This is a genomic window from uncultured Algibacter sp. (genome assembly GCF_947495675.1).
Lineage (GTDB): Bacteria > Bacteroidota > Bacteroidia > Flavobacteriales > Flavobacteriaceae > Algibacter_B.
The window spans coordinates 115,344-167,138 of sequence record NZ_CANLZX010000006.1; the positions used below are offsets into that span (position 1 = coordinate 115,344).

A 51,795-nucleotide genomic window follows, 5' to 3' on the forward strand; every position below is an offset into this window, starting at 1 on the left:
ATGGCGGTGTAGGTGGAGCATTAATTAATCAGATTTTAAAATCTAAAAAGGATATTGAAAAACGTAAAGGCATTAATTTAAATGTTTTTGCTATTGCAAATTCTAAAAAGCTTATTCTAAATAAAAATGGGGCAGATACCAATTGGCAAGATGCCATAAAGTATAGCTCATATGAAAGTTCTATAGAGGATATTATTACCTATGCTAATAATCATCATTTAGAGAATTTAATAGCAGTTGATAATACAGCAAGTACAGAATTTTATAAAAATTATATACCATTAATTGAAGCTGGTTTCGATTTAGTATCGTCCAACAAAATTGCAAATACAATTTCTCATGATTTTTATAAAGAATTAAGAGTGCAATTAGAAGCGAATAATAAGCAATATTTGTATGAAACTACAGTTGGTGCAGGCTTACCTTTAATTGATACTATTAAGCTATTACACGAATCGGGAGAAAATATTACGAGAATTAGAGGTGTGTTTTCAGGAACATTAAGTTATTTGTTTAATAATTTTTCTGTGCAAGACAAACCATTTAGTGAAATTATTCAAGAAACTGTTGATAAAGGGTTTACAGAACCAGATCCACGTGAAGATTTTTCAGGAAATGATGTTGCTAGAAAGCTATTAATTCTTGCAAGAGAGTTAGATTTGCAAAATGAATTTGAAGATGTTGAAGTATTGAATTTAATACCAGAAGCGTATAGAGATATTTCAGTTGAAGACTTTTTATCTCAATTACATGTTTTAGACGAACAATATCAAAAAATAAAAGATAACCAAAAAGAAGGTCATGTTTTAAGGTATGTTGGTGATTTATCAGGTGATTTGTCAAAAGACAAAGGGAATCTAGAAGTTAAATTAGTATCTATTCCAGAAGATAGTACCTTAGGTCACGTAAAAGGATCTGATGCTATTTTTGAAATATTTACAGAGTCGTACGGCGAACAACCTATTGTTATACAAGGTGCTGGAGCAGGTGCTGAAGTTACTGCAAGAGGTGTTTTTGGAGATATTTTAAGGCTGTCGAAACACATAAATTAATGTCAGGTTGAACTCAGTTGAAACCTAAAGAAGTTAAAATGAAAGAGAATAAAAAACAGTTTGAAACTGAAGCAATAAGAACCCAATCTGATACCACTCAGTTTTCAGAGCATTCGGTTCCATTATATTTAACATCGGGGTTTATTTTTGATGATGCTGAAGAAATGAGAGCGTCTTTCGCTGAAGAAAAGCAGCGCGATTTATATAGTAGATATAGTAATCCTAATGTAAACGAATTTGTAGATAAAGTTTGTTTAATGGAAGGTGCAGAAGCTGGTTTTGCTTTTGCAAGTGGAATGGCAGCGGTATTTTCAACATTCGCTACGTTATTAGATGCTGGCGACCATGTGGTGTCTTGCAGTTCTGTGTTTGGAGCAACGCATGGTTTGTTTACTAAATACTTTCCAAAATGGAATATTGAGTGTTCATATTTCAATATAAATGAAGTTGAAACTATAGAAAATTTAATTAAACCAAATACTAAATTTATTTATGCAGAAACACCAACCAATCCTGGTGTTGATGTGTTAGACTTAGAATATTTAAGTGCTATATGTAAAAAACATAATTTATTATTAGTTATAGATAATTGTTTTGCAACACCTTATTTGCAGAACCCTATAAAATTTGGTGCAGATTTGGTGATTCATTCGGCTACCAAATTAATGGACGGTCAAGGACGTGTATTAGGAGGTGTTACTGTGGGTAAAAAGGAGTTAATTCGAGAGATTTATCTGTTCTCAAGATTGACTGGGCCATCAATGAGTCCCTTTAATGCTTGGGTGTTATCAAAATCTTTAGAAACCTTGGCTGTTAGAGTAGATAAACATTGTGAAAATGCCTTGAAATTGGCAACTTACTTAGAAACACATCCAAAGGTAAAATGGGTTAAATATCCATTTTTAAAGTCGCATCCCAAGTATGACATTGCAAAAAAACAAATGCGTTTAGGAGGTAATATAGTAGCCTTTGAAGTAGAAGGTGGCTTAATAGGTGGGAGATCTTTTCTAGATGCTATTAAAATGTGCTCGCTATCTGCTAATTTAGGAGATACAAGAACTATTGTTACACATCCTGCAAGTACTACACATGCTAAAGTTGAGCCTGAAGTAAAAGCTGCAGCTGGTATTACAGCTGGTATGGTGAGAGTTTCAGTAGGTTTAGAACATGTTGATGATATTATTCAGGATTTAGAGCAAGCATTACATAGCTAATGTGTTTATAAGCTACTTACATTATTTTAATTTGTTAAGGTTTAGTTTTATATGTTTTTTATCGAATTCTATGTGTAATTTTAGGTATGTATGCCTCTTAGGCATTATTATTGCTAAAAAATGATAGTACTAACTTTATTCAAAGAATTATAACAGCAATTTTAAGTTAGGAAGACTAAAAAATATAAAGACTTATGAAATTATACAAAACCATTTTTGCACTTTCAATTTTTGCATTTTTATTTTGCTGCAGTTCTTCCGATTCAAATGTAAAAGAGGAAGAGCAAGAACAAGAAATTATTGTTGAAGAAGGGGAGGAAGAACAAGAAGGAGAAAACAATGAGACTTCAGGAGAATTAGACCCCAATAAATCACCTTCAGAAAACTTTGATTTATCTACATGGAATTTAAGTATACCAGAAAATAAAGGAGATGGTACTGCTACAACAATTTCTGTTAGTGAGATTAATAATAAATATGAGAATAGTAAATATTTTTATACAGCCAATGATGGCGGAATGGTTTTTAAATGCCCAGTAAATGGCTTTAAAACATCAATTAATACAAGTTATACAAGAGTTGAGCTACGTGAAATGTTAAGAGGTACAAATACTAGTATTAAAACGCAAGGTGTTAATAAAAATAATTGGGTTTTTGGCACAGCCCCAACTGCAGATAAAAATGCAGCTGCAGGTTTTGATGGTGAAATGAAAGCAACACTATCAGTAAATCATGTTACAACTACAGGTAGTAGCAGTCATGTTGGGAGAGTTGTTATAGGGCAAATACATGCTAATAACGATGAGCCAATTCGTATTTATTATAGAAAATTAAAAAATAATGAACTTGGCTCAATTTATTTTGCTCATGAACCTACAGATGGTAATGGCGATGAACAATGGCACGAAATGATCGGGTCTAGAAGCAATAGTGCCTCAAACCCTTCAGATGGAATAGCACTTAATGAGAAGTTTAGTTACACTATTAAAGTTGTTGGAGATATCTTAAACGTTAATATTATTAGGGAAGGAAAAGAAAATGTTTCTAAAACAATTAATATGGTAAATAGCGGATTTAATGTAGGAGGTCAATATATGTATTTTAAAGCTGGTTTATACCATCTTAACAATACAGGCGATGCCGATGATTATGCACAGGTCACTTTTTATGATTTACAAAAATCACACACAACAAATTAATATTAGTTACTAAAACGCTTATATTAGCCTAATGCTATCTAAAAAAACAAAATACGGACTTAAAGCGCTTACCTATATAGCAAGAAGTCAAGGTGATAAGCCAGTACAAGTAGCTGTAATAGCTAAGAGTGAGCAAATACCACAGAAATTCTTAGAAGGCATTCTTTTAACTTTAAGAAAGTCAGGAATTTTAGGTTCTAAAAAAGGAAAACATGGTGGTTATTATTTGAGAAACGAACCTTCAGAAATTAAAATGACAGATGTCATGCGTGTACTTGAAGGTCCAATAGCTATGGTGCCATGTGTGAGTCTTAACTATTATGAAAAGTGTGATGATTGCCCAGATGAAAACCTTTGTAGTGTTCATAAACTTATGATTCAAGTACGAGATAATACACTTCAAGTCTTCAGAAACACCACTTTAGCCGATTTGTCAAATACTAATTAATAAAGATTTCTCAAAATTTCTTCATCTTTAAAAGAATAATCTACGTTTTAACTTAAAAATATTCCATTTTTCTAAAAAGTTATTAAATCTCTTTTTAGTTAGATAAAATGTTTTACATTTGTAATCCCTACTAAATTGATAGGGTTAATATAAAAAATGAAAAATGATAGCGCAAATGTTATTAAAAAGTAAAGAAAAGTCCTCTTATAAAGATGATAGTGTTGGTGAAAAACCAATACGAAGTGTAGCAAAAGCTTTAAGCTGGAGAGTAATAGGGACTTTAGATACTTTAATTGTATCATACATTCTAACAGGCGAAATATCAATTGCCGCATCTATTGCTTCAATCGATTTTTTAACAAAAATGGTATTATACTTTTTCCATGAGCGTATTTGGAACGCTGTAAAATGGGGAAAATAAATAAAGAGATTATGTTTACAGAAACTCAAATAGAAGAATTAAATAAAAGTTTTGAAAAAGCCACGCCTACTGAAATTATTCAGAAGGCTTTTGAGCTTAATAATAAAGCTGTGGTAACAACTAATTTTAGACCTTACGAGGCAGCTATACTGTATGCGGTTAGTAAAATAGAAGCTACTATTCCTGTAATTTGGTGCGATACGGGTTACAATACACCACAAACGTATAAGCATGCCGAACAAGTTATAAAAGATTTAAACTTAAATGTGTCTTTATATGTGCCAAAACAAACAGCGTCTCATAGAGATGTGGTTATGGGAATTCCAAGTGTAGATGCTCCAGAGCACGCATTGTTCACAGAGCAGGTAAAATTGGAACCTTTTAAACGTGCTATGGACGAGCATAAACCTAACGTGTGGTTTACAAACTTACGCCAAGGGCAAACAGCATTTAGAAACAGTATTGGTATTTTTAGTTTAAGTAAAGATGGTGTTTTAAAGGTAAGTCCTTTCTATTTTTGGTCTGATGAAAAATTAGACACCTATTTAGAAGAAAACAATTTACCAAACGAGTTTAAATATTTCGACCCAACAAAAGCATTAGAAAATAGAGAGTGTGGTTTACACGCTTAAAAATAATATTATGAAGAAAGATACATCACATATCAATTCACTAGAAAACGAAGCAATTTATATCATGAGAGAAGTTGCGGCACAGTTTGAAAAACCTGTGTTATTATTCTCTGGAGGAAAAGATTCAATAACTTTAGTAAGATTAGCTGTTAAAGCATTTTATCCTGCAAAAGTACCATTTCCTTTATTACATATTGATACGGGGCATAACTTCCCAGAGACAATTGAATTTAGAGATCGTTTATGTAAGGAATTAGGTTTAGAATTAATTGTGCGTAATGTACAAGATTCTATTGATGAAGGTAAAGTAAAAGAAGAATCTGGTCGTTACGCTAGTAGAAATATGCTACAAACAACTACGCTTCTTGATGCTTTAGAAGAATTTAAGTTTGATGCTGCTATTGGTGGTGCACGTCGTGATGAAGAAAAAGCAAGAGCTAAAGAACGTATTTTTTCTGTACGTGATGATTTTGGTCAATGGGATGAAAAGAACCAACGTCCAGAATTATTTGATATGTTAAATGGTGCTATAGATCACGGACAAAATGTACGTGTGTTTCCAATTTCAAACTGGACAGAATTAGATGTTTGGTCGTATATAGAAAAAGAAAATATTGAGATTCCTTCAATTTATTTTGCACACAAACGTAAAGTCTTTTTAAGAGATGGCATGATTTGGTCTGCTGAAGACGGTGTGGTTTATAGAGATGAGAATGAAGAGGTGATAGAGAAAATGGTACGTTTTAGAACGGTAGGAGATATGAGCTGTACCGCAGCTGTATATTCAGATGCAGTTTCTATTTCTAAAGTAGTAGAAGAAATTAGAGATTCTACAATTTCTGAACGTGGTGCTAGAATTGACGATAAGCGTTCTGAAGGAGCCATGGAAAAACGTAAACAACAAGGGTATTTCTAGAATATCAATTTTGTTAGTTCCGCTTAAGCGGAAATCTTTTAAAATGAATACAAATTAGGCTTTTAGCCAACATTATAATATAAATGGAAGTATTAAAAATAGCAACAGCAGGAAGTGTAGATGATGGAAAAAGTACGTTAATAGGACGTATTCTTTATGATACAAAATCTTTAACCTCAGATAAGTTAAAAGCCATTGAAGATAAAAGTGAACAACTAGGATACGATTACTTAGATTTCTCTTTAGCTACCGATGGTTTAATGGCCGAAAGAGAACAAGGAATCACCATTGATGTAGCACATATTTATTTTTCAACTAAAAAGAAAAGTTACATTATTGCAGATACTCCAGGTCACGTAGAATATACACGTAACATGGTTACAGGAGCTTCAACATCTCAGGCTTCTATTGTTTTAATTGATGCTAGAAAAGGTGTTATCGAGCAAACAAACCGTCACTTCTTTATTAATAATTTATTGAGAATTAAAGACGTTGTCGTTGCCATTAACAAAATGGATTTGGTTGATTATTCTGAAGAGGTTTACAACAAAATTAAAGCCGATTTTACAGAATTAATGAGTAAAAGAGATTATCAGGACCAAAAAATCACTTTCATTCCTGTAAGTGCTTTAAAGGGTGATAATGTTGTTAATAAAACAGATAAAATGCCTTGGTATAAAGGTGAAGCTTTATTGGAGCATTTAGAGCAACTGGATAAGGCAGATATATTTAACTCTGGTACACCGCGTTTCCCTGTGCAATATGTTATTCGTCCTAAAACTGAAGAATTTCATGATTATAGAGGGTATGCAGGGAAAGTTTATGGTGGCGATTTAAGTGTTGGCGACGATATTATTGTGTTACCATCAAAAACACGTTCAAAAATTAAAGATATTTATTTCTATGATGAAAAGTATGAAACGGCTTCTAGACGCTCATCAGTAACCATCACATTAGAAAATGATATTAATGTAAGTCGTGGCGACATGATTGTTAAAGAAAACGATTTGCCAACCATCGATAAGCAATTTACAGCAAATGTTTGTTGGATGGATAGCAATCAATTAACACCTGGAGGGAAATATATTGTTCAGCATGGTGTTAATAAAGTATTGGCTAAGGTTGATAGAATCAATCATAAAATTAACCCAGATTATTCTGGTTTTGAAAAGAATGTAACAGGATTAAATATAAACGATATTGCTTCAGTATCATTCAAATTAAATAAGCCAATTTTTTATGATCAGTTCAAAAATCACAGAACAAATGGATCTTTTATTATAATCGATCCACAATCTAATAATACAGTTGGAGCTGGATTTATTCAGTAAAATTATAAATTAAAAAATTCTTTTCTAATAAGAAAAGGTCAGGTATAGCATGCAAAGTTTTGAAACAGAAATAGAAAATCCAATTGTACAAAAGGATATCATTGAATTAGCTAAAAAAATAGAGCTTTTTCATAATGGTAAAATAGACGAAGAAAAATTTAGAAGTCTTCGTTTAGCACGTGGTGTTTACGGTCAGCGCCAAGAAGGCGTACAAATGATACGTATTAAAGTACCATACGGAAAGTTAAAAAGTAATCAATTACGAAGAATTGCAGCGGTTTCTGATGAGTATTCTCGTGGACGTTTACATATTACAACCCGTCAAGATATTCAAATTCATTATGTGGATTTAAATAGAACACCCGAGCTTTGGGCCGAATTAGAAAAAGATGAGGTTACCGTACGTGAGGCTTGTGGAAATGTAGTAAGAAATGTAACAGCTTCTGAAACTGCTGGTATCGATGTAAACGAACCTTTTGATGTGTCGCCATATGCTGATGCATTATATAAATTCTTTTTACGTAACCCAATTTGTCAAGAAATGGGACGTAAATTTAAAGTGTCTTTCTCTTCAACAGACGAAGATACAGGGTTGTCTTATTTACACGATATAGGATATATAGCAAAAATTCAAAATGGCGTTCGCGGTTTTAAAGTTTTAGTTGCTGGTGGTTTAGGGTCTCAACCACGTCATGCCGATGTGTTATACGAATTTATTGAAACCGATAAAATCATTCCAATTATGGAAGGTGTTTTAAGAGTTTTTGATCGTTACGGTGAGCGTAAAAGTAGAGCTAAAGCGCGTATGAAATTCTTGTTAAAAGATATCGGTTTAGATGCTTTTAAAGAATTAATTGCTGAAGAGCAAAAAGCTATCGAATTTAAAAGCGTTGCTATTGATGCTGATGCTTATGTAGCTTCAAAACCAGTTTCAGTAGAAGCGCCTACTGCCGAAATTAAAGATCAAGAAGCTTTCGATTTATGGAAGTCTACCAACCTTATTCCTCAAAAGCAGGAAGGTTATGTAGCTATTGGTGTTAAAGTGTTATTAGGTGATTTTTATACAGATAAAGCGCGTTTATTAGCTAATTTAGTAGATAAATATGCTGCTGGCGAAGTACGTTTAACATTACGTCAAAATATTGTTATTCCTTTTGTAAAAGAAGACTTAGTGCCATTTTTCTATCAAGAGCTTGAAAAATTAGGTTTTGTTGAAGCTGGTTATAATAAAGCCGTAGATATTACAGCGTGTCCTGGAACAGATACTTGTAATTTAGGTATAGCAAGTAGTACAGGTATTGCTGTAGAGTTAGAGCGTATGCTTAAAGCAGAGTACCCACAATATTTAAAAAACCAAGATTTGGTTATTAAAATTAGTGGTTGTATGAATGCTTGCGGACAACACAATATGGCTAATATTGGTTTCCAAGGAATGACGGTTCGTACGCCAGATAAACTAGTAGCGCCAGCGTTACAAGTATTATTAGGTGGTGGTAACCAAGGTGATGGTAATGCAACTTTTGCAGATAAAGTAGTAAAAGTACCAAGTAGAAGAGGACCAGAAGCCTTACGCAGAATTTTAAATGATTTTGAAGCTAATGCAAACGGCAAACCATTTGTAGAATATTACCAAGAAAAAGGAGAAAGATATTTTTATGATTTCTTAAACGATTTACAAGATGCTACTAACTTAACTCAAGAAGATTTTATCGATTGGGGTGAAGAAGAAAAGTATGTAAAAGAAATAGGAATTGGAGAATGTGCTGGAGTAGTAATCGATTTAATTGCCACTTTGTTTTTTGAAAGTGAAGAAAAAATTGATAACGCCAAAGAAGCCTTTGAAAACGAAGTATATTCTGGGGCTATTTATTATGCTTACCAATCTTTAGTTAATTCTGCAAAAGCCTTATTATTAGCAGAAAATAAAAAGACGAATACACATGCCGGAATTATTTCTCAATTCGATGAAATATTTGTTGAAACTGGAGATATTGAATTAGGAACATCGTTCTCTGAATTAATTTACCAAATCAATAAAAATGCGCCATCTAAAGAATTTGCTTTAAATTACATATCTAATTCAGATAAGTTTTTAGCAGCAGTAAGAGCTTTTAGAGCAGCGCAACAAGAAGTATAAATTTTTAAAATTATAAATGAAAATAAACTCCCCAAAATTAACCGTTGTAGGTGCTGGTCCAGGTGATGAAGATTTAATTACACTTAAAGCAATTAAGGTAATTGAATCTGCCGATGTTATTTTGTATGATGCACTTATAAATGAATCTTTACTAAAATATGCTTCGGATAATGCAGAACTTATTTTTGTAGGGAAACGCAAGGGGTGTTATGCATTTCAACAAGATCAAATTAACGAGTTAATTGTTACTAAGGCTAAAGAAAAAGGGCATGTAGTGCGATTAAAAGGAGGTGATCCATTTGTTTTTGGTCGCGGTGCAGAAGAGATTGATTATGTAAAAGAATTTGGTTTAGAGACCTATGTTGTTCCGGGTATTTCATCGGCGATAGCGGTACCTGCATATCAAGGAATACCTTTGACAAAAAGAGGGTCTTCGGAAAGTTTTTGGGTAGTAACGGCTACCACAAAAGACCATGCATTATCAATAGATGTTGAGTTGGCAGCAAAATCTACTGCAACTATAGTTATTTTAATGGGTATGCATAAACTGGCCGATATTGTAAAAGTGTTTTATGCTCAAAATAAGCGAAATACGCCAGTAGCTGTTATTCAAAATGGAACAAGAGATAATGAAAACGTAGGCATTGGAACGATACGAAATATACAACAAGTTGTCAAAGAAAAAGAACTTGCAGCACCTGCAATTATTATTATTGGAGATGTAGTTAAAGAGCGTGTTGTGTTAGATTCAATATCAAAAAAAGTTATTCAGAAATAAATTATGGAAAGAAATAATTTATATCCTATTTTTTTGAAATCTAAAAGTCTAAACGTTCTTATTGTTGGAGGCGGATTCGTCGCTGAAGAAAAACTAACGTTCTTATTAAAATCTAGTCCAGATGCTCACGTTACCATAGTATCGCCTTTGTTTAGAGAAGGCACAATAGAGCTAGCAAAAAAGGGTTGTGTAACATTAGTTAATGATATTTATAAAAAAAAGTATTTAATTGGCAAGCATATAGTAGTTGCAACGACAGATAAACCTGAGGTTAATATTCAAGTTTGGAAAGATTGTAGAGCAGAAGCTAAATTAGTAAATGTTGCCGATAACCCGCCATATTGCGATTTTTATATGGGAGGTATTGTAACCAAAGGAAACGTAAAAGTAGCGATTAGTACCAACGGAAAATCGCCAACAACAGCGAAACGTTTACGTCAGTTTTTCGAGGATGTCATTCCAGAAAATGTAGACGATTTAGTAAAGAATTTAAACGAATATAGAAAAACAATAAAAGGTGATTTCGAAGAAAAAGTAGAAAAACTAAACGAATTCACAAAAGGATTAATTGAAAAAAAAGAATCTTAGTAATGATTAAAACAGATATAATAATAATTGGCGCGGGGCCAACAGGTTTATTTACAGTATTCGAAGCTGGATTATTAAAATTAAAATGCCATTTAATTGATGCATTGCCACAACCAGGTGGACAATGTTCGGAGTTATATCCTAAAAAACCTATTTACGACATCCCTGGTTTTCCAGAAATTTTAGCTGGCGATTTAACCAAAAATTTATTAGAACAAGGCAAGCAGTTCGAGCCAGGTTTTACTTTGGGAGAACGTGCAGAAACGGTTGAGAAACAAGAAGACGGTACTTTTATTGTAACTACAAATAAGGGTACACAGCATCAAGCGCCTGTGGTTGCTATTGCTAGTGGTTTAGGGAGTTTTGAGCCTAGAAAACCACAACTTGAAAATCTTGCTAAATACGAAGATAAGGGTGTTGAGTATATTATAAAAGAGCCAGAAGTATATCGCGATAAAGATGTTGTAATAGCTGGTGGAGGAGATTCTGCATTAGATTGGAGTATCTTTTTAGCAGACGTAGCAAAAAGCGTAACACTTATTCATAGACGAAGCGAATTTAGAGGCCATTTAGATTCTGTTGAGAAAGTACAAGAACTTAAAAATGCAGGTAAAATTAATTTAATTACTCCTGCCGAGGTTACCGATATTATAGGAGATGGTAAGGTTGAAGCTATAGAGATTAAGAAAAAAGATGAAGACGCTTTTATTTTAAAAACAGATCATTTTATTCCTTTATTTGGATTGTCCCCTAAACTAGGACCTATAGCTAATTGGGGCTTAGAGATTGAAAAAAATGCTGTAAAAGTGAATAACGCATTAGATTATCAAACAAATATTCCTGGAATATTTGCTATTGGTGATGGTAATTTTTATCCAGGTAAATTAAAGCTGATTCTTTGTGGGTTCCATGAGGCTACTATTATGTGTCAAGCGGCTTATCAAATAATAAACCCAGGAAAAAAATACGTTTTAAAATATACAACAGTTAGTGGTATTGATGGTTTTGATGGATCTCGAAAAGAAGCTCCTAAAGCTGTAGTTCAAGCTATTAATTAGTGAAATTGGCCATTTTTTTTCGTGGTCAAAAATTAAAATATAATTTACAATCCTGCATGGTTTTTAATACCTTGCAGGATTCTATATTTAAAAGATGAAAAGTTATAACGTTTGCCTTAAAGACACCGCAAAAACATTTACTAAAAGATTGTTTTATTCCTTGTTTGATTGTGAACAAGAAGAAGCTCATGGAGATTATTTAGAAAAAACATTTCTTAAAATAGTATCTAAATTAGAGATTGAAAATGGCGAAGAAATTTGGGCTAAGTTTAAAATGGAACTTCCTGAGATTAGAAAAAAACTGGATTTAGATGCCATTGCTTTTGAAAGCAATGACCCTGCTTCTCATAGTTTAGCAGAGATTTACATGGCTTATCCTGGCTTTTATGCTATTTCAATATATAGATTGAGTCATGCACTTTACAAATTAGGTGTATATATTTTGCCTAGAATGATGAGTGAATATATTCATGGAATAACAGGTGTAGATATTCACCCAGGTGCAACCATTGGTAAATCTTTTTACATAGACCACGGAACAGGAATTGTTATTGGAGAAACTTCAATTATTGGAGAGCATGTTAAAATTTATCAAGGTGTAACTTTAGGAGGAATTTCAGTTTCTAAAGATTTGGCATCAACAAAAAGACACCCAACAATAGAAGATAATGTATGTATTTATGCAAATGCTACTATTTTAGGTGGCGATATTGTCATTGGGGCAAATAGTATCATTGGAGCGAATGTTTGGATTACTCAATCTGTTCCAGAAAACTCGTTAGTAACTTATCAAACAGAAATTAAAATAAGACCAAGAAAAAATGGAATTCAAAAATAGTATAATTGGTCAAATAGGTAACACACCTTTAGTCGAAGCAACACATCTTATATCAAAAAAAGGTGTAAGACTGTTTTTAAAATTAGAAGGTAATAACCCTGGCGGAAGTGTAAAAGACAGACCAGCTTTTAACATGATAAATGAAGCCTTAAAAAGAGGTGATATTAAAAAAGGTGGAACTTTAGTTGAAGCTACAAGTGGTAATACAGGAATTGCTTTAGCGTTTATCTCAAAATTATTAGGATTGAATATGGTATTAATCATGCCTGAAAATTCTACCGAAGAACGTGTTAAAACCATGCGTGCCTATGGCGCTGAAGTAATTTTAACACCAGCTGATGTTGGCATAGAAGGATCAAGAGATTTAGCATTCAAACTTAGAGATGAAAAAGGTTATACGCTTTTAAATCAATTTGAAAATGATGATAACTGGAAAGCACACTATAAAACCACAGGACCAGAAATTTGGAGAGATACTAAAGGTAAAATAACACATTTTGTGTCTACTATGGGAACCACAGGGACAATCATGGGGACATCTAAGTTTTTAAAAGAGCAGAATCCTGATATCACAATTGTTGGTGCACAACCCGCTGATGGTGCCAGAATTCCTGGTATTCGTAAATGGTCGCCAGATTATGTGCCTAAATTTTTCGACCGTTCTAGAGTAGATAAGGTTATAGATGTATCTGAAGAAAATGCAAAAACAGCTACAATTAACTTAGCTAAAGAAGAGGGCGTTTTCGCAGGTATGAGTAGTGGCGGCTCTGTGTTTTGTGCTTTAACAATAGCTGAACAAATTGAGGAAGGTGTTATTGTAGCCATAATTTGCGACAGAGGAGATAGATATTTATCTTCAACTTTGTTTGAATAGGTTTTGATAAACAGATATCCTGCAAGGTTTCAAAAAACCTTGTAAGTTTAATATATAAATGTCAACTAGGTCAAAAAAGACTGCTCAGTACAAGGAAAACAAAAATATAGTTAGTACTTTTGTGCGCGAGTTCATTAACGTACTAGTGTTATCAAGAAAGGTAGAGGGAATAGACCCATTGAAGCCTTGGCAACCTCCCGATCTTTTCGGGGAAGGTGCTAAATTCTACTAATAATTAATTTGATTATTGGAAAGATAACGAAAAGTGTTTCACAACTTTTCTTGATGACATGTAGATAATAAATATCAAATGTCGAGTATACAAAAAGCATTAAAAGATCGAATTTTAGTTTTAGATGGCGCCATGGGTACCATGCTACAAGCTTATAAATTTACCGAAGAAGATTTTAGAGGCGAGCGCTTTAAAGATTATCCAACTCCTTTACAGGGTAATAACGACTTATTATCTATTACTCAACCTGAAGCTATAAAAACTATTCATGGAAAGTATTTTGAAGCAGGTGCAGATATTGTTGAAACCAATACATTTTCTGGAACGACCATAGCTATGGCAGATTACCAAATGGAAGATTTGGTGTACGAGTTAAATTTTGAGTCTGCTAGAATAGCCAAGGAAGTTGCAAATGAATTTACAGCCAAAGAACCACATAAACCACGTTTTGTTGCAGGTTCCATTGGGCCAACAAACCGAACAGCTAGTATGTCGCCAGATGTAAATGATCCTGGGTATAGAGCAGTAACATTTGATGAATTAAGAATAGCATACAAGCAACAAGTAGAAGCTTTAGTTGACGGTGGCGTAGATTTATTGTTAGTCGAAACGGTTTTTGATACACTAAATGCAAAAGCAGCTTTGTTTGCTATTGAAGAGGTTAAAGATGAAAGAGGAATTGATATTCCAACAATGCTAAGCGGAACCATTACAGATGCTTCGGGAAGAACATTGTCTGGACAAACAGCCGAAGCATTTTTAATTTCTGTATCGCATATTCCATTGTTGTCTGTCGGGTTTAATTGTGCCTTAGGTGCTAATTTATTACAACCACATTTAGAGGCTATTGCTTCCAAAACAGATTTTGCAGTTTCAGCACATCCTAATGCAGGTTTACCAAATGCCTTTGGAGAATATGATGAAACTCCAGAAGAAATGGGTGAGCAAATTGAAGAATATTTAAAAAAGAATTTGATAAATATTATTGGTGGTTGTTGTGGTACGTCTCCAGAGCATATTAAGGTAATTGCAAATATTGCAGCTAAATATAAACCTCGTGAAGCTTTAGCAATTAGCGCAATAGACAATGCTCATTAAAGTATAATATGATTCTAGAAGTAGCAACATTAAACATTAAGAAAGGACTTTCTGTAGAATTTGAAATTAATTTCAAAAAGGCAGAAGGTATTATTTCATCAATGAATGGGTACATCTCGCATCAATTAAAAAAATGTATCGAGCAAAAAGATAAATATATTCTATTAGTAAATTGGGAAACCATTGAAGATCATGAGGTAGGGTTTCGTAAGTCAATAGAATATCAAGAATGGAAAGCGTTATTACATCATTTTTACGAACCATTTCCAAAAGTAGAGCATTATAAATAATGAAAATAAAACAAACAAAATACATGAAGTTGTCTGGTTTAGAACCTCTGGTTCTAAACGAAAACAGCAATTTTATAAATGTAGGAGAACGTACTAATGTTGCAGGTTCTCGAAAATTTCTTCGTTTAATAAAAGAAGAAAAATTTGATGAAGCTTTGGATATAGCACGTCATCAAGTAGATGGTGGCGCTCAAATTATTGATATTAATTTTGACGACGGATTAATTGATGGAAAAGAAGCCATGATTCGTTTTTTAAATTTAATTGCTGCCGAACCTGATATTTGTCGTGTGCCAATTATGATTGATAGCTCTAAATGGGAAATTATTGAGGCTGGATTACAAGTGGTGCAAGGAAAATGTGTTGTAAATTCAATCTCGCTAAAAGAAGGTGAAGAAAAATTTATTTGGGAAGCAAAACAAATAAAACGTTATGGAGCTGCTGTAATTGTTATGGCTTTTGATGAAGTTGGACAAGCTGATAATTATGAGCGTAGAATTGAAATAGCAAAACGCTCTTATGATATTTTGGTAAACAAAGTTGGTTTTCCTTCTGAAGATATCATATTCGATTTAAATATTTTTCCTGTAGCAACAGGAATGGATGAGCACCGTAGGAATGCTATCGATTTTATTGAGGCTACAAGTTGGGTGCGTCAAAATTTAGAAAATGTTTCGGTTAGTGGAGGCGTTAGTAACGTGTCATTTTCTTTTAGAGGGAATAATGGTGTGCGTGAAGCCATGCACTCTGTGTTTTTGTATCATGCCATTCAAGCAGGAATGAATATGGGTATTGTAAATCCAGCTTTATTAGAGGTTTATGATGATATACCAAAAGATTTATTAGAGCATGTTGAAGATGTTATTTTAGATAGAAGAGATGATGCCACCGAACGATTACTAGACTTTGCAGAAACTGTAAAAGGATCTAAAAAAGAAGCTGGTGCAGATTTATCATGGAGGGAAAACCCGTTACAAGAAAGAATTACTCATGCCTTAGTAAAAGGTATTGATGCTTTTATTATTGAAGATATTGAGCAGGCTAGACAAGAAGCAAACAAGCCTATAGAAGTGATTGAAGGCCACTTAATGATTGGTATGAATGTAGTAGGCGATTTGTTTGGTGCAGGAAAAATGTTTTTACCACAAGTGGTAAAATCTGCTCGCGTAATGAAAAAGGCAGTTGGATATTTAAATCCATTTATTGAAGCAGAAAAAACAGATAAGCAAGAACCTGTTGGTAAAATATTAATGGCAACAGTTAAAGGCGATGTGCATGATATTGGAAAAAATATTGTGAGTGTGGTATTGGCTTGTAATAATTACGAAATAGTTGATTTAGGTGTGATGGTACCACCAGAAAAAATTATTGAAACCGCAATTAATGAGCGTGTTGATGCTATTGGGTTGTCAGGATTAATTACACCATCACTTGACGAAATGGTGTATTTGGCTAAAGAAATGCAACGTCAAAATTTCGAGTTGCCATTACTAATTGGCGGGGCAACTACATCTAAAGCACATACAGCAGTTAAGATTGATACACAGTATAAAAGTGCAGTAGTTCATGTAAATGATGCCTCAAGAGCGGTAACAGTTGTTGGCGATTTATTAAATAAAAAATCATCGCATGCATATGTTGCAAAAATGAAAGCTGATTATGATGAATTCCGAACTAAGTTTTTAAAACGAGGTAAAGAAAAATCATATGTTTCAATTCAAGAAGCAAGACATAGAAAATATAAAATTGATTGGGAAACATCTGAAATTTTTAAACCTAAAGAGTTAGGAGTTCAGATTTTAAAGCAATTAAGCTTAAAAGAGTTGGAACCCTTTATTGATTGGAGTCCGTTTTTTAGAAGTTGGGATTTACATGGTAAATTTCCCGATATTTTAACCGATGAGGTTGTTGGAGAGCAAGCTACAATTATGTACCAGGAAGCTCAAATCATGATTAAAGATATTATAGCAAAACAACTGTTAAAACCTAAAGCAGTTTTTGGTTTGTTTGAAGCCAATAGTATTAATGAAGACGATATATCAGTTCAGAAAAAAGGAAAAGAAATTGCTGTGTTTAGAACTTTACGTCAGCAATTAAGTAAAAGAGAAGGTATTCCCAACCATGCGTTAGCAGATTTTATTGCTCCAAAAGAAACAGGGAAAACAGATTATGTTGGTGCTTTTTGTGTGGGAATTTTTGGGGCACAAGAATTGGCAGATAGTTATAGAGATAAGGAAGATGATTATAATGCAATAATGGCACAAGCTATTGCCGATAGATTTGCAGAGGCTTTTGCTGAATATTTACATAAGCAAATAAGAACCAAACATTGGGGTTATGCTGCCGATGAAGATTTAACGAATACCGATTTAATTAAAGAAAGTTATAAAGGTATTCGTCCAGCACCAGGATATCCTGCGTGTCCAGACCATTTAGAAAAAGAAACCATTTGGGATTTATTAGAGGTTGAAAAACTTATAGGAGTAAAATTAACAGAAAGTTTAGCCATGTGGCCTGCTGCTGCAGTATCTGGTTATTATTTTGCAAATCCCGAAGCTAAATATTTTGGTTTAGGTAAAATTACCGACGACCAAGTAACCGATTATTCCGAAAGGAAAGGTATCACAAAAGAGAAAGCTAGAAAGTGGTTAAACCCAACAATTGCAGAACAATAAATATGAAATTTATAGAATTAACTTTAGGCAGTTATATTATATCTCATGGATATGATAACAAAAATAAAGAGGTTTTACAGCATGTAAACTCAGATACGTTTTCCAAAAAACTGGTTGCAATTTCTAGAATAAAATCTGTGAGCGATAAATATATTTTAACAGATTATGTTGATGGAAGATGGATATATTGGGAGTATCAAGAACGTTTTGAAGATGTAAAAAAGTTATTGGGTTAACCTCTACGTTAAGCTTTGCAGAGAAAAGCCATTACATATGGTAATGCAAAAAGAATAAATATTGATGATATTTTCGCTGTGGCGAAAATGACAAAAAAGAATAAATGAAAGTAACAGAACACATTGAAAAAGCAAACGGAAAAACATTATTTTCGTTTGAAATTATACCGCCCCAAAAAGGAAGGAATATTCAAGAATTATATAATAATATTGATCCTTTAATGGAGTTTGAACCACCATTTATTGATGTAACAACTTCCAGAGAAGAGTATATTTATATTGATAAAGGAGATGGACTTTTGGATAGAAGGGTAACCCGTATGCGACCAGGAACGGTTGGTATTTGTGCGTCCATACAACATAAATATAATGTTGATGCTATACCGCATGTATTATGTGGTGGTTTTACTAAAGAAGAAACCGAATATGTGTTAGTGGATTGCCATTATCTAGGTATTCAAAATGTAATGGCTTTGCGTGGAGATGCTATGAGTCATGAAAAGTATTTTCAGGCTTGTAAAGGCGGCCATAAGTATGCTACAGATTTGGTGGCGCAAATCCAGAATTTAAATACTGGTAAATATTTACATGATGTTATTGAGACAGAACATAAGTCAGATTTTTGTATTGGTGTTGCTGGCTATCCTGAAAAACATATGGAGGCACCATCTTTGCAAACTGATTTAAGACGTCTTAAAGAAAAAGTTGATGCAGGTGCAGATTATGTTGTGACACAAATGTTTTTTGATAATAATAAATATTTTCAGTTTGTTGAAGCTGCAAAAGCTGCAGGCATTCATGTGCCAATTATTCCAGGGATAAAACCAATTGCCGTAAAGCGTCATTTACAATTATTACCTCAGGTTTTTAAAATTGATTTACCAGAAGAATTGATTACCGAAGTTGAGAAGTGTAAAGATAATAAAGGAGTAAGGCAGGTTGGTGTTGAGTGGGCCATACAACAATCGGAAGAACTTAGAAAAGCAGGAGTACCTGTTTTACATTATTATTCTATGGGTAAAAGTGATAATATTAAAGCAATTGCATCAGCTTTGTTTTAATAATTAAGTTACTTTTGCGGCACAAAACCTATTTATGCGCCTAATTTATTTATGTGTTTTTTGTTTAGTATTTAGCTTTTCTTTTTCTCAAGATAAGACCCATACATCGTATATTGATATTAACTACTTTCGTGGTAATATTGCATTACATAATAATGATATACTTCATCTAATAAAGGGACATCCAGAAGGTTACATATTAAGTTGGAACAAAAAAACGTATGGCTTCAAAGAATGGGAACAGCGTTATAATTATCCAGATTATGGTTTTTCTTATGCTTATCAAAATCTTAAAAATAATGTTTTAGGTAATGTAGCTTCAGTTTATGCTCATTATAATTTTTATTTTTTTAAACGTAATTTAATGTTTCGAGTTGGGCAAGGAATAGCTTATGCAGAAAACCCATACCATAAAGAAGACAATTTCAGGAATATTGCATATGGTTCGCACCTTATGAGTAGTACGTATGCAATGCTTAATTATAAAAAAGAACATATTGTAGGCAGGTTTGGTTTACAAGCTGGTTTTAGCTTATTACATTATTCTAATGCAAACTTTAAAGCTCCTAATGCAAGTACAAACTCTATAGCACTTAATTTTGGAGTTACTTATAGTTTAGATGATAACGAATTAGATTACCAAAATACTTTAAGTGAAAATGATAACAAGTTTAAACAGCCTATAAAGTATAATATTGCTTTTAGAACGGGTTTAAATGAGAGTGATATTGTTGGGAGCGGGCAATTTCCATTTTATATTTTTTCGGCATATGCTGATAAACGTATCAATAGAAAAAGTGCTTTTCAATTAGGAACAGATGTGTTTTTATCAAAATTTTTAAAAGAGTTAATCTATTATAGAGGTGTGTCTTTTCCTGAAGAAAATGTGTCTGGAGATGAAGATTATAAGCGTGTAGGTGTTTTTGTGGGTCATGAGTTATTTATTAATAAAACATCTTTAGTTACTCAAGTGGGTTATTACGTGTATTACCCTTATGATTTTGAAGGTCAAACGTATTTAAGAATAGGGTTAAAACGTTATATTAATAATAAATTGTTTGGAGCTTTAACATTAAAATCTCATGGAGCAAAAGCAGAAGCTGTAGAATTTGGAATTGGAGTTAGATTATGAAAAAAATAATTTATATCATATCATTTTTTTTAATATTTGCTTGCGATAGCGAAAACTCTGGTGACTGTTTTAAGAACACAGGAAGTATTATACAGCAAGAAGTTATTGTTGATGCTTTTGATAATGTATTAGTAAATAGAGATATTGAATTAATAATTAAAGAAGGTAGTGAACAAAAAGTAGTTATAGAAACAGGTGAAAATTTGTTGGTTAATGTTGATGCTATAGTTACAGATGGAAGACTAACGTTAACAGATAATAATACTTGTAATTATACCAGAGAATATGGAGTTACCAAAGTATTTATAACATCACCTAACATTAATAAAATAAGAAGTTCTACCCAATATGATATAAGTTCAGATGGTGTTTTAACCTATCCAAGTTTAACTATCTTATCTGAGGATTTTGGAGCACCAGAAACTATAACAAGTGCTAATTTTAACTTGCAAATAGATAATAATTCGTTTCAAGTTGTATTTAATAATTTATCGAATTGTTTTGTTTCAGGCAAAACCGAAAATTTAAACGTCAAATTTGCAGCAGGTACCTCTCGATTTGAGGGACAAAATTTAGCAGCCCAAAAAGTGTTTGTTTCAAATAGAGGGTCAAACGATATGATAGTAAACCCACAACAAGAAATTACGGGTAAGATATTAGGAATTGGAGATGTAATTTTAGTAAATACACCTCCAATTATTGATGTTGAAGAAGTTTATATTGGTAGGTTATTATTTAAATAAATCCACCGATTGTTTTGCTATTTCTAGTTCTTCATTTGTTGGGATAACCAGTACTTTTACTTTTGATTCATCTGTGCTTATAACAGTTAATTCGTCTGGTCTAATATCATTTTTTTCAGCATCTAAAATTATTCCTAAATAGTCCATGTCTTCACAAACACGTCTTCTCATTTCAGGAGAGTTTTCGCCAATTCCAGCTGTAAATATAATGGCATCTAAGCCATTTAAAATAGCGGCATAACTACCTATGTATTTTTTTATACGATAGGCATTCATTAATAAAGCAAGTTCGCAGTCTTTGTTTCCTTTTGCAGCTTCAGCTTGAATGTCTCTCAAATCACTAAAACCTGTTAAGCCAAGCATACCACTTTTTTTCTGTAAAAGAGTGTTAATCTCGGCTGTAGAATAATCAAATCTTTCAGCTAAATGAAATATTATTGATTGATCTATATCTCCTGATCGAGTACCCATAATAAGGCCATTTACAGGAGAAAATCCTAAGGAATGGTCAATACTTTTTCCGTCCTTTACAGCTGTCATACTACATCCATTTCCTAAGTGAATACTAATAATTTTTGATTGTTTTTTCTCCAAATATTCATTAGCTTTTTCTGAAACAAATTTATGACTTGTACCATGAAAACCATATAAACGAATATTGTGTTTATCTAAAAACTCATTAGGAATAGCATACTTATAAGCATGTTTTGGTATAGACTGATGAAAAGCCGTATCAAACACAGCTACTTGTTTTGCATTTGGAAATATAGCTTCAGCAACCTCGATACCTTCTAAATTTGCTGGATTATGAAGTGGTGCTAAGCTAGATAGTTCTCTAATTTTGTTTTTTACTGCAGGTGTGATTTCTGTTGTAGCTGTAAAATATTGTCCACCATGTACAACACGATGCCCAACAATGTTAATAGCATCTGAAGATTTAATAATACCTGTTTCTTTATTTAATAATTGTTTTGAAAGTAATTCTAAACCAACTTTATGATTTGGAATAGCTTGTATAACCTCAATACTATCTTTATCTGTTTTGAATTTAAAAATACCATCATCCAACCCAATACGCTCAATCAAACCTGAGCATAGAATCGTTTTTTCTGGCATAGAAAACAATTGAAATTTTAAAGATGAACTTCCTGAATTTAAAACTAATACTTGCATTTATTAAAGGTCTTGTGCTTGAATTGCGGTTATAATTACGGTACTGTAAATATCATCAGCAGTACAGCCTCTGCTTAAATCGTTAACGGGTTTGTTTAATCCTTGTAACATAGGCCCAATAGCCAATGCACCAGTTTCACGTTGTACGGCTTTATATGTGTTGTTTCCTGTATTTAAATCAGGGAATATTAATACACTAGCTTGTCCGGCAACTTCAGAATCTGGTAATTTGCTTTTTCCAATACGCATATCAACTGCAGCATCATATTGAATTGGTCCTTCAATTTTTAAGTTTGGTGCTTTTGCTTTCGCTATTTCGGTTGCTTCTCTAACACGTTCAACATCTTCACCTTTTCCTGATGCTCCAGAAGAATAAGACAACATGGCTACTTTAGGTTCAACACCAAAATCTTTTGCAGTTTTAGCAGATGAAATTGCTATTTCTGCTAATTGTTCTGCATTTGGATTTGGGTTTATAGCACAATCTCCAAAAATAGAAACGCGATCTTCTAAACACATAAAAAATACAGATGAAACTATATTTACACCAGGTTTTGTTTTTATAAATTGTAATGCAGGGCGTAATGTATGTGCTGTTGTATGTACTGCTCCAGAAACCATACCGTCTGCGTGTCCTTTATAAATCATCATAGTTGCAAAATATGAAACATCAGACATGGTATCTCTTGCCATATCCAGATTTACATTTTTATGTTTTCTTAATTCATAAAAAGTGTTTACATAGTCTTTAAAATGTGGTGATTTTTGTGGCGAAACAATATTAATGTCATCAATATTTAATGGGATATCGTGTTTTATTATACGTTCTTGAATTTTATCTTTTTCTCCAATTAATGTTAATTCAACAACACGAGCATCAATTAATCTAGCAGCTGCACGTAGTACACGTTCATCATAACCTTCAGGCAGTACGATGTGTTTTTTATCTTTCAAGGCACGTTGTAACAAATTATATTGAAACATTCTAGGTGTGAATATATCCGATTGAAAGGTTACTAAATCTTCCGAAAGCTTTTTAGTTGCCACATGTTTTTCAAAAGTGGCAATAGATGTTTCAATTTTTTCAGAGTTTTCAGCATATATTCTAGATTTAATTTTACCAATGGTATTGGTAACGAAAAATGTTCCACCCTTAACACTAATTATTGGTACAACACTAGACAGACCTTCAATTAATTTTAAAATTGAATCTTCTGGAATTAATCCACCTGTTAAAACAATCCCAGAAATTTTTGGGTAGTTTTTTGAGATATTTGCTTGTAATGCCCCTAAAATTATATCAGCTCTATCACCTGGTGTAATAACTAAAGCATTTTCTTTTAAATGCGTAAGGTAATTGCGTAATTGCATGGCACCAACACTAAAATTTTCAGATTGGTTATTAATCATATCTTTCCCAAAAAGTATATTACCATCTAAGTTTTTGGTAATTTCTTTAATAGTAGGGCTTGCTAAACTTTTAATTTTTGGAATTACAGTGATATCTGTTCCGCTATTAATTCTTGTTTTTAAAAGTGATTTTAGTTCATCTACATCATTAGGATTAACTTTATTGGTCATGATAGATAGTACATCTACTTCTTCCTTAAATGTATCATGTGCTAATTGAACATTATCAACTACTTCTGATAACGATTTTCCATCGCCTTGAGATACTATAATAGCCGGTAATCCTAAATTTTTTGAAATTAAAAGATTGATGTCTAATTCTAAACTTGAATTTTCATGCGAGAAATCGGTACCTTCAACTAAAACAAAATCAAAACGCTCTTCAAGATATTTGTATTTTCTAATTATTTCGTCAATGACATCGCCTGATTTTCCTTTGTTATATAAATCTAAGACTTGACTTCGTGTATAAGCAAAGGTTTTTTTATAATTTATGTCTAACTCAAAATAAGATACTACAGTATTTATATGGTTATCCATATCGTTACCTTCTGTATCTTCAATGATAGGTCTAAAATAGCCAACTTTTGCAGTTTTACCTAAAAGCATTCGCATTAAACCAAGTACTACTACTGATTTGCCACTATTAGGTTCTATAGTAGCAACATAAATTCCTTTACTCATTATATCTGTTTAATTTGGTGAAAAAACATAAAAGACTCATTTCAAGTCTAAATCTTTTAACACATCATAGTTTATAATTAATCTTATAGCAAAATTACTGTCTGAATCTTATTGTTTAGATGATATTTGTCATAAAACATGTCAAATTGGTTAACCAATTTAAGCAAAAATAACTTTTAATATGTATTTTTATTAGAAAACTAAGAATAAATATAGTTATGTAATTAACTAACCATTAGTTAATTCTCTAAATAAAGTTTCTAAACTTGTGTTTTTTTGATTAAGCTGAAGTATTTTTAATTGGTTGTCATGTGCAAAATCAAACACATAAGAGCGCATATCTTCTGAAGTTTTAAATGTGATTTCATATACAAAATCGTAAGTGTTAACTACTTTTGAAACCTTAGGTAGTTTAAGTAAAAATGCATTTTCAACGCGATAGTCAAACTCAACAATAACTACTTGTTCTTTTTCATCTCTAAGCTCTTTTAGTTTTTTATCGGCAACAATAACACCTTTATTTATTATGATAACACGATCGCACATAGCCTCAACTTCTTGCATGATGTGAGTCGATAAAAATACAGTTTTTGTTTTACCAATGGACTTTATAAGATTCCTAATATCAACTAATTGATTGGGGTCTAGACCTGTAGTTGGTTCGTCTAAAATTAAGACCTCAGGATCATGTAATAAAGCATTTGCTAATCCTACTCGTTGACGATAACCTTTTGAGAGTTGCCCAATTTTTTTATGTGCTTCGGGTGTTAATCCTGTTAATTCAATAACCTCATTAATGCGTTGTTTACTAACACCATAGATGTTACTGTTAAATGCTAAATACTCTTTTATATATTGTTCTAAATAAAGCGGATTGTGTTCTGGAAGATAACCAACACTCTTTTGTACGTCTTTTGAATTAGTGGCTACATTAAAACCATTTACTTTAGTTTGTCCTTTATTTGCATTTATATAGGTGGTCAATATTTTCATCATTGTAGATTTTCCAGCACCATTTGGCCCTAAAAAGCCAACAATTTCTGGCTTTGCAACCTTAAAAGAAACGTTATTTAAGGCTTTTTGGTTGCCATATAACTTTGATACCCCTTCAACTTCAATAGACATAATTATAATAATTTGTTCAAAAATAAATGATTATATAATGTAACAAGAGATTTACTATAAAATCTTTAAAACTTTTCAGAAAAATAAAAAAAAGGTTTTATAGTATTTTGATTTCTTAAAATAATAATTACTTTAGCGGCTCAATTATGACAATGACAACAGGTTATACATATTTTAGCAACTGGTTCTATTTCTTTTTTAGCAAAAAGAACGAGGCGTTGTATGTATAATTTATAACTATAAATTAAAATATGAGTCTCGATGAAAATCGAGACTTTTTTTTGTTTAGCCATTAAATTTTTGAATTAAAAAAATAAATTTTGATTAAAACAGTAGCCATACAAGGTGTAATAGGGTCTTTTCATCATATAGTATCTCAGGAGTTTTTTAATAAACCTGTTGATGCTATTGAGTGTATGACTTTTGATAGGGTTGTAGATTCTTTAATAACTAAAGAGTGTGATGCAGCTATTATGGCGCTAGAAAATTCTATTGCTGGATCTATAATTCCAAATTATGCATTGATTGATAAGTACGATTTGCATATTGTTGGTGAACATTATTTAGATATTCAGCATAATTTAATGGCATTACCAAATCAAAAAATTGAGGATATTAAGGAAGTATATTCACATCCAATGGCATTGTTGCAATGTAAAGAGTTTTTTAAATTACATCCGCATATCAAATTAGTTGAAGATAAAGATACTGCTGAAGTAGCTCGTCGTATTCAAGAAAAAAAATTAAATGGAATTGCTGCTATTGCTAGTGTTAAAGCTGCTGAAATTTTCGAATTAAATATTTTAGCACATAGTATCCAAACCATAAAACATAATGAAACGCGCTTTGTAATCGTTAAACGTTCTAATTCTGAAGTGCCAGAAAACAAAATTAATAAGGCATCAATAAAGTTTGAAGCGAACCATAAACGAGGCAGTCTTGCTACTATTTTAAATGTAATGAGTGATTGTAAGTTGAATTTAACTAAGATACAATCATTACCTATTGTTGAGACACCTTGGAAGTATGCTTTTTTTGTTGACGTAACTTTTGATGAATATTTAGATTTTAAAAAAGCAAAATCTATAATAGATATTATGGGCGACGATTTTAAAGTGCTTGGGGAATATAAAAATGCAAAGTTATGATTGAAGCTGCTAACAGATTGCAAACAGTTGAGGAATACTACTTTTCTAAAAAATTAAGAGAAGTAAATTTGCTAATAGCGAATGGCAAGCCTATTATTAATTTAGGTATAGGTAGTCCAGATTTACAACCACCAAAAAAGGTGCTTTCTGCTATTTCTGCAAGTTTTGAAAATCCTATTGCTCATAAATATCAGAGCTATCAGGGGCTTCCAGAGCTTAGAGAAGCTATATCACGTTTTTATAAGACTCATTTTTCTGTAAATTTAAGTCCAAATACTGAGGTTTTACCATTAATGGGAAGTAAAGAAGGGATTATGCACATCTCAATGGCCTATTTAAATGAAGGCGATGAGGTTTTAATTCCAAATCCTGGATATCCAACTTATCAATCGGTAACAAAATTGGTAGGAGCAAAAGGTGTACTTTATGAACTTGATGAGGCAAACAATTGGATGCCAGATTTTAAGGCATTAGAAAAACAAGATTTAAGTAGAGTAAAAATAATGTGGGTAAATTATCCGCACATGCCAACAGGTGCAAAACCTAATAAATTTGTTTTTGAAGAACTTGTAGCTTTTGGAAAACGTAATAATATTTTAATTGTAAACGACAATCCGTATAGTTTCATTTTAAACGATTCTCCTCAAAGTATTTTAAGTGTTAAAGGAGCAAAAGATATATGTTTAGAACTAAATTCTTTAAGTAAAACCTTTAATATGGCTGGTTGGAGAGTTGGTATGGTTATGGGAGCTAACGATCATATTAATAATATTTTAAAAGTAAAAAGTAATATGGATTCCGGTATGTTTTATGGCATACAAAAAGGAGCTATTGAAGCCTTAAAATGTTCTAAAATGTGGTTTGCTACATTAAATAATGTATATCAAGAACGAAGAAATTTAGTATGGCAATTAGCCGATGCGTTAAATTGTACATATGATAAAGAAGCAACTGGGCTTTTTGTTTGGGCAAAATTACCAGCATATTTAAAGTCTGAAGAGTTTATAGATTTAGTGCTAAAAGAGAATCATATTTTTATAACACCAGGAACTATTTTTGGAACACAAGGTGAAGGTTATATTAGATTTTCTTTATGTGCATCAACAGAAGTTTTAGAAGAAGCTATAGCGAGAGTAAAGTAATATGAAAAATATATACGCCATAGGAGTAGGTTTAATAGGAGGTAGTCTTGCTATTGATATTAAAAAGAATAATCCAGATGTGATTATTCATGGTATTAGTAGAAAAGATGCAACTCTAGAAAAGGCTTTGGAGTTAAATTTAATTGATAAAAAGGCTACTTTAGATGATATTGAAAATGCCGATTTAGTAATAGTTTCTATTCCTGTTGATGCAACTGTAAAGCTATTACCAACTATTTTAGATAAAATATCTGATACTGGTTTGGTGGTTGATGCGGGTTCAACTAAAGAAGACATTTGTAAGGCTGTAGAAAATCACCCAAAACGAAGAAATTTTTTAGCAATGCATCCAATTGCTGGTACAGAACATTCTGGGCCAACAGCAGCAATAGAAGGATTGTTTAAAGGAAAAACAAATATTGTATGTGAAGTTGAAAAAACCACTTTTAAGCTTCAGGAAAAAGCATTAAAGTTATTTACAGATATTGGGATGCGTATACGTTATATGAATCCAAAAGATCATGATAAACACATAGCATATGTGTCGCATTTATCACACATTAGCTCTTTTATGTTAGGTAAAACGGTAATTGATAAAGAAAGAAACGAACGCGATATTTTTGATATGGCTGGTAGTGGATTTGCTTCAACCGTTCGTTTAGCAAAAAGTTCGCCAGAAATGTGGACACCAATTTTTAAACAAAATAAAACTAATGTTATAGAAACATTAGAAGAGTATATAAACAATCTCACGCATTTTAAAGAGTTAATGAAAAAAGACGATTTTGATGCTATTTTTAATGAGATGGAAAGTACAAATCATATAAAAGATATTTTAAAAGGAATTAGTTAAGAAGAGTAAAATTATGGAAAACACAAAAAAAATGAGAACCTGGTTAGATGATTTAAATTTAGATCATCCTTTAGTAATTGCAGGTCCATGTAGCGCAGAAACAGAAGAGCAAGTATTAAAGATTGCTCACGAATTGAAAGATACAGATGTTAGTTACTTTAGAGCTGGTATTTGGAAACCAAGAACTAGACCTGGTAATTTTGAAGGTGTAGGAGCTTTAGGTTTAAAGTGGTTACAAAAAGTAAAAGCAGAAACAGGCATGAAAGTATGTACTGAAGTTGCAAATGCAGCCCACGTAAAATTAGCTTTAGAGCATGATATAGATTTGCTTTGGATAGGAGCGCGTTCAACAGTTTCTCCTTTTATTATGCAAGAAATTGCTGATGCTTTACAAGGCACAGATAAACCTGTATTAGTTAAAAATCCTGTTAATCCAGATTTGGCTTTATGGTTAGGTGGTATTGAAAGAATTTACAGTTCTGGTGTTAAAAATATTGGTGCTATCCATAGAGGTTTTTCTACTTACGCAAAAACAAAATACCGTAATACTCCAGAATGGCAATTAGCTATCGAGTTTCAAAATAAATTTCCAGATATTCCTTTAATTAACGATCCGTCGCATATTACTGGTAAGAGAGATATGATTCATGAAGTGTCTCAAGAGGCTTTAGATTTAAATTTTGATGGATTAATGATTGAAACACATTACGATCCAGAAAATGCTTGGAGTGATGCTGCACAGCAGGTTACTCCTTCTACTTTAATTCAAATTATGAAGGATTTAAAAATTAGAAAAGAAGGAAATAACGAGGAAGATTACAACAAGTCTTTAAATAATTTAAGAGCCCAAATTGATGTCGTTGATAATCAGATATTAGATTTATTAGGTAAACGTATGCAAGCAGCAGAAGGCATTGGTTCACTTAAAAAATCAAAAAACGTTGCTATTTTACAAAATAAACGTTGGAACGAGATTTTAGGAAAAATGGTTTTAGAAGGAGAGCAACATGGGTTAAGCGAAGAGTTTATCTTAAGAATGTTTAAAGCAGTTCACCAAGAGTCAATTAATCATCAAGAGAAAATAATTAACGGATAATAATATTTATCTAACAAATTAATTCCATAAAAAATGCCTCGTTTTAACGAGGCATTTTTTATATTATGTATTTTAAATAATATACTGTCTATTGGTATGAGAAATCAAAAACAGATTGATTATCTCTTCCTTGAGGAACTTGGCCTTGATAAATAAAACAATATTCACCAGGTTCAAGTGATTCTGGTATTACTCTAAATTTATTACCTTCAATAACTTCAATTTTAAAAGGGAGAGCATATTTAGGGTCTATTCCGTTACTATTCCCTAACCAATTACTTTTTCCTGTTACAACTTCTCTTAAGTTTTTTCTTTCCTTAACTGTAAGTTTTACTAAAACAAATTCGTTTGGAGATGTTGCAGTTCTAAACCACCAATTTAAGATGCCAGCTTGGTTTCCTTGATTTGTTTGCATGTTATCAACCTCACCAGATGAAGGGTCAAAAACAAATAAAAATTCAGGATTTTGTGCTTTTATAACGTTGTTCGATTTTGTTTTTGGTAATTGAGCTTTTTTCTTAGAATTGATTAAACCAGAAACAAGTTTTTGTGCAGCTGCATTAGAGTTAGATCCAGAAAAAACTGAAGGTTGAATTAATTTTTTATCATCGTTGTCAGTAATGTAATAAATCCCAGTTTTAGATTTTGTGTTATGCTTAGATTTTTGCATTATGAGTGATATAACTTCAGATGATACACCGGCGTCTTTAAGCTTTGATAACTCGCCAATGGATGCGTCAAACTTAACATCAGAAGAGTTAATTTTGTCTATAATCATATAGTCATCAAAATCAAGTTTTTGCATTTGAATGACAGATTCATTTGTAATTGTTTCTTGAGCAGAAATGTTAGAAAAGGATAGTAATAATACTCCTAATAGAATAATAGATTTTTTCATTTATATACTTTTATAATTAATAGCTATGCGAATATATATATTATCTCACTTAAATTTTAATTTTTTTGAATTACTTTTGGGTGTAATATGACAGGACACGTTTATAAATCTACAGGAAGTTGGTACACGGTAAAAACCGATTTAGGCCAAACTTACGAATGCCGAATAAAAGGTAAATTTCGTTTAAAAGGTATAAAAAGTACCAACCCTATAGCAGTAGGAGATATTGTGGATTTTGAATTAGAAACCGATAATAATACAGAAACAGGTGTTATTCATAACATTCATGACCGAACCAATTATATTGTTAGAAAATCTGTAAACTTATCTAAGCAAACCCATATAATTGCAGCCAATTTAGATCAGGTTTTTTTAATGATTACTATTAATAACCCACCAACACTTACCAGTTTTATCGATCGGTTTTTAGTAACTGCAGAGGCGTATTCTATTAAAACAGTTTTACTATTTAACAAGATTGATACCTACGATGAAGAAACTTTAAATGAAGTTAGATTTTTAGCACACATTTATAGGGAAATTGGTTATGAGTGTATTGGTGTTTCGGCTACAACAGGAAAAAATGTAGACAAGGTTAAAGCATTAATGCAAGATAAAACAAGTATGTTTTCTGGGCATTCTGGTGTTGGGAAATCTACACTTGTTAATACTATTGAGCCAACATTAAATATAAAAACAAAAGAAATTTCAACTTTATACAGCCAAGGGCAGCATACAACTACTTTTGCCGAAATGTTCGATTTAAGTTTTGGAGCAAAAATTATTGATACACCTGGTATAAAAGGTTTTGGTGTTGTTGATATGGATAAAGAAGAAGTGGGCGATTACTTTCCTGAAATATTCAAGCTAAAACAACATTGTAAATTCAATAATTGTTTACATTTAAAAGAGCCAAAATGTGCTGTTAAAGAAGCTTTAGATAATGATGAAATAGCCTATTCTCGCTACCGCAGTTACGTGCAAATTTTAGAAGGCGAAGACGAACATTACCGAACAGATATTTGGGATAAAGAATGAAAGCAGTTATCCAACGTGTATCAAGTGCAAGTGTAACTATTGATAATAAAAAAGTAGCTTTAATTGAGAGCGGGCTTTTAATTTTATTAGGTATAGTTGATGATGATAATTATGAAGACATTAAATGGCTATCAAACAAAATTGTAAACTTGAGAGTTTTTGGTGATGAAAATGGCGTTATGAATACTTCTTTAAAAGATATAAATGGTAATGCCATTGTTGTAAGTCAATTTACCTTACATGCTTCAACCAAAAAAGGTAACCGCCCAAGTTATATTAAAGCAGCAAAACCAGATGTTGCCATTCCGCTTTATGAAACTTTTATAAATCAACTTGAAAAAGATTTAGGTAAAAATGTGCAAACTGGAAAATTTGGAGCCGACATGAAAGTTGAGTTGCTTAATGATGGTCCAGTTACTATTATTATTGATTCAAAAAACAAAGCATAATGGCTTCTGCTTTTGGTCATGCTATAGTTGGGCTTACTTTAACGAAAGTAATTGATAATAAGAATCTCAAATGGCTATTGTTATTAGCCATATTTTCTACAATTTTGCCAGATTTTGATGTTGTTGCTTTTAAGTTAGGAATAGCTTACGAACATCCTTTAGGGCATCGCGGATTTACCCATTCCATTGTTTTTGCAATGCTTTGGGCCTTGCTTTTAATGTTTACAATTGGTAAAAAACATAAATTAATTTGGTTTTTGGTTATTTTCTTTTCAACACTTTCACATGGTTTTCTTGATGCGATGACTTCAGGAGGCAGAGGTGTTGGTTTTTTTATTCCTTTCAATAATGATAGGTTCTTCTTTCCTTTTAGAGAAATATTAGTCTCACCTTTGGGTATTAAAAATTTTTTTTCCACTTGGGGATTACATGTGCTTTTTAGCGAATTTAAATACATTGTATTACCATGTTTCCTTATATTTATTGTGAGATTTTTAGTTAAAAAATATTAGTGTTTTAATTTAATAAAATGACTTTTCTCATAAAAACGTAAGTAATGTTGTATTACTTTTAATCACTCTTTTGAGCTTAAAAACAAGTAAGAATGTATTTAAAGTCTATTCTAAGTATTCTATTTCTATTAATAACTTCAACAACATTCTCTCAAGATAATTTACTAACAAGCTTTACGGTTCCTGCAAATCTTATTAAGAATGCTAATGCAATTGTTCGTGCTAATGATTTGCAAATCAATTTAAAATCTTCTAGTGAGATGCATGTTTTAGAAAAAAGAATTGTTACCGTATTAAATAAAGAAGGTGATGATGCTATTAATGCCTACGTGCATTATGATAATAATGTTAAAATAAAAGATTTAGAGGTAATTGTTTATAATGCAGGTGGTTCCCAAATTAAAAAGATTAAGAAAAACGATTTTAAAGATGTTAGTGCTGTTGATGGAGGTACATTGTATTCAGATTCAAGGGTGAAATATTTAGAATATACACCAATAGGGTATCCATATACCATTGAGTTTGTTTGTGAAACTGTAACCAGTAATACTGCCTTTATACAATCGTTTAGCCCAATAAGCGATTATTTTTTGAGTATAGAAAATAGTACATATCAAATAACTTTTCCAAGTGATATCACTATAAGAACCAAAGAAAAAAACTTTGATAATTTTGAATTAATAAAAGAAGAAATTAGCGGAGTCATAAAATATAAAGTTGAAAATATTCCAGCTATAAAACCAGAAAAATATGCGCCAGCATTTTTTGATATGGCTCCAAAAGTGTTAGTTGTATCAAATAAATTTACTTTAGAGGGTGTACAAACACAAGTAGAAAATTGGAATGATTTCGGTAAATGGATGTATCATGATTTAATAAAAAACACACATGATTTGCCTGAAAGCACTATTACCATGATTAAAAACTTAGTGAAAGATGAACCAAGCGACATTGAAAAAGCTAAGAAAATATATAAATACGTTCAAGATAAAACCCGTTATATAAGTGTTCAAGTTGGTATTGGTGGTTGGAAACCCTTCAATGCATCAGAGGTAGATAAATTAGGATATGGTGATTGCAAGGCGTTAACAAATTATACCATGTCGCTTTTAAAAGCTGTTGGTATTAAATCTAATTATACGGTTGTTTATGCAGGTGATTCACAAAGAAGTTTAGAAGACGATTTTGCTGCCATGCAAGGCAATCATGTTATTTTAAATATACCCACAAAAAATGAAAATATTTGGTTAGAATGTACTAGCCAAAAATTACCTTTTGGATTTATTGGCGACTTTACAGACGATAGAGATGTGCTGGTTATCACTCCAGAAGGCGGCATAATCAAGCATACTAAAAAATATAACGTAGAAGAAAATATACAAACCATTAATGGTAATTATACAGTATCCAATTATGGCATGCTAGAAGCCGATGCGCTTATAAAATCAAAAGGCATTCAATACGATGATAAATATTGGTTAGAGACCGAGACAGAAAGGGATTTAGATACTTATTATAAAGAGCGTTGGCGTTATATAAATGATATATCAATAAGTAGTATGGATATTAAAAACAATAAACAAGATATAGAGTTTATTGAACATATACATTTTAATGCTACCAATTATACCAAAAAAATAGGTAATAGAATGTTGCTTACCATAAATGCTTTAAATAGAAATATTCATTTACCAGATCGCTATAGAAACAGAAAATTTCCGCTTAAAGTAAAACGTGGTTTTAAAGATGTAGATGAGTTTAAGGTTAAGCTTCCTTCTGAATATAAAATTGAATCATTACCTAAAAATGCATCTATTGAAAATAAGTATGGTAGTTATAATACCCAAATTATTAGCAAAGATGATAACACACTTGTTTATAAACGAGAGTTTATAATTAATGATGGTGAATTTACAAAAGAAGATTATACAGCTTTTAGGGGTTTTTATAAGGAAGTAACCAAATTAGATAACGCGAAAATAGCATTAATTAAAAAATAGTGTCAATGAGAATTTTAGTTTTATTAATAAGTTTATGTTTTTCAATAACGGCATTTGCTCAAGATTATGATTTTGGTAAAGTGTCTAAAGAAGAGCTTCTAGAAAAATTTAACCCATTAGATTCAACTGCTAATGCTACCTACTTGTATAAAAATAGGCGCACCTATTTTCAGTATAACCAAGGTGAGGGTTTTGAGCAAATAACAGAGGTTCATGAGCGTATAAAAATTTATAATCAAGAAGGATTTGACTATGCAACTAAACAAATAAGATTGTATGTTAGTGGTAATAGTAAAGAAGAAATTTCAGGAATTAAAGGTTACACATATAATTTAAAAGGAGGGAAAATTGAAGATTTTAAACTATCAAAAAATGGAATTTTTGATTCTGAGTTAAGTAAATATGCCAATCAAGTTAAGTTTACTATGCCAAACATTAAGCCAGGTTCGGTTATAGAATATAAATACAGAATTCTATCTCCTTTTATTTCCAATGTTGATGAATTTATATTGCAGCATGATATTCCAATTAAAAAATTAGAAGCAAGATTTGAAGCGCCAGAATATTTTAGTTTTAAAATAAACGTTAAAGGGTATTTGTCAGTTGCTCCTGTGGTTGAAACAAAAAGGGATAAAATAATTTTTCAAAATAAAGAGCGTAATTATGGAGTACAGGGGACAACATTTAGTACGTCTAATCTAGATTTTGACAAAAAAGTAGATACTTATAATCTAGATAATATTCCAGCCTTAAAAGAAGAATCCTATGTAAATAATATGGATAATTATAGATCTTCAGTTAAGTATGAGCTTTCCTATACCAAATTTCCTAATAGCAATATAGAATACTATTCAACCACCTGGGAAGATGTCGTGAAAAGAATTTATAAAAGTTCAGATTTTGGTAGTGAATTAGATAAAAAAGGCTATTATGAAGATGATATTGATGCACTAATAAGTTCTGTTTCTGATCCAGCCACTAGAGTAGCTGTAATTTTTAATTTTGTAAAATCAAAAATTAAGTGGAATGGTTATCATGGCTATTATACCGATAAGGGTGTAAAAAAAGCCTATAAAGAACAAGTAGGTAATGTGGCAGATATAAATTTAATGCTTACCTCTATGTTGAAATATGCAGGTTTAAATGCTTACCCAGTTTTAGTAAGCACTAGGCGAAATGGTATTCCTATATTTCCAACCCGAGAAGGTTATAACTATGTAGTAAGTTATGTAAAGCTTATTGATGGTGTTGTTTTATTGGATGCTACTAGTAAGTATAGCGAGCCTAATGTGCTACCTTATAAGGTGTTAAATTGGCAAGGTAGAGTTATATCAGAGCATGGTGGTTCAACATTAATTGATTTATACCCAAAACAAAAATCTAAAAATAGTATCGCAATGATGGCTACATTAAGTGAAAATGGAGATATTGATGGAGGCTGCAGAAGTATAAAAACCAATCATAGAGCGTTGACATTTAGAGAAAGCTATAATGATGTTAACAAAGATGAATATTTAGAAAAACTTGAAAATGAATACAACGGAATTGAAATTGCAGATTATGAAGTCAAAAATGATTTAGATTTATCTAAACCAATTGTAGAGTCTTATAAATTTGTTAAGGAAAGTCAGGCTGATATTATTGGCGATAAAATATATTTTTCACCATTTTTCTTTTTAAAAACAAGCGAAAGTCCTTTTAAACTAGAGAAACGAGAATTTCCCGTAGATTTTGGCTATCCGTCAATGACTAGTTACAGAATAATTATTAATATACCCGAAGGTTATAAAGTTGAAAGTATTCCAGAGCCAGTTGCATTTATGATGCCAGATAATTTAGGGGTGTTTAAATATAATATCTCTGCAAATGGGAATAAAGTACAATTGTTAGTAGATTCGGAAATTAATGAGTCAATTATATCATCTATTTATTATGATGCTTTAAAAGCGTATTTTAGTCAGCTAGTAGAAAAAGAAGCAGAACAAATAGTTTTAACTAAAGCATAATGAATATACAAAACGCACAAAAAGAAGTAGACGATTGGATTAAAGAACACGGGGTTAGATATTTCAATGAGCTTACCAATATGGCTCAACTTACAGAAGAAGTTGGCGAAGTTGCTCGAATTATAGCCAGACGTTATGGCGAACAAAGCGAAAAAGAAAGCGATAAGGATAAAGACTTAGGCGAAGAATTAGCCGATGTAATGTTTGTTGTGTTGTGTTTAGCAAACCAAACAGGTGTAGATTTACAAAAAGCTTTTGATAAAAGAATGCATAAGAAAGGAAAACGAGACCACGATAGGCATCATAATAACGAAAAATTAAAGTAAATTTGCGACTTCTTTAAATAAGAATTTACAAGAGCATGCACTTTACACTTCAAAAATCTAAAATAGCTAAGCAATCTTCTGTTCAAATAACTGGTTCAAAAAGCGAATCTAATAGGCTTTTATTGCTTCAAGCATTATATCCTGAGTTTAAACTTGAAAATGTTTCAAATTCTGATGATAGTAATTTAATGACAAACGCATTAAGTTCTCAGTCTAAAATTATTGATATTCATCACGCAGGAACAGCAATGCGTTTTTTAACCGCATATTTTTCAATACAAGAAGGACGAGAAACGATTCTAACAGGATCAAAAAGAATGAAAGAACGTCCCATTAAAATATTGGTTGAAGCATTACAAGATTTGGGTGCAGAAATTAGTTATGAAGAAAACGAAGGTTATCCGCCAATAAAAATTAAAGGAAAAAAACTTAATAAAAGTAAAGTTTCTTTAAAGGCAAATGTAAGTAGTCAGTATATTTCTGCATTATTACTTATTGCATCAAAACTTGAAAACGGACTAGAGTTAACCTTAGAAGGTGAAATAACATCGGTTCCATATATTAAAATGACATTAAGTTTGTTGGATGAGATTGGCATTGAATCATCTTTTAAAGACAATACAATAACCGTAAAACCAAACACTAAAAAATTAGAGTCTAAAACACTAACTGTCGAGTCAGACTGGTCATCAGCATCCTATTATTTTAGTATTGTAGCTTTAAGTGAAGTTGGTACAGAAATCACCTTAGCATCTTATAAAGAAAATTCATTACAAGGCGATTCGGCATTAGTTGAAATATATAAACACTTTGGAGTAACAACCGTATTTAATAAAAACACCTTAACTCTAAAAAAGGAGGCTTTAAATCTTGAGCCACTAAGTCTAGATTTAAAAAATGCACCAGATATTGCACAAACTATAGCAGTAACTTGTTTTGCATTAGGGATTTCTTGTGATTTAATAGGATTGCATACCCTTAAAATTAAAGAAACAGATAGACTTGTTGCATTAAAAACCGAAATTGAAAAATTAGGTGGTGTTGTAAACATTACAGATAAATCATTACACCTATCTGCTTCAAAAGCAATTAAACCTATGGTGTCTATTGCAACTTATAATGATCATAGAATGGCTATGGCTTTTGCTCCTTTAGCATTAAAAACATCAATAATCATAGAAGATGCCATGGTGGTGTCTAAATCATATCCTACTTTTTGGGACGATTTAAAATCTATTGGTTTTCAAATAAGTAAATAATAATCACTCATTTACTTGACAACCCCTATGTTCAGATTGTATATTTGCAGCAATCTCATAAAAAATTAATAAAAACTATCACATGAAATTATCACACTTCGGTTTCGAATTGCCAGAAGAACGACTTGCAGAATATCCTGCAGAAAATAGAGACGAATCTCGTTTAATGGTTCTTAATAGAAAAGAGCAAACTATTGAACATAAGATGTTTAAGGATGTTATTGACTATTTTGATGAAGATGATGTATTAGTGCTAAACAATACTAAAGTATTTCCTGCAAGACTTTATGGTAATAAAGAAAAAACAGGAGCTAGAATTGAGGTGTTTTTATTAAGAGAATTAAATGAAGAACAACGTCTTTGGGATGTTTTAGTTGATCCTGCTCGTAAAATAAGAATTGGAAATAAACTTTATTTTGGTGATGATGAAACGTTAGTTGCCGAAGTTATTGATAATACAACATCAAGAGGGCGTACACTACGTTTTTTATATGATGGATCTTACAGAGAATTTCGTATAAAACTTAACGAACTTGGCGAAACACCACTTCCAAAATATATTAAGAGAGATGTAGAGCCAGAAGATGAAGCGCGTTACCAAACTATTTTTGCTAAAAATGAAGGTGCAGTAGCAGCTCCAACAGCAGGTCTTCACTTTTCAAGACACCTTTTAAAGCGTTTAGAAATTAAAGGAGTTAATTTTGCGGAGGTTACTCTACACGTAGGATTAGGAACTTTTAATCCAGTTGAGGTAGAAGATTTGTCTAAACACAAAATGGATAGTGAAGAACTAACAATTGATAGTAAAGCTGTCGAAATTGTAAATAAAGGTCTAAAAGAAAAACGCCGTATTTGTGCCGTAGGTACTACAGCTGTTCGCGCCATAGAAAGTGCGGTTTCAACGAGTGGTCAATTAAATGAGTTTGACGGATGGACAAATAAATTTATTTTCCCACCATACGAGTTTAGCATTCCAAATGCTATGATAACGAATTTCCATACACCAAAATCAACATTGTTAATGATGGTGTCTGCATTTGCAGGTCACGATTTTATAAAACGTGCTTATGAAGAGGCTATTAAAGAAGGTTATAACTTCTATAGCTACGGAGATGCTATGTTAATTATATAATTAAAATATAAATTTAATAATAAAGAGCCTCTTTTTTTAAGAGGCTCTTTTTTGTTATACAGACACAATCACCTTTAAAAAAGCCTTAAAAAAGCACTTATACCTAAAGTAAGTTGAGAATACCAATCATAATTCTCAATTCATAATTCATAATTAGAAAAACCTTTGCTTATTTTTGCATTCAGATGGAAATCAAGAAAAAAGACATACGCGCATTAACCAAAGAACAATTAAGAGACTTCTTTGTAAACCATGGCGATAAAGCCTTTCGTGGTAACCAAGTTTATGAATGGTTATGGCAAAAATCAGCTTATAGTTTTGAAGACATGACCAATGTCTCAAAAGAAACCCGCCAAATGCTTGAAGACAACTTTGTAATCAATCATATTAAGGTCGATCAAATGCAACGAAGCTCAGATGGTACTATAAAAAATGCTGTGCGTCTTCATGACGATTTAATTGTAGAATCTGTTTTAATTCCAACAAAAACAAGAACAACAGCTTGTGTTTCTAGCCAAGTAGGTTGTAGTTTAGATTGTAAATTTTGTGCAACGGCACGCTTAAAGCGTATGCGAAATCTAAACCCAGACGAAATTTACGACCAAGTAGTTGCTATAGATAACGAAAGTAGATTGTACCACAACAGGCCATTAAGTAATATTGTATTTATGGGTATGGGCGAGCCACTCATGAATTATAATAACGTTATAAAAGCTATTGATAAAATAACATCGCCAGAGGGACTAGGCATGTCGCCAAAACGTATTGTAGTATCTACATCTGGTGTGCCAAAAATGATTAAAAAAATGGCCGATGATGATGTTAAATTTAAATTAGCAGTATCATTACACTCGGCAATAGATGAAGTAAGAACATCGATAATGCCGTTTAACGCAACCTTTCCGCTTAATGATTTAAGGGAAGCTTTGCAATATTGGTATGCCAAAACTAAAAACAGAATTACCTATGAGTATGTTGTTTGGGATGGTATTAACGACAAAAGAAAAGACGTTGACGCATTGGTAGAGTTTTGCAAGTTTGCTCCAAGTAAAGTTAATATTATTGAGTACAACCCCATTGATGATGGCGATTTTCAGCAGGCTCAATCCAAAGCTATTGATATGTATGTTAAAGTACTGGAAAGTAATCATATTACAGTAACTGTAAGACGCAGTAGAGGTAAAGATATTGATGCAGCATGCGGACAATTAGCTAACAAAAGTTAAAGAATAATACTAAAAGATATATTTAAACCATTAGATTGAAAGTAGTAGAGCAAATAAAACAACCTATAGCCTTTGAAATGGAGCTTTTCGAACAAAAGTTCCAACTTTCTATGTCAAGCAAAGTGGCTTTGTTAAATAGAATTACGCATTATATTGTAAATCGAAAAGGCAAGCAAATGCGACCTATGTTTGTGTTTTTGGTTGCTAAAATGGTTTCTAATGGCGAAGTAAGAGAGCGAACTTATAGAGGTGCTTCTGTTATTGAATTGATTCATACAGCAACTTTGGTACATGATGATGTGGTTGATGATAGTAATAGAAGACGAGGTTTTTTCTCTGTAAATGCACTATGGAAAAATAAAATAGCTGTTTTAATTGGCGATTTTTTACTATCAAAAGGGTTATTATTATCAATTGATAATAACGATTTTGATTTGCTTAAAATTATTTCGATTGCTGTTCGTGAAATGAGCGAAGGTGAATTACTTCAAATTGAAAAAGCACGAAAATTAGATATTACTGAGGCAATTTATTATGAAATTATTCGTCAAAAAACAGCAACTCTAATTGCAGCCTGTTGTAGCTTAGGCGCAGCCTCTGTAAAGCCAGAATCTGAACATGTGGAAACTATGCGCAAGTTTGGCGAGTTAATAGGTATGGCATTTCAAATAAAAGATGATTTGTTTGATTATGGTGATACACAAATAGGAAAACCAACTGGTATTGATATTAAGGAGCAAAAAATGACTTTGCCTTTAATTTATGTGTTAAATCAAGCATCAAAAAAAGACAAAAAATGGCTTATTAATTCTATTAAAAACCATAATAAGGATGCTAAAAGAGTTAAAGAAGTTATTGCATTTGTAAAGAATAATGGTGGATTGGATTATGCAATAACTAAAATGAAAGCGTTTCAAGACGAAGCGCTATTATTACTAAAAACGTATCCAGAATCTGAGTATAAAAATTCGCTAGAACTTATGGTTAATTATGTTATTGATAGAAAGAAATAGCTATTGCTGTTGTTGCTGACCTTGTTCTTGTATCAACTCTAAATTACGTTTATAACTATTATTGGTTTTAGAAGCTATTGTAAAAGTATCTATTGTGTCAATAATTTCGCTTTTTGAGGTTTTAACTTCAACACTTACCTCCATTTCCGCTTCCACATTACCTTTATAAACTCCTTTTACAGGAGAGCAATCGCTATAATATCTGCCAACTGCTAATCTTACATGGTTTTCGTTTGCTATGGCATTGTTAGTAGGGTCAATTCCTAACCAACCATAAAATGGAATATAAGCTTCAACCCAAGCATGAGTAGCACCCCCTCCTCTGGTAATAGTATCATTAGGACAAATATAACCACTAACATAACGCGCTGGAATCCCCAGCATTTTCACCATTTTTAATAATACATTAGTAAAATCTTGACACACACCTGCTTTTAATTTCCAAGTTTCTTCTAAAGGAGTGTTTACATCAGTTATTCCAGGTTTATACTCAAATTCATGATGTACATATTCACAAAGTTCAAGTATTGCTTTAAAAGGCGATTTAGTTTTAAGCATTTTATCTAAAATAATAGCCTTAATTTCTTCACTACCGCTAAATGGTTTGTGTCTAGTAAAATCTATATAATCAATAGTGTTTTGTATACGTTTCAATTCTTTCCATTGCGAAGCTATATCTGCACTATCATCAGGAAATATTCTACCTGTTGTTGTAACTTCAATCTCGGATATTATATTTAATTCTTTATGTGGTTCTGTAACCATAAATGTACCAACTCGGTTATTAAAGAAATCAATAAATGTTTCTATATAAGGGTTGTTAGTAACGGATATTAAATGTGATGTTACTTTTTGATAATCATCATTAATAGGGTGTAATCGAATAAGTGTAGCACCATCAATTACGTTGCTATTATAATTGTATTTTGTAATATGTTTAATATAGAATGTAGGCATAGGATAAAGTATAAATCAATTGTTTTGAGAAAAGTAAACAGCATTAATATTTAAAGATATATTTCTAATATCCTCTTTAATATCGCTAATAAAATGTTCTAACCCTTGGTTGTTAATATTATCGATGGTAGTATATTTTATAGTACTTTCTAGCTTTCCTAGTAAAAAATCTATGTTGTTTTTTTCAAGCTCATTAGCTTCTATTAATTGATCAATATAACCACTAAGTTTGTTAATACAATAGTAAACAGATCTAGGAAATAATTTGTCTTGAAAAACCATTCTAATAACATGTTCTTCGTTAAAAGTAGACTTGTGGGTTTTTAAATATAATTGATAACCACCAACAGATAACAATAAATTTTTCCAATAAAAACTCTTTTCTAAAGAATCAGAGGTGTTTCCTATATCAACGAGCTTAAGAGATGTAAAATCTGAAATAAGTATAACACGTTCTAAAAATTTACCAACATTCATAAAATAATAAGAAGGACCTCTTTCTTGTGTGATGTCTGCAGTTCCAAAATAAATAAGATGATGTTTTCTCAAATCTTCTAAAAACTGTACAGGATCTTCCTCTAATTTTCTAGGTAAATCTTTATTTGTTAAATACAGATAATAATTATTAATACACAACCATAGCTCTCTTGAAATGTGTTCTTGAACGCTCCGCGCATTTTCTCTAGCCTTAGTAACAATATTTAAAATAGAATTAGAATTGCCTGTATTAAAAATCATAAAATCAATACACTCTAAGGCATCTTCAGTATAAAATTCATTATCATAGGTTGTAAATGTTTTCATTATTGGTGTCCATGAAAATAGCTCTGGAGAGTCTTGGTTTGCATAATAGTTTACTTTTAGTAAACTTAAAATACCATTTCCTCTTTCCATGTACCTATCTAACCAAATAAGATTATTTGCTACTCTACTTAACATATATTAATTATTTTTTTAGAATTATTCAATAACCCAAGTGTCTTTACTTCCGCCACCTTGGGAGCTGTTTACTACTAAAGATCCTTTTTTTAAGGCCACTCTAGTTAGGCCTCCAGGACATATATCTATACCATCTCTTCCAGATAGTGCAAATGGTCTTAAATCGATACATCGTGGCGATAATTTACCATCTATATAGCAAGGTGCTGTTGAGAGTCTTAATATAGGTTGAGCAATAAAGTTTTCAGGTTTTTTCTTGACAGTTTCTAGGTAGTCTTTTATTTCTTCATCAGTAGCTTCGTGTCCCATTAACATGCCATAGCCACCACTACCATCGGTTTTTTTAATAACCATATCTTTAATGTTTTTGGTTACATATTCCAGTTCATCTGGTCTTCCTAGTTGGTAGGTTTCAATATTTTTTAAAATGGGTTCTTCGTCAAGATAATACTTAATCATATCTGGTACGTAAATATAAATTGCTTTATCATCAGCAATTCCAGTACCAGGAGCATTTACAATGTTTACATGTCCTTTTCTATAAGCTGCCATAATACCAGCAACACCTAAAACACTTTTTGCATTAAACTCAAGTGGGTCTAAAAAATCATCATCAACTCTACGATAAATAATATCTACTTGTTTTAAACCATTAGTTGTTTTCATATAAACAAAATGGTTTTTAACAACCAAGTCGCTTCCTTCAACCAATTCAATACCCATTAATCTGGCTAGTGTAGTATGTTCATAATAAGCCGAATTATAAATTCCTGGTGTTAGCAATACTATATTTGGGTTTGTTTTGTTTGAGAGCTCTTTGAGTTTTTTGTACAACATATTCGGGTAATTTGAAACCGATCTTACATTGCTTTTAGGTAAAATACCAGGAAATAAACGCTTAGATATTTCTCTGTTTTCAAGCATATAACTAACTCCAGAAGGCGTTCTTAAGTTATCTTCAAGTACATAAAATTCACCATCATTATTGCGAATTAAATCTACACCAGAAATATGCACATAAACATCATAAGGTACTTTTACACCTTTCATTTCGCGTAAAAAGTTTGGACAAGAGTAAATTAATTCACCAGGGATAATGCCGTCTTTTATAATAAACTGTTCATTATATATGTCTTTAATAAATAAATTTAAAGCTTTTAGTCTTTGTTTTATACCACTTTCAATTTTGGTCCATTCTTTAGAAGTAATAATTCTAGGAACAATATCAAAAGGAAATATTTTTTCAATACCCTCATTGTCACTATAAACAGTAAAAGTAACACCTTGACTCATAAACAATTGTTTAGATAAATCTTCTTTTTTGCTTAACTTTTCAGGAGATGTTTTTTCTAAATATTTTATGAATTCTTCGTACTGAGTTCTAAATACAGAACTATCGTTATACATTTCGTCCCAAGTCTTTGGAAGTAGGTCATACGAAGAGAATAGATGCTTATTGGCCATAGATAAACGTTTTTATAAATATAGCAATATTTTATATGAAACTTAATAAATTAACGATATGATTAAAGATAAATCAACGATGTTTAAATTTTATTAAAAATAATTTTAATTCTATGATTTTAATATTAATAAATTGTCATTTTTACAATTACCATAAGTTATAATCTTAATTTTTATTTAATTAATAAAACAAAGTGTCAGGCAACCATTTGTAAAAATTTCACGTCTATATAAGTAGAAACATATCAAGTAATGTTTAATATCGTGGTACTGAAATTTAAAAGAATCAATAGAACTCATTATATTAAAATTTATTTGGTATAAGAAATGAAACCATTTTTGAAAGTTGTACAACTACATAAAAACGAATCTGTTTTAATTAAAAGCGCGATTAAGAAAAATCGTGAAGCACAACATGTTTTGTTTGAAACGTATGCACCAAAAATGTTAAGTGTATGTAAGTATTATATAAAAGATCTTCAGCAAGCAGAAGAAGCTATGCTTAATGGGTTTTTTAAAGTGTTTTCAAATTTAAAACATTTTAAAAACAAAGGAAGTTTTGAAGGATGGATTAGACGCATTATGGTAAGAGAATCTATTTCGTTTTTAAGGCAACAAAAAAACATAGAATTTCCGGCTGAAACTTTAAAGTTTAATAATGATTATTCTAACAACATAAAAACAAATATTGAAGTTGCCGAGATACAACAATTAATAGATTCGTTACCTAATGGATATAAAGTGGTATTTGTAATGTATGCCATAGAAGGGTATAAGCATCATGAAATAGCCGAATTATTAAATATATCTCAAGGCACCTCAAAATCACAATTATTTAAAGCACGAAAAATGCTTCAAGAAAAGATTAAAAAAGTAAATAATATAAGTTATGGCACCAATTAAATTTGAAAACGATATAAGAGATAAGCTTGAAGAAAGAAGGTTACAGCCATCAACTAATGCTTGGAGCAAGTTATCAGACCGCTTAGATAATGAAGATGCTAAAAGCAATAAAAAACCATATTGGTGGCTTGGTATAGCAGCAAGTGTAATAGGTGTTTTATTCATGGTTTCTCAATTTTTAAATAAAGAAACTAAAGTTAGTGATGCTCCAGTAATTGTAGAAACTCCAGAAGTAATAGAATACCATAAAAACACGCCTACCATAAAAGAAAATAAGTTTGAAGGAAAAGATGAGGTTAATAAAAACGTAGAAAAGCAAATTGTAACCCAAACAAGAGTAAAAAAACTAATACCAGCAAAAAGGGAACAACAGTTAGTTAACGTATTAAAACAACCTAAAGCACCATCTAAAAAAGAAGAAAGTAATCAGGTAATTACGTTGCCTATAACACCTAAAAAAACGTTGTCTTTCGAGGAGCAAAAAATAGAAGAGGTAGTAGCTCAAGTACAATCTTTGAAATCTAAAAAGAGTACAATTACAAATGCAGAAATCGATGCATTATTAAAAGCGGCTCAAAAAGAAATAAAACACAATAGATTATATAATCAAACTACTGGCTTGGTTGATGCTAATGCTTTACTTCAAGACGTTGAAGAAGAGTTAGATCAAACATTTAGAAGTAAGGTTTTTGAGGCCTTAAAATCAAGCTTCAATTCTGTTAAAACAGCTGTAGTGCAACGTAACGAATAATATTAATAAAATACAATCAAGTCATCAATTACAAATCATTAATAAACACCCTAACAGGGAAAAAACGAACAATTATGCAAACAATTACAAAGTACTTAGTGCCACTTATTTTATTTTTAAGTATGCAATTTATTCATGCTCAAGACACCATAAATAATGTAAACAATAAGCACAAAATAGAAGAATTAAAAACACAAAAACAAGACATTGAAAATCAAGAAAAAGCCTTTTTGAAGGAGGAAGTAGAAGTTATTAATCTACGTTTAGAAAATGGAGAAATTACTAACATAGAAGCAGAAGAATTAAAAAAAGAAGTAGCAAAGAAACGAGCGCTTAATATTGAAGATAGAATAGCAATTGTCGATAATAAAATATCACTTCTAGAACGCAATGATGATGCATATAATTACATAGAAGAAAAGAGTGTTCAAGGAATAATTAGAATAGGAAAAGGAGAAGATACAAGTGAAAGTTTTATTTTTATAGGAGACGTAGAGGATGATAAGCCTAAAAATGTTAAATATGATAAACGAACTACAAGCGATTTTGTACTAGCCTTTGGTTTAAATAATGCCATAATAGAAAACGATAATTTAGATAACTCACCATATAAATTTGGTGGCTCTCGCTTTTTTGAAATAGGTTGGGCATGGAAAACCAGGGTGTTTAAAAACTCAAATTTTTTAAGATTAAAATATGGTTACTCATTACAAATTAATGGCTTAAAGCCTAAGGATAATAATTACTTTGTTCAACAAGGAGATCAAACTCTATTGGAAGTATTTCCTGAAGATTTAAAAAAATCTAAACTCTCAATAACTAATTTAGTATTTCCTTTACATTTTGAGTTTGGTCCATCAAAGCGTGTAGATAAAGACACATATTTTAGGTATTCAACCAAAAATCAATTCAAAATTGGTTTAGGAGGTTATGGTGGTTTAAATATTGGTACGCGTCAAAAACTAAAATATAAGATAGATGGCGAGCGAGTAAAAGACAAACAAAAAAAATCTTTTAATACCACAAATTTAGTTTATGGTTTAAGTGGTTATATTGCTTTTGATCAAGTTGCATTATATGTAAAATACGATTTGTCTCCAATATTTAAAGACCAAACCATTAATCAAAATAATATTTCTGTAGGAGTTAGATTTGATATGGATTAAAAGATTATTTATACCTATTAAATAACTAAAGATATTTAAGGCACTAAAAAATCCGAAATTCTATTTCGGATTTTTTACGTTTTTTATTTTTCATAGTACTCTAGGCTATGCTTTGTTATGGTTTTTTGCTGTACTATTTTATAAAAATTCTTCCAATGTAAATTAAAAGTATTCTTTACCAGTTATTATATGTTCCGTAGTATTTTATCCATTTTACGACCCCTAGCTAATTCATCAACTAATTTATCTAAATATCTTACCTGTTGAGTTAAGGTGTTTTCAATTTCCTCTATTCGATAGCCACATATTACACCTTTAATAAGTTGGGCATTTTGATTTAGTTTTGCATTTTGAAAGAATGTATAAAATGTAACTTTTTCATTAATCAGTTTTTGCAGTCTCAATTCATCAAAACCTGTTAACCATTCAATAACTTGATGCAGTTCCTGTTTTGTTCTCCCTTTCTTCTCTACCTTTGTAACGTAATGAGGATAAACAGATGCAAATGTCATTTTTGCTATACGTTCATTATGTTTTACTGTAGTTTTCATTTCTAATTTTGTTTTTTAAATTAGTGTTTAGCATTAAGGTAAAGCGGTTATATATTCTTGTATTAGGTGTTTTATTTTTTCCGCTTATAGTGATTCTGTGTTATTTGATTTAGATATGTTTTTGTTTCAATAAGTTCAAAATTTAGTTCGTTTGGCAGTTCTGTAAATAACGACGAACCACCACCTAATAAAATGGGTATTGTTGTAAGTACCATTTCATCAATTAAGTCCTCTTTTAAAAAATTCCGTATTGTAGTTCCTCCATCTATGTAAAGTTTGTGAAATCCTTTTTTGCGGATTTGATTTAAAATTACCGATAAAGTCCCTTTAATCAAAAATGCTTTCCCTATATGACTTTCAGGTATTTCATTTAGTTTATTACTCAACACAAAGACAGGCTTATCATATGGCCATTCAACATCAAATCCAAGAACGGTTTCAAATGTTTTTCGTCCCATAACAAGTGCGTCAATTCCGTTATTGAATTCCACGTACCCCATATCGTTATTATCTGGGTTCGGAATAGTATATAACCAATCAATTCCGCCATTTTTGTCAGCAATATATCCGTCCAAACTTGTTGCGATAAATACACTATTCTTTTTACTCATTTTTCATTTGGATTCTGTATGTCAATTTGAATGCCAACGTGTTTGTATGTGGTTTGTTGCGTGGTTAAGCACGTAATTTAGCAAATAAAAACCGAATAGAAAATCCGAGACGATTTTCAGAAGTAGGCGAGAACAAGCAATTACTTATAGCTACTGTTGGCATTTCGTTATTTTTGGTTAATACGTTCACTTTTAAACTCTTCCGTCCGCTTAATTTGCTCTTCCAGATTCCATTCAAAATCAAATCTATTCTTTAGAAATATAGCAATTGAATCAAGTCCGATTTCAGTTCTTCTTTTATCTATATTTTCTGGTTCAAAAACAGGCCAAAGGTTAAAGCTCTTGGTTTCTGGATAGTATTTCATTTGTCCACCATAGATTTGTAAATCTCCTCTTTCTGTTGCTATTCTGTCTTCTGCTCTAACTAAAAATCGAGGCTCTAATTTTTTTTCTTTTACAGCTTGTCTCATCATTGGAAGATATTGTATTCGAACTGTGTTGTCTGAATGTTGTATTACATTGCATATCGTCCAATTTCCTTGTTCACCTGCCATTTCTTTCGTAGGCCATCCATATTTATCTAGAATATTCTTTACTTTTCTTTCATTAATGATATGGTTCTTCTCATAGATTGCTTGTTGTTCTTTAACTAATTCCGATTCAGTACCATATATTTTCATAAGTGAATCTCTTAATGTAATCGGTCCCTGTTCAGCTCTCCAGATAGTGTCTAGATTTGCAATCAAATTTTCTTGATTCTCCGATGTTTTCGAGATTTTTTCTGACTTGTTTTTACAAGAGCAACTCATTGCTAAAAGCAGACTGATTAATAAAATATATTTCATTCGTTAATAATGTTCTTTCATATTGTTGTTCAAATGAATGCCAGCGGTATTGTATATGATTAGTTGTGTTGGCAGGAACTAATTTAGTAAAAGAAAACTAACCAGAGGGAAATCCGTAGGATTTTCCGAGTACACACAGACTGAACAATTAATTATACACGGCTTAAGTTTGTAATTCACTAAATTTAATTAATAAGCAGAAAGAACAAAAGAGAGAATTAAGGTTACTTGTTTTTTAACTCAGTTCTTTGTTGTGCTTTCGTTATTTACATTCTTTTTCTTTTAATAATCCTATAGGTTCTTGCATTTCCTTTTTCAAATTTGATAAATGTTGTTTCTGTCTGATTAACATAGCAATAAATACTACAAGATTATCTTGAAACTTCACGAAGATTGGATTGTTTGGCTCATTTGTCCAATCGTTTTTTGGTAATAAATCCACCAGCTCTTTACTGAGTACTTGATTAAGGTAATTAATATCTTGATATCCAAAATCAACTATTAATTCATAATCACTCATTCTTTTAAGAATTTCATTCCTATTCTCTTGAAGTAGATTTAAAATATTGTTCAAAAATGTACTGTGCTTAATGAGTCTGTTTTTAAGTTTCAAATCTGTCAACAGTTTTAACTGTCCTGACGATGTTATGTCTTCAAAAGCGATATTGCTAGGTACAAAAACGTCTTGTCTTAAAGCAATTACAAATTTATTAAGTATTTCATCTCTTTCATTTGGTATTTTGTTTAAATCTAATATCAATTCTTTACAGAGCTCTATTTTGTTGTTTATCAGTTCTGTCGTGTCATCAATTAGTTTTTCATTGAGTTCAAAGTCATCTAAAATTCTACAGTAATAATCAGCTTCAGCAATATTATTTTTTCGGTTTTCATTCCAGTTATTAATCTGCAAAGCAATTAAAATTCCAATCACAACTAACACAATTTCTCCGACTGCATATTTCAAATACTTTCCAGTTTTTCCTTCCGAAAGCAAATTTTGTCTAATTTTTCTAAAGAATTTTATCATTGGTTAGCGGTTTCTGATAATGAAGCACAACGGTTTTGTATATGATACGTTGCGTGTGTAAGCAACTAATTTAGCAAATAAAAACCGAATAGAATATTCCGCAGGAATATTCGTAAGTAGGCTAGAACTAGCAATGGATTATATACTTTGTTGTAGCACGTTTTTATTCTACTTTTATCGAAAAATCATCTACAAATAGTTCGATATTTCCCGCTGTAGGATTTGCTGTTGCTCCTATTTGTACTCGTTCATAAAAAGTAGGTTCTTGTAGAGTAAAATCAATACCTTGATTTAGAAAAACATCTGTAAAAACCTGTGCATTTGGCATATTCATTCCAGTTTGGTTGATGACTTCTGTTTCATTTATAATTAATCGATTAAGTCCATTCTCACTATCTGACATAGTCATTTCCCATTGAACTGTAACCCATTGATTTCTTGGAAATGAAAAATCTGTTTGTTGTATTGTCGTTCCCGATATTTTTCCTCTTTCAATTGAGAGATAATCATTTCCACCAGACATCATTAATCTTACTCCTGGACATTGGTTTTCAGAACCATAATTATCGCCAACAGTTGGGTCCCAACAAGAACAACATTCTAAATCAAGCAGTAATAAATTTTCGATAGGTTCAGTACCAACTATATAAAAGTCAGCTTTTATTGTAACCTTATTTCCTGAAACTATGTTTAGTCCATTTTTTTCTATATCTACTTTTGATAAGTCAGAATCTGATTGATAAGCAAGAACTTGAAGTGAGTTTTGTCCCTCGTTGAATTCAGTATTGGAAATTGAAATTTCGTTCGTTGCGTTTGTTGGGTTTGTCTGTTGAATAGTTGACCATCGATTGCCATTAGAAGGAAACAATTCGTCTAACAAATCATTCTGTGTTTCAAATCCATCTTCAAAAAAGAAACTTTCCTCTATAGGCTCTTCTAGATTATTTTCGTCTTTGTCACAACCCAAAGAAATTAATGCTATGATTACAAAAAAAAATATAAATTGATGTCTTTTCATAGACTTTAAACGTTCAAATTATTGTCTTGTTGTTGTGGTTTTCGCAAATGTCTAGTCCTGAAATATGGCTACGGGTTAATAATTGATTTATGCTGTTTTTAAATATACCATATTCGGTGT

General features: G+C 31.6%; 50 protein-coding genes and 1 riboswitch (1 of these 51 cut by a window edge). Of the genes, 38 read left to right on the top strand and 12 right to left on the bottom strand.

Translation table 11 applies throughout. From position 1 onward, the window contains the following. From thrA to Q0842_RS06435, 21 genes are all read left to right on the top strand, one after another. Positions 1 to 1,052, top strand: partial view of a bifunctional aspartate kinase/homoserine dehydrogenase I gene (thrA, locus tag Q0842_RS06335; RefSeq protein WP_298495652.1) — the 3' end only. 2,347 nt of this gene lie to the left of the window's left edge; 1,052 of the gene's 3,399 nt are visible here — the last part of the coding sequence; its start codon lies off the left edge, out of view; it ends in the stop codon at positions 1,050 to 1,052. A 38-nt stretch (positions 1,053 to 1,090) separates the two neighbouring features. After that, positions 1,091 to 2,266, top strand: a complete 1,176-nt coding sequence (locus Q0842_RS06340; protein WP_298495654.1) for an aminotransferase class I/II-fold pyridoxal phosphate-dependent enzyme — start codon at positions 1,091 to 1,093, stop codon at positions 2,264 to 2,266. Between the two features lie 194 nt (positions 2,267 to 2,460). Next, the gene (locus tag Q0842_RS06345) at positions 2,461 to 3,465 is read left to right on the top strand and encodes a polysaccharide lyase family 7 protein (protein ID WP_298495657.1); all 1,005 of its coding nucleotides are present in this window, start codon (positions 2,461 to 2,463) and stop codon (positions 3,463 to 3,465) included. A gap of 31 nt (positions 3,466 to 3,496) precedes the next feature. Continuing rightward, on the top strand, positions 3,497 to 3,913 hold the full coding sequence (locus Q0842_RS06350) for an Rrf2 family transcriptional regulator (RefSeq protein WP_298495662.1): 417 nt from the start codon (positions 3,497 to 3,499) through the stop codon (positions 3,911 to 3,913). Positions 3,914 to 4,076: 163 nt separating this feature from the next. Next, the gene (locus Q0842_RS06355; protein ID WP_298495665.1) at positions 4,077 to 4,334 is read left to right on the top strand and encodes a DUF2061 domain-containing protein; all 258 of its coding nucleotides are present in this window, start codon (positions 4,077 to 4,079) and stop codon (positions 4,332 to 4,334) included. Then, complete coding sequence (locus Q0842_RS06360) at positions 4,322 to 4,966, top strand: phosphoadenosine phosphosulfate reductase family protein (protein ID WP_298495668.1); 645 nt, start codon at positions 4,322 to 4,324, stop codon at positions 4,964 to 4,966. Before Q0842_RS06355 ends, Q0842_RS06360 begins: the two co-directional genes overlap by 13 nt. A gap of 10 nt (positions 4,967 to 4,976) precedes the next feature. Continuing rightward, positions 4,977 to 5,882, top strand: a complete 906-nt coding sequence (gene cysD, locus Q0842_RS06365) for a sulfate adenylyltransferase subunit CysD (RefSeq protein WP_298495670.1) — start codon at positions 4,977 to 4,979, stop codon at positions 5,880 to 5,882. Between the two features lie 83 nt (positions 5,883 to 5,965). Further along, positions 5,966 to 7,213 (top strand): GTP-binding protein, encoded by a 1,248-nt coding sequence (locus Q0842_RS06370; protein ID WP_298495673.1) that lies wholly within the window; start codon positions 5,966 to 5,968, stop codon positions 7,211 to 7,213. Between the two features lie 49 nt (positions 7,214 to 7,262). Beyond that, positions 7,263 to 9,350 carry a HEPN domain-containing protein gene (locus Q0842_RS06375; RefSeq protein ID WP_298495675.1) on the top strand — a complete coding sequence of 696 codons (2,088 nt, stop codon included), beginning with the start codon at positions 7,263 to 7,265 and terminating at the stop codon, positions 9,348 to 9,350. A 16-nt stretch (positions 9,351 to 9,366) separates the two neighbouring features. Continuing rightward, complete coding sequence (gene cobA / locus Q0842_RS06380) at positions 9,367 to 10,128, top strand: uroporphyrinogen-III C-methyltransferase (RefSeq protein WP_298495676.1); 762 nt, start codon at positions 9,367 to 9,369, stop codon at positions 10,126 to 10,128. 3 nt (positions 10,129 to 10,131) lie between these two features. Next, the gene (locus Q0842_RS06385; protein ID WP_298495677.1) at positions 10,132 to 10,716 is read left to right on the top strand and encodes a bifunctional precorrin-2 dehydrogenase/sirohydrochlorin ferrochelatase; all 585 of its coding nucleotides are present in this window, start codon (positions 10,132 to 10,134) and stop codon (positions 10,714 to 10,716) included. 2 nt (positions 10,717 to 10,718) lie between these two features. Continuing rightward, positions 10,719 to 11,774 carry an NAD(P)/FAD-dependent oxidoreductase gene (locus tag Q0842_RS06390; RefSeq protein ID WP_298495681.1) on the top strand — a complete coding sequence of 352 codons (1,056 nt, stop codon included), beginning with the start codon at positions 10,719 to 10,721 and terminating at the stop codon, positions 11,772 to 11,774. Between the two features lie 94 nt (positions 11,775 to 11,868). Continuing rightward, complete coding sequence (gene epsC, locus Q0842_RS06395) at positions 11,869 to 12,612, top strand: serine O-acetyltransferase EpsC (RefSeq protein WP_298495684.1); 744 nt, start codon at positions 11,869 to 11,871, stop codon at positions 12,610 to 12,612. Further along, a complete protein-coding gene (cysM, locus tag Q0842_RS06400; protein WP_298495687.1) occupies positions 12,596 to 13,486 on the top strand; it encodes a cysteine synthase CysM in 891 nt (296 codons plus the stop codon). The genes epsC and cysM overlap by 17 nt, the downstream gene beginning before the upstream one ends. Before the next feature lie 145 nt (positions 13,487 to 13,631). Further along, a riboswitch (SAM riboswitch) is annotated at positions 13,632 to 13,748 on the top strand. A gap of 48 nt (positions 13,749 to 13,796) precedes the next feature. Then, the gene (locus Q0842_RS06405; RefSeq protein ID WP_298495689.1) at positions 13,797 to 14,816 is read left to right on the top strand and encodes a homocysteine S-methyltransferase family protein; all 1,020 of its coding nucleotides are present in this window, start codon (positions 13,797 to 13,799) and stop codon (positions 14,814 to 14,816) included. Positions 14,817 to 14,824: 8 nt separating this feature from the next. Further along, a complete protein-coding gene (locus Q0842_RS06410; RefSeq protein ID WP_298495693.1) occupies positions 14,825 to 15,106 on the top strand; it encodes an antibiotic biosynthesis monooxygenase in 282 nt (93 codons plus the stop codon). Then, complete coding sequence (gene metH, locus Q0842_RS06415) at positions 15,106 to 17,781, top strand: methionine synthase (RefSeq protein ID WP_298495695.1); 2,676 nt, start codon at positions 15,106 to 15,108, stop codon at positions 17,779 to 17,781. The genes Q0842_RS06410 and metH overlap by 1 nt, the downstream gene beginning before the upstream one ends. A 2-nt stretch (positions 17,782 to 17,783) precedes the next feature. Further along, the gene (locus Q0842_RS06420) at positions 17,784 to 18,017 is read left to right on the top strand and encodes a hypothetical protein (RefSeq protein WP_298495698.1); all 234 of its coding nucleotides are present in this window, start codon (positions 17,784 to 17,786) and stop codon (positions 18,015 to 18,017) included. A 104-nt stretch (positions 18,018 to 18,121) separates the two neighbouring features. Further along, positions 18,122 to 19,078: a methylenetetrahydrofolate reductase [NAD(P)H] gene (metF, locus tag Q0842_RS06425; RefSeq protein WP_298495701.1), complete on the top strand. Its 957-nt coding sequence runs from the start codon at positions 18,122 to 18,124 to the stop codon at positions 19,076 to 19,078. Positions 19,079 to 19,112: 34 nt separating this feature from the next. Continuing rightward, positions 19,113 to 20,210, top strand: coding sequence for an acyloxyacyl hydrolase (locus Q0842_RS06430; RefSeq protein WP_298495703.1), 1,098 nt, complete (start codon positions 19,113 to 19,115; stop codon positions 20,208 to 20,210). After that, positions 20,207 to 20,953 carry a head GIN domain-containing protein gene (locus Q0842_RS06435; protein ID WP_298495705.1) on the top strand — a complete coding sequence of 249 codons (747 nt, stop codon included), beginning with the start codon at positions 20,207 to 20,209 and terminating at the stop codon, positions 20,951 to 20,953. Before Q0842_RS06430 ends, Q0842_RS06435 begins: the two co-directional genes overlap by 4 nt. On the opposite strand, the gene Q0842_RS06440 is transcribed toward Q0842_RS06435, so the two are convergent. From Q0842_RS06440 to gldA, 3 genes are all read right to left on the bottom strand, one after another. After that, positions 20,942 to 22,126, bottom strand: a complete 1,185-nt coding sequence (locus tag Q0842_RS06440; RefSeq protein ID WP_298495708.1) for an acetate kinase — start codon at positions 22,124 to 22,126, stop codon at positions 20,942 to 20,944. The genes Q0842_RS06435 and Q0842_RS06440 overlap by 12 nt on opposite strands. Positions 22,127 to 22,129: 3 nt before the next feature. Continuing rightward, the gene (pta, locus tag Q0842_RS06445) at positions 22,130 to 24,220 is read right to left on the bottom strand and encodes a phosphate acetyltransferase (protein WP_298495710.1); all 2,091 of its coding nucleotides are present in this window, start codon (positions 24,218 to 24,220) and stop codon (positions 22,130 to 22,132) included. A 228-nt stretch (positions 24,221 to 24,448) separates the two neighbouring features. Beyond that, a complete protein-coding gene (gene gldA, locus Q0842_RS06450) occupies positions 24,449 to 25,345 on the bottom strand; it encodes a gliding motility-associated ABC transporter ATP-binding subunit GldA (protein WP_298495713.1) in 897 nt (298 codons plus the stop codon). Between the two features lie 320 nt (positions 25,346 to 25,665). On the opposite strand from gldA, the gene Q0842_RS06455 reads away from it, so the two are divergent. The 4 genes from Q0842_RS06455 to Q0842_RS06470 are packed head-to-tail and all read left to right on the top strand — an operon-like array spanning position 25,666 to position 29,584. Continuing rightward, positions 25,666 to 26,493 carry a prephenate dehydratase gene (locus Q0842_RS06455; RefSeq protein ID WP_298495716.1) on the top strand — a complete coding sequence of 276 codons (828 nt, stop codon included), beginning with the start codon at positions 25,666 to 25,668 and terminating at the stop codon, positions 26,491 to 26,493. Continuing rightward, positions 26,490 to 27,635 (top strand): aminotransferase class I/II-fold pyridoxal phosphate-dependent enzyme, encoded by a 1,146-nt coding sequence (locus tag Q0842_RS06460; RefSeq protein WP_298495718.1) that lies wholly within the window; start codon positions 26,490 to 26,492, stop codon positions 27,633 to 27,635. Before Q0842_RS06455 ends, Q0842_RS06460 begins: the two co-directional genes overlap by 4 nt. Before the next feature lies 1 nt (position 27,636). Continuing rightward, entirely contained in the window at positions 27,637 to 28,488 is an 852-nt protein-coding gene (locus tag Q0842_RS06465) for a prephenate dehydrogenase (protein ID WP_298495721.1), read from the top strand. A gap of 13 nt (positions 28,489 to 28,501) precedes the next feature. Further along, a complete protein-coding gene (locus Q0842_RS06470) occupies positions 28,502 to 29,584 on the top strand; it encodes a bifunctional 3-deoxy-7-phosphoheptulonate synthase/chorismate mutase type II (protein WP_298495724.1) in 1,083 nt (360 codons plus the stop codon). 88 nt (positions 29,585 to 29,672) lie between these two features. Here Q0842_RS06470 and Q0842_RS06475 read toward each other — a convergent pair whose 3' ends face one another. Further along, entirely contained in the window at positions 29,673 to 30,482 is an 810-nt protein-coding gene (locus Q0842_RS06475; protein WP_298495726.1) for a hypothetical protein, read from the bottom strand. Between the two features lie 87 nt (positions 30,483 to 30,569). Between Q0842_RS06475 and rsgA the strand changes: the two genes are divergently transcribed. The 10 genes from rsgA to Q0842_RS06525 all read left to right on the top strand — a co-directional run bounded on the left by rsgA (position 30,570) and on the right by Q0842_RS06525 (position 41,443). Then, entirely contained in the window at positions 30,570 to 31,520 is a 951-nt protein-coding gene (gene rsgA / locus Q0842_RS06480; RefSeq protein WP_298495729.1) for a ribosome small subunit-dependent GTPase A, read from the top strand. Continuing rightward, positions 31,517 to 31,969: a D-aminoacyl-tRNA deacylase gene (dtd, locus tag Q0842_RS06485; RefSeq protein WP_298495730.1), complete on the top strand. Its 453-nt coding sequence runs from the start codon at positions 31,517 to 31,519 to the stop codon at positions 31,967 to 31,969. The genes rsgA and dtd overlap by 4 nt, the downstream gene beginning before the upstream one ends. Next, positions 31,969 to 32,481 (top strand): metal-dependent hydrolase, encoded by a 513-nt coding sequence (locus tag Q0842_RS06490; RefSeq protein WP_298495733.1) that lies wholly within the window; start codon positions 31,969 to 31,971, stop codon positions 32,479 to 32,481. Before dtd ends, Q0842_RS06490 begins: the two co-directional genes overlap by 1 nt. Before the next feature lie 92 nt (positions 32,482 to 32,573). Continuing rightward, the gene (locus Q0842_RS06495; RefSeq protein WP_298495735.1) at positions 32,574 to 34,481 is read left to right on the top strand and encodes a DUF3857 domain-containing protein; all 1,908 of its coding nucleotides are present in this window, start codon (positions 32,574 to 32,576) and stop codon (positions 34,479 to 34,481) included. 5 nt (positions 34,482 to 34,486) lie between these two features. Continuing rightward, positions 34,487 to 36,487: a DUF3857 domain-containing protein gene (locus Q0842_RS06500; RefSeq protein ID WP_298495738.1), complete on the top strand. Its 2,001-nt coding sequence runs from the start codon at positions 34,487 to 34,489 to the stop codon at positions 36,485 to 36,487. Beyond that, positions 36,487 to 36,813, top strand: coding sequence for a nucleotide pyrophosphohydrolase (locus Q0842_RS06505; RefSeq protein ID WP_298495741.1), 327 nt, complete (start codon positions 36,487 to 36,489; stop codon positions 36,811 to 36,813). Before Q0842_RS06500 ends, Q0842_RS06505 begins: the two co-directional genes overlap by 1 nt. 35 nt (positions 36,814 to 36,848) lie before the next feature. Then, the gene (locus Q0842_RS06510; RefSeq protein WP_298495744.1) at positions 36,849 to 38,072 is read left to right on the top strand and encodes a 3-phosphoshikimate 1-carboxyvinyltransferase; all 1,224 of its coding nucleotides are present in this window, start codon (positions 36,849 to 36,851) and stop codon (positions 38,070 to 38,072) included. A gap of 82 nt (positions 38,073 to 38,154) precedes the next feature. Next, positions 38,155 to 39,204, top strand: coding sequence for a tRNA preQ1(34) S-adenosylmethionine ribosyltransferase-isomerase QueA (gene queA / locus Q0842_RS06515; protein WP_298495747.1), 1,050 nt, complete (start codon positions 38,155 to 38,157; stop codon positions 39,202 to 39,204). A 185-nt stretch (positions 39,205 to 39,389) separates the two neighbouring features. After that, entirely contained in the window at positions 39,390 to 40,430 is a 1,041-nt protein-coding gene (gene rlmN, locus Q0842_RS06520) for a 23S rRNA (adenine(2503)-C(2))-methyltransferase RlmN (protein WP_298495750.1), read from the top strand. 35 nt (positions 40,431 to 40,465) lie between these two features. Next, positions 40,466 to 41,443: a polyprenyl synthetase family protein gene (locus Q0842_RS06525; protein ID WP_298495752.1), complete on the top strand. Its 978-nt coding sequence runs from the start codon at positions 40,466 to 40,468 to the stop codon at positions 41,441 to 41,443. Here Q0842_RS06525 and Q0842_RS06530 read toward each other — a convergent pair whose 3' ends face one another. The 3 genes from Q0842_RS06530 to Q0842_RS06540 are packed head-to-tail and all read right to left on the bottom strand — an operon-like array spanning position 41,444 to position 44,803. Continuing rightward, positions 41,444 to 42,400: a transglutaminase family protein gene (locus Q0842_RS06530; protein ID WP_298495756.1), complete on the bottom strand. Its 957-nt coding sequence runs from the start codon at positions 42,398 to 42,400 to the stop codon at positions 41,444 to 41,446. Between the two features lie 15 nt (positions 42,401 to 42,415). Next, the gene (locus Q0842_RS06535; RefSeq protein ID WP_298495758.1) at positions 42,416 to 43,339 is read right to left on the bottom strand and encodes an alpha-E domain-containing protein; all 924 of its coding nucleotides are present in this window, start codon (positions 43,337 to 43,339) and stop codon (positions 42,416 to 42,418) included. Positions 43,340 to 43,360: 21 nt separating this feature from the next. Continuing rightward, on the bottom strand, positions 43,361 to 44,803 hold the full coding sequence (locus tag Q0842_RS06540; protein ID WP_298495761.1) for a circularly permuted type 2 ATP-grasp protein: 1,443 nt from the start codon (positions 44,801 to 44,803) through the stop codon (positions 43,361 to 43,363). 327 nt (positions 44,804 to 45,130) lie between these two features. Between Q0842_RS06540 and Q0842_RS06545 the strand changes: the two genes are divergently transcribed. The 3 genes from Q0842_RS06545 (at position 45,131) to Q0842_RS06555 (ending at position 47,623) form a co-directional block, all read left to right on the top strand. Then, on the top strand, positions 45,131 to 45,706 hold the full coding sequence (locus Q0842_RS06545) for an RNA polymerase sigma factor (RefSeq protein WP_298495763.1): 576 nt from the start codon (positions 45,131 to 45,133) through the stop codon (positions 45,704 to 45,706). Then, a complete protein-coding gene (locus tag Q0842_RS06550) occupies positions 45,693 to 46,457 on the top strand; it encodes a hypothetical protein (RefSeq protein ID WP_298495766.1) in 765 nt (254 codons plus the stop codon). Before Q0842_RS06545 ends, Q0842_RS06550 begins: the two co-directional genes overlap by 14 nt. 74 nt (positions 46,458 to 46,531) lie before the next feature. Continuing rightward, on the top strand, positions 46,532 to 47,623 hold the full coding sequence (locus tag Q0842_RS06555) for a hypothetical protein (protein ID WP_298495769.1): 1,092 nt from the start codon (positions 46,532 to 46,534) through the stop codon (positions 47,621 to 47,623). A 185-nt stretch (positions 47,624 to 47,808) separates the two neighbouring features. On the opposite strand, the gene Q0842_RS06560 is transcribed toward Q0842_RS06555, so the two are convergent. From Q0842_RS06560 to Q0842_RS06580, 5 genes are all read right to left on the bottom strand, one after another. Continuing rightward, positions 47,809 to 48,174 carry a DUF2200 domain-containing protein gene (locus tag Q0842_RS06560; protein ID WP_298495772.1) on the bottom strand — a complete coding sequence of 122 codons (366 nt, stop codon included), beginning with the start codon at positions 48,172 to 48,174 and terminating at the stop codon, positions 47,809 to 47,811. 71 nt (positions 48,175 to 48,245) lie between these two features. Beyond that, the gene (locus Q0842_RS06565) at positions 48,246 to 48,785 is read right to left on the bottom strand and encodes a dihydrofolate reductase family protein (protein WP_298495775.1); all 540 of its coding nucleotides are present in this window, start codon (positions 48,783 to 48,785) and stop codon (positions 48,246 to 48,248) included. Positions 48,786 to 48,952: 167 nt separating this feature from the next. After that, positions 48,953 to 49,630 (bottom strand): DUF6624 domain-containing protein, encoded by a 678-nt coding sequence (locus Q0842_RS06570; RefSeq protein WP_298495778.1) that lies wholly within the window; start codon positions 49,628 to 49,630, stop codon positions 48,953 to 48,955. Positions 49,631 to 49,892: 262 nt separating this feature from the next. Continuing rightward, entirely contained in the window at positions 49,893 to 50,657 is a 765-nt protein-coding gene (locus tag Q0842_RS06575; RefSeq protein WP_298495780.1) for a DUF6090 family protein, read from the bottom strand. A gap of 163 nt (positions 50,658 to 50,820) precedes the next feature. Next, positions 50,821 to 51,675 carry a hypothetical protein gene (locus Q0842_RS06580; RefSeq protein ID WP_298495783.1) on the bottom strand — a complete coding sequence of 285 codons (855 nt, stop codon included), beginning with the start codon at positions 51,673 to 51,675 and terminating at the stop codon, positions 50,821 to 50,823. Positions 51,676 to 51,795 lie beyond the last annotated feature (120 nt).

Bases quoted from the DNA above. Each gene is read 5' to 3' on its own strand.
- Q0842_RS06340 (WP_298495654.1), top strand. From the start codon at position 1,091: ATGAAAGAGAATAAAAAACAGTTTGAAACTGAAGCAATAAGAACCCAA.
- Q0842_RS06345 (WP_298495657.1), top strand. From the start codon at position 2,461: ATGAAATTATACAAAACCATTTTTGCACTTTCAATTTTTGCATTTTTA.
- Q0842_RS06350 (WP_298495662.1), top strand. From the start codon at position 3,497: ATGCTATCTAAAAAAACAAAATACGGACTTAAAGCGCTTACCTATATA.
- Q0842_RS06355 (WP_298495665.1), top strand. From the start codon at position 4,077: ATGATAGCGCAAATGTTATTAAAAAGTAAAGAAAAGTCCTCTTATAAA.
- Q0842_RS06360 (WP_298495668.1), top strand. From the start codon at position 4,322: ATGGGGAAAATAAATAAAGAGATTATGTTTACAGAAACTCAAATAGAA.
- cysD (WP_298495670.1), top strand. From the start codon at position 4,977: ATGAAGAAAGATACATCACATATCAATTCACTAGAAAACGAAGCAATT.
- Q0842_RS06370 (WP_298495673.1), top strand. From the start codon at position 5,966: ATGGAAGTATTAAAAATAGCAACAGCAGGAAGTGTAGATGATGGAAAA.
- Q0842_RS06375 (WP_298495675.1), top strand. From the start codon at position 7,263: ATGCAAAGTTTTGAAACAGAAATAGAAAATCCAATTGTACAAAAGGAT.
- cobA (WP_298495676.1), top strand. From the start codon at position 9,367: ATGAAAATAAACTCCCCAAAATTAACCGTTGTAGGTGCTGGTCCAGGT.
- Q0842_RS06385 (WP_298495677.1), top strand. From the start codon at position 10,132: ATGGAAAGAAATAATTTATATCCTATTTTTTTGAAATCTAAAAGTCTA.
- Q0842_RS06390 (WP_298495681.1), top strand. From the start codon at position 10,719: ATGATTAAAACAGATATAATAATAATTGGCGCGGGGCCAACAGGTTTA.
- epsC (WP_298495684.1), top strand. From the start codon at position 11,869: ATGAAAAGTTATAACGTTTGCCTTAAAGACACCGCAAAAACATTTACT.
- cysM (WP_298495687.1), top strand. From the start codon at position 12,596: ATGGAATTCAAAAATAGTATAATTGGTCAAATAGGTAACACACCTTTA.
- Q0842_RS06405 (WP_298495689.1), top strand. From the start codon at position 13,797: ATGTCGAGTATACAAAAAGCATTAAAAGATCGAATTTTAGTTTTAGAT.
- Q0842_RS06410 (WP_298495693.1), top strand. From the start codon at position 14,825: ATGATTCTAGAAGTAGCAACATTAAACATTAAGAAAGGACTTTCTGTA.
- metH (WP_298495695.1), top strand. From the start codon at position 15,106: ATGAAAATAAAACAAACAAAATACATGAAGTTGTCTGGTTTAGAACCT.
- Q0842_RS06420 (WP_298495698.1), top strand. From the start codon at position 17,784: ATGAAATTTATAGAATTAACTTTAGGCAGTTATATTATATCTCATGGA.
- metF (WP_298495701.1), top strand. From the start codon at position 18,122: ATGAAAGTAACAGAACACATTGAAAAAGCAAACGGAAAAACATTATTT.
- Q0842_RS06430 (WP_298495703.1), top strand. From the start codon at position 19,113: ATGCGCCTAATTTATTTATGTGTTTTTTGTTTAGTATTTAGCTTTTCT.
- Q0842_RS06435 (WP_298495705.1), top strand. From the start codon at position 20,207: ATGAAAAAAATAATTTATATCATATCATTTTTTTTAATATTTGCTTGC.
- Q0842_RS06440 (WP_298495708.1), bottom strand. From the start codon at position 22,126: ATGCAAGTATTAGTTTTAAATTCAGGAAGTTCATCTTTAAAATTTCAA.
- pta (WP_298495710.1), bottom strand. From the start codon at position 24,220: ATGAGTAAAGGAATTTATGTTGCTACTATAGAACCTAATAGTGGCAAA.
- gldA (WP_298495713.1), bottom strand. From the start codon at position 25,345: ATGTCTATTGAAGTTGAAGGGGTATCAAAGTTATATGGCAACCAAAAA.
- Q0842_RS06460 (WP_298495718.1), top strand. From the start codon at position 26,490: ATGATTGAAGCTGCTAACAGATTGCAAACAGTTGAGGAATACTACTTT.
- Q0842_RS06465 (WP_298495721.1), top strand. From the start codon at position 27,637: ATGAAAAATATATACGCCATAGGAGTAGGTTTAATAGGAGGTAGTCTT.
- Q0842_RS06470 (WP_298495724.1), top strand. From the start codon at position 28,502: ATGGAAAACACAAAAAAAATGAGAACCTGGTTAGATGATTTAAATTTA.
- Q0842_RS06475 (WP_298495726.1), bottom strand. From the start codon at position 30,482: ATGAAAAAATCTATTATTCTATTAGGAGTATTATTACTATCCTTTTCT.
- rsgA (WP_298495729.1), top strand. From the start codon at position 30,570: ATGACAGGACACGTTTATAAATCTACAGGAAGTTGGTACACGGTAAAA.
- dtd (WP_298495730.1), top strand. From the start codon at position 31,517: ATGAAAGCAGTTATCCAACGTGTATCAAGTGCAAGTGTAACTATTGAT.
- Q0842_RS06490 (WP_298495733.1), top strand. From the start codon at position 31,969: ATGGCTTCTGCTTTTGGTCATGCTATAGTTGGGCTTACTTTAACGAAA.
- Q0842_RS06495 (WP_298495735.1), top strand. From the start codon at position 32,574: ATGTATTTAAAGTCTATTCTAAGTATTCTATTTCTATTAATAACTTCA.
- Q0842_RS06500 (WP_298495738.1), top strand. From the start codon at position 34,487: ATGAGAATTTTAGTTTTATTAATAAGTTTATGTTTTTCAATAACGGCA.
- Q0842_RS06505 (WP_298495741.1), top strand. From the start codon at position 36,487: ATGAATATACAAAACGCACAAAAAGAAGTAGACGATTGGATTAAAGAA.
- Q0842_RS06510 (WP_298495744.1), top strand. From the start codon at position 36,849: ATGCACTTTACACTTCAAAAATCTAAAATAGCTAAGCAATCTTCTGTT.
- queA (WP_298495747.1), top strand. From the start codon at position 38,155: ATGAAATTATCACACTTCGGTTTCGAATTGCCAGAAGAACGACTTGCA.
- rlmN (WP_298495750.1), top strand. From the start codon at position 39,390: ATGGAAATCAAGAAAAAAGACATACGCGCATTAACCAAAGAACAATTA.
- Q0842_RS06530 (WP_298495756.1), bottom strand. From the start codon at position 42,400: ATGCCTACATTCTATATTAAACATATTACAAAATACAATTATAATAGC.
- Q0842_RS06535 (WP_298495758.1), bottom strand. From the start codon at position 43,339: ATGTTAAGTAGAGTAGCAAATAATCTTATTTGGTTAGATAGGTACATG.
- Q0842_RS06540 (WP_298495761.1), bottom strand. From the start codon at position 44,803: ATGGCCAATAAGCATCTATTCTCTTCGTATGACCTACTTCCAAAGACT.
- Q0842_RS06545 (WP_298495763.1), top strand. From the start codon at position 45,131: ATGAAACCATTTTTGAAAGTTGTACAACTACATAAAAACGAATCTGTT.
- Q0842_RS06550 (WP_298495766.1), top strand. From the start codon at position 45,693: ATGGCACCAATTAAATTTGAAAACGATATAAGAGATAAGCTTGAAGAA.
- Q0842_RS06555 (WP_298495769.1), top strand. From the start codon at position 46,532: ATGCAAACAATTACAAAGTACTTAGTGCCACTTATTTTATTTTTAAGT.
- Q0842_RS06560 (WP_298495772.1), bottom strand. From the start codon at position 48,174: ATGAAAACTACAGTAAAACATAATGAACGTATAGCAAAAATGACATTT.
- Q0842_RS06565 (WP_298495775.1), bottom strand. From the start codon at position 48,785: ATGAGTAAAAAGAATAGTGTATTTATCGCAACAAGTTTGGACGGATAT.
- Q0842_RS06570 (WP_298495778.1), bottom strand. From the start codon at position 49,630: ATGAAATATATTTTATTAATCAGTCTGCTTTTAGCAATGAGTTGCTCT.
- Q0842_RS06575 (WP_298495780.1), bottom strand. From the start codon at position 50,657: ATGATAAAATTCTTTAGAAAAATTAGACAAAATTTGCTTTCGGAAGGA.
- Q0842_RS06580 (WP_298495783.1), bottom strand. From the start codon at position 51,675: ATGAAAAGACATCAATTTATATTTTTTTTTGTAATCATAGCATTAATT.